The sequence below is a fragment of the Solibaculum intestinale genome, assembly GCF_040096205.1.
Lineage (GTDB): Bacteria > Bacillota > Clostridia > Oscillospirales > Acutalibacteraceae > Solibaculum_A > Solibaculum_A intestinale.
In genome coordinates, this window is record NZ_JBBMFD010000001.1 from 343618 (window position 1) to 400761 (window position 57144).

The window sequence follows — 57144 nt, forward strand, 5'->3', positions numbered from 1 at the left end:
GCAGCAAAGCTTGTCCAGCGGAGCTTTACCGGAGTGCGTTTTGCAAGGATTGGAGCCATCCCTCCAAAAGGACGAGGGATTTTTCCACCCGTTTTTCGTCGGGCGGGTCTTTAGGAGAATGGGCGCTGCAATATAAATTTCATTTGCCCGCCTCCCTGAAAATCGTATGGGTGTAAGACAGCCTGCGTTCCCACTCAACCTCCCTCTGGTACAAAAATGATTCTTCTGTGCTATAATCAAGGAAAAAACGGAGGCGGAAACCAATGGACGCGAAAAAGAATCGAATTGGCGGGTGGCTGCGCGAGGCAAGGCTCTCCGAGCGGCCCAAGGCCACGCAGGAGGAAGTGAGCGCCCGTCTGGCTACCATGGGCGTGTCCCTGTCCGCCAGCTCCATCGGCAAAATTGAGAACGGCACCCGTCCGGTGACCGACATACAGCTTTGCGCCCTGGCGAAGGCCTTAAAGGTGACGACCGCCTGGCTTCTGGGCGAGACAGCGGAGAAAAACTGACAAAGCGGGCGCAAGCCCGGCTTTGTTCCGAAACCTCCACGCCTCTTTCCAGAAAGCACCTGCCGAGATGCTCCGGATGGCGGCCTTTCTCCGGATACCGTGTAAGGCAAGCTTTCCTCCGCATGGAACGCATGTACCGGTACGTGCTACAGGTGACCGTTGTCCTGCCTGCCTCTCGTGAGAGGGACAGGGGTTGAAATGGCCGCCCGGCAACCGGAAAGGAGGTACAAACTGTTCCTCTTGCGAAGGGCGTAGCTTTCTTCTGTTATACGGGCTGGGTCTGCCAAAGGACCGGCCCGCGGCCAGACCGCCGAAGATCCACGGCGAGGGCAAAGCCGTATTCTTTTCCTTGTACCCCATTCTATGACAAAAATCGCAGACTCTGTGTATACAGAGTCTGCGATTTTTTAGAGATGACGTTTAGTTGTTCCCTGTGCGCCGCTGCTTGGTGATGAACAGGGCCACCGAAAAGAAGGCGGCGGCAAAGCCAAGCTGGATGAAAATGGCGGTCCAAATGGGGTTGGTGGTCTCGCTGGTGAGCACCGCCAGCGAACCGATGGCGTTATTGGCCTTCACATACCAATAGGCGGGCAGGAAGCTGGCGGCGGTGAGCACGCCGGGGCTCATGATTGCCTGGGGGACGAACACGCCGCTGATGAAGCACAGCCCCAGGGACACCACGTTGGAGATGGCGGAAAGTACGGTAAAGCTTTTGACAAAGCTGCTGGCCAAAAAGCCGATGCTCAGGGAAACCAGGGCGAAGGCGAAGGTGTTCGCCAGCAGCATCGGAAGCCCGGCGAAGGAAAGAAGAGCCTTACCGTAAAGAAGGAAGCTCAGGCCGATGAGCAGCACCCAACAGGCTATCGTGAAAATCGCGCAGCCTAAGGTAACTTGGGCGTTCACGCTGCGAAGCGGGAGCGGCGCGCACAGGTTTCTGCGGCGCAGGTCGGGCTGGTTAAAGACCATCAGGATGGTACAGATGGTCAGGATCATCATAGCGATGAGCACATAGGCCATGTACTGGTAATAGTAAACGAAATTGGGCGTCCCCTCTGTATTGACGTCGTATTCCTTGAGGGTGACCGGAGTTTCGATAGCCAGGTCCTCCGCTACGGCGGCGGTCAGCTGTTCCTCCGTCAAATCGGGGTTCGCTTCATGGTAAAGCCGGGCGGTGCTCAGATACTTTTCGATAAGCTGGTCGCAGTAGTAGCCGGTGGTGGAGTCGGGTACCTTCACCGCATCAAGGGTCACCGGTTCTCCGGCCAGAAACCGGTCGGTAAACCCATCCTCCACCAGGACGATGTAGGAAACCTCCCGGTAAAAGAGCGCGTCCTGCAGCCGTTCGGAATCGTCCGGCAGGTCGACGAGATGGTTATCCTTGGTCAGATAATCGGTCAGGCCCCGCAAAAGCGGGGTGTCCCCGTCCCGGTTGATGACGGCCAGGTTCACACTTTCGACAGTAAAGCCGTCCACAGCGTTGTTCATCACGTTGCCGCTGAAGATCAGAGAAATGCCGATGAAAATGGCAACGTATAGGATGATGGAGGGGAAGCTTGCGCGCAGAACTTTGAAAAAAGCTTTAAATACTTGCATACTTCTGCCTCCTTACCAATAGATAGCTTCCCAAGCAGAAAAGCGCCGAGATGCCGCAAAGAATGCCGATATTGAGAAAATACCGGGTGTGGGATTCGAAGACGTAGAGGCAATAGAACGCGTCGGCTATGAGGGCGGCGGGATTGATGTAGGAAAGGACGGGGGCGTAAAGGTTGATGTAGGTGCGGATATCCACCATCATCAGCCCCGCAAGGAAGCACAGGAATAGGGTGACGGCGATGAGCAGGGCGGTTTTGAGCCCATCCCTCTTTTGAAACAGGCAGCCCATAAAGGTGCCGAAGGAGATGCCGGTCACCGAGCCCACCAGGCAGGTCAAAAGAACATATCCGATTTGGCTGCCGAAGGAGATGCCCAGCACAAAAACCAGGTAGGCCAGCACCAGGAGCATTTCCGCCACGTGCAGCACTAAGGAAGCGGCCGCATCCCCCAACACCGCGGTCATCTTATGGGTAGGCGCCACGCTGCGCCTGGCGCCCAGGGCGGAGACGTTTGGCTGGATATCGGTGGAGTTGCGCAGGCCCCAGAAGGAGCCGTACAATGCCGTCATGGCCAGCAGGGCGAAAAAATAGTTGAGCATGGTGTCCGGCTTTGCGCCGGAAAGGGAGGCTTCGTTTACAAAGCTCTCCTTCCCCATGCCTTCCAAAAGGCCGGACAGGTCCGCCTTGGGATTCTCACGGAGAATCTTCATCATGGCGGCGGACTTCTGGGCGTATTCGTCCAGAAATGCCTTGAGGATACTTTGGTTCATTCCGCTTTCCTTCACGGTCAGGCGGACTTCCCCGTCCGCCTCCAAAATGCCGTCCACTTCTCCTATTTCCAGAAGCCGGTCGGCTTCCTCTCCGCTCACGAAGGATACGCTTAAAAGCTGCCCGTCTCCCGGCTGGGAAACGGCGTCAAGGGTCTCTTGGAAGGCCTCGTTTTGCCGGTAACCGGCGCTGTCCACCACTGCTACCTTGACAGGGCTGAATTCCTCGGTAATATTCATGATGTTGCCGAAGGCGATGTTAAAGAAGGTACCCAGCACCACGGGAAACAGCAGCGTCCAGAAAAGCATCAGCTTATCCCGGGTCAGGCACTTGAGCCTTCCTATAAATATGTGGAGAAACATAACAGCCTCCTAATCCCGCAGGTGTTTTCCGGTGATTTCCAGAAACACGTCGTTGAGGGTGGGCGGCTCGGCATAAACCCGGCCGAAGGACAGTTCCTGCTCTCTGAGGTAATCGAGCAGGCGGATCAGGTTATGCGCGCCGCCGCTGCAATGGGCGGTTAAGCGGGCGCCGTCGTACTCGGCCCCGGTCACATGGGGCAGGCGCTTGACCTCGTCGAGCTGCTCCTCCTTTAAGCCGAAGAGCTCCACTGTCAGCGTTTCCCCGCCTTTGATCATCCCTTTGAGCTGTTCCTTGGTACCGGTTGCCAGGGTCTTGCCCTTATCCATAATGACAATGCGGCTGCAGATCTGCTCCACCTCTTCCATGTAGTGAGAGGTGTAGACGATGGTGGCGCCCTGCTCGTTGAGCTTTAAAATGCCTTCGAGAATGCTGTTGCGGCTTTGCGGGTCCACCGCCACCGTCGGCTCGTCGAGGATAATAAGCCGGGGCTTGTGGGCGATGCCGCAGGCGATGTTCAGCCGGCGCAGCAGGCCGCCGGACAGCTTTTTGGGGTGAAACCTGCGAAAGTCCTGCAGGCCGACGAAGTCGATGGCTTCTTCCACAAGCTCCCGGCGCTTTTGCCGGTCTTTCACGTACAGGCCGCAGAAATAGTCGATGTTTTCCTGTACCGACAGCTCCTGGAACACCGCCACATTCTGCATAACGATGCCGATGTCCTGCTTGATGGAATAGGCGTCGGGACGCATAGGCTTACCGAAAATCTCGATGGTCCCTTTGTCGTACTTGAGCAGGGACAGGATGCAGTTGATGGCAGTGGTCTTTCCGGAGCCATTGGGGCCTAATAATCCGAACACTTCCCCCTCCTCAATCTGGAGGCTGAAATGGTCAAGCGCCAGAATACTTCCGTACCGTTTGACCAGGTTTTTCACATTTATGACCAATGGGAATCCCTCCTTGCCGGTTTGTGATACCCTAAGTTTAGCAAAAGATACTACCGCGCGGTAGTGAAAAACCTCACAACCGGGCGGTGACATTTGTCACAACCCAAAATGCGGTGCTTGTGACCCGCCTCATTCCATGCTACAATCAGCGGTAGAAAGGAAGGTGCGGCGGATGCAAGTGATTATCGATAAACTTCTTTTGTTCGCAGGCGGATGTATCCTGCTCTTTTCTCTGCCGGTCACGGTGGAGAGCGTGGCGAGCATGCTGGCGGCCTTAACCCTTTCTTCCCTGGGAAGCTTTATGGAGTATAGACGGGTTTCCCTGCTTTTTGCCCTTCTGTTTACCGCGGGCGCTCTCTTTTTCCCCTTATGCTGCCTTTATCTTCCCCTTCTTTACTACGACGTGTTCTTTTCCTCCCCGCCGGGATGGTGGGCCCTGTGCCTACTGGGACCGGCGGTCCAGCATGAGAAGCTGTCTCCTCTTTATTTGGGCTTGCTGGCCCTTTTGCTGCTCACTGCCCTTTTGCTAAAGAAGCGGACCCAATCGGAGCAGGAGTTAAAGAAGGAATCCCTTCGCACCCGGGACGCGGGCCGGGAACTGAGCCTCCTGCTCGAGCAGAAAAACCGGGATCTGATGGAAAAGCAGGACTACGAAATCCGTCTCGCCACCTTAAACGAACGAAACCGCATCGCCCGGGAAATCCACGACAGTGTGGGGCATATGCTCTCCCGGTCCATCCTGCAGACGGGGGCTTTATTGGCGGTCAATCGGGACGAAATGGTCAACGAATACCTGCTGGGGCTTAAGGATACCCTGTCCCAGGCCATGGACAGCATCCGGGAAAGCGTCCATGACCTGCACGACGACTCAGTGGACCTGTCGGTTCAGATTACAGCGCTCCTCCAAGAATTTACCTTCTGCCCAGTTTCGCTGGATTATGACATGGAAAGCGATGTGGAAAAGGACGTAAAATACTGTTTTCTTGCAGTGGTCAAGGAGGCGCTCAACAACATCATGAAGCATTCCAACGCCACCAAGGCCTCCATCACCCTGCGCGAGCACCCGGCCCTTTATCAGCTCATTATACGGGATAACGGCACAACTGCCGCCCAACCCAAGCAATCGGACGGTTTGGGCCTTCGCAACATGGCCGAGCGGGTGGAAGCGCTCCAGGGCCACTTTCACGTCACCTTTCAGGACGGCGTGACTCTTTTTCTATCCATTCCAAAGGAGGTTCGCCATGCAAATCCTAATCGTGGATGACGATAAACTCGTATGCGCATCCTTAAAAACCATCCTGGAGGCAGACGGGGCCATCCAGGTGACAGGTGCCGGCAACAGCGGCCGGGAAGCCATCCTCCTTTACCGGGAGCTTCGCCCCGACGTGCTGCTTATGGATATCCGTATGGACGGCATGACCGGCCTTGCCGCGGGCGAACAGATTTTAAAGGAATTTCCCCAGGCCCGCATCCTGTTTCTGACCACCTTTTTGGACGACGAATACATCGTCAAGGCGCTGAAAATCGGAGCCAAGGGCTATATTCTTAAACAAAAGTTCGAAAGCATTGTTCCGGCCATCAAAGCGGTGCATTTGGGGCAGAGCGTGTTCGGGGACGAAATCGTCACTAAGCTGCCGGGGCTTTTGCAGGCGGACGAAGCCTTTTGCTACGCGGATTACGACATCAGCGAAAAGGAGCTCGAGCTCATTTCCCTGGTGGCTAAGGGCCTCAGCAATCGGGAGATTGCCCATGCTCTTTATCTGAGCGAGGGCACGGTGCGCAATTACCTAAGCGGCATTTTAGAGAAGCTCTCCCTGCGGGACAGAACCCAGCTGGCCATCTTCTACTACCAGCACCGGTGAGGCACTGGGCTGCTTTCTCCATATATGTGAAAAGGCCAGGCAAAGCGGCGCCGCTTTGCCTGGCCTTTTGTATGTAAGCTTTCTTGCAAAGAACCTTCTCTGTTTTCCCGAGACACAGACGCTCCGCTTTTTTACGGGCGCATGGGCGGGGCGGTTTTCCAGCCAGTCCCTTGGCTCTTATCCCTCGATTTCCTCCATGTCGTCGTGCAGGCCGAAGTAGTCCTCGTCGTGGTCCTGGGCGTCATTGTCGAGGATTTCACCCACCCGCATACGGCGCTTGATCTTCATTTCCTCCACCTGGTGGTGGATCAATTCCTTTACCTCACGGGGTTTTTTGATGTTCTTGATTTCCAGCACCGGCATGCTCTTGTCCGACGATTGGAGCAGGATGGTACCTACGCCGAAAATCCGCTGGCCCAGAGAGATGCGCAGGCTGATGTCCCGCACCCGGTAAAGGAGGATTTCCTCCAGGTTCATGTTGAGAAGGCCCGTTTCCAGGAAAATCCGGTCCTCCGACAGGGAATATTTTGTAAAGGAAAGGGGCATGCCCAGAATCCGCTTGCGGTCCTTCCAAATGTATTCGATTGCATCCATAAAACCTCTTCCTTTCCCGTTAATCGATCAGACGATGCTGGTACCACTTCTGGCCGTGGAAGCGGATCATAAAAATGACCCCGCGTACGCCCCACTCGCCGATCATCGCCACCCAGACGCCCATGATGCCGAAGTTGAGCAGGATGCCCAGCACATAGCCCAACGCTACTCGAAACAGCCACATGGACAAGAGCGACACCACGGAGGTATATTTGGAATCGCCCGCCGCGCGCAAAGAAGAAGGGACAATAAAGCTCAAAGACCACAAAAACGGCTGACAGATCCCGGTGACGAGTACAATTTCAAAAATAGTAGGGACGATTTCCGGCGCCGGCGAAAAAAGCTGCACCAGCACTGGAAAGAGGGGAAGCAGGATGGCGGCGCTGAGCACAAAGGAAATAGACCCGAGCCCTACGAAGGATTTGATAAATTTGCGCGCGTCTTTGATATTCCGGCGGCCGATGCACTGGCCCACCACCGTGACCACCGACAGGTTTAACGCATTGCCAGCAATCTGGAACAGCTGGGTCAGCGACCAGCTGATGGCGTTGACGGTCATGGAAACCGTGCCAAGCTGGACGACAAAGGTCTGGGTCAGAATCTTACCGCCGTTGAAAAACATCTGCTCGGCGGCAAACGGAATGCCGATGAACAGAATTTTTTTCTGAATGGACAGGTTGAGCCTAAGCGCGTCCTTAATACGAAAGTGCAAAGACGTGTTGATTTTCAGCAGGTAGACGATGGAGCAGATCATTCCGAGACCTCTGGAAAGGAGCATGGAGGTGACCATGCCCGCAACGCCCCAGTGCAAAAAGGTGATGAACACCACGTTTAAAAGCACATAGCTTACGTTCGTGATCACCGAGAGCACCAGGGAGGACCTGGTCTGGGCCACGCCGCGCAGGGCGCCGCACACCGCTTCGGTGACGGCGATGAACGCGTAGGAAGCGGCGCTGCCGATCAAATAAATCTGCGCGTTTTCAAAAACCGCCGGCTCTGCTCCGCCGAAGAGCAGCTTTAAAATCGGATCATGGAACACGATGACCAGGACGCTGATGACAACGGCGACCATAGCCACCGAGGAAATGGTCTGTGCAGCGGACTTAGAGACCATCTCGTCGTTCCCGCTTCCCTTATATTGGGCGACCACCACCGTACCGCCGGTGGCGATGGCGATGAAGACGTTTAACAGGAAGATGTTCACCGAGTCCACCATGTTGACCGCGCTGACCGCTTCCATGCCGGATGAGCTGATCATGGCGGTGTTGAGCATGCTCAGGCCGATGATGAACGCCTGGTCCACCAGCAGCGGAAGGATGATCGCAATGATCTGCCGGTAATGCATGGATTCGCCGGTAAGATACTTATTAAGCAATTTCACGGCGCCCCTCTTTACTGCCTGCACGATTGCAACCACCACATTCCCCTCATAATATAGGCTCAGTATACCATTCCTTCCCCCCTCAATGCAAGGAACAAACGGGACAAAAAATCCGTAAATTAACGCAAATACCCGCAAAAAACCGCCAAAAGGAAAAAGAGCTTTCCTTTTGGCGGTCGCAGAATCGGCTGGTTTATTTTTTACAAGTGCAGATCAGCCCATTACAAAGGGAGCCATATCCAGGCGGATGAAATAACCTTGGTTGTGCCCGCAGATGGGGCAGATCTCCGGCGCATCGGTGCCTTCGTGAATGCGCCCGCACTTCAGGCACATCCATTTCAGCGGCACCTTCGCATGAAACAGTTCGTCGCGTTCCACGAGCCTGGCAAAATGACCGAACCGGTCGCCGTGAGTCTTCTCCACCTCGGCGATCATCCGAAAGCTGGCCGCGATTCGGTTGAAGCCTTCCTCGGCCGCGATATCCCCAAAGCGGGCGTATTCATGCTCCCATTCCTGGTACTCGTTGTGCTGGGCGGCCTTCAGATGGGAGAGCATATCGTCATACAGGTCGATGGGATAGCGCCCATCCACCAAAATGTTATCGCCGCAAAGCTCCTTGAGATGATTGTAATAGACCTTTGCGTGGGCTTTCTCTTGGTCCGCCGTGAAACGAAACACCGCCTCGACCACGTGCAGCTTCTGCTTTTTTGCCTGGGCGGCGGCAAATTCGTACCGGTTACGCGCCTGGCTCTCGCCGGCGAACGCGCGCATAAGGTTTTCTCTGGTTTGGCTTTCTGCAAATGCAATACCCATAATAAATACATCCTTTCCCAATGTTTGGCTTTAATAGTATGGGTATTTTTTGCAGCGTTATCCATAGGCTTTGTTATTTGTCTTGTCAGTGGCCAGGCAGCTTTCATACCGATTTTCTGCTTTCTCCCAGTTGACGGTTTCAAACCAGTTGTCCACATATGCTCCCAATTGAGCGGGATACCGGAGAAAGTAGGAATGCTCCCATACGTCGATGCCAAAGATCGGTGTGAAGGCGTGAACGGAAGGCGGCTGGTTGTCCCTGGTGATCTGAATATGTAGGCCGCCGATGTCTCCCGCAACCAGCCAAACCCATCCCGAGCCCAAAACGTTGTAGCAGGCCTGTTTAAACAGTCTCTTAAAATTGTCGAGGGAACCGTATTCCGCCCCAATCGCTTCTTTTAGCTTTCCCTGCGGCTGGCCAGTCGATTTGCTGCATACGCCTGAGAAAAACAGGTCGTGGTTGAATACGCCGCCGGCATAAAACTTGATCTGGTTTTCTGCCGGGGCCGGCAGGTGCAGGTCTGTGGTCACAAGCTCCGGCAGGCTCATGCCGTGGAGCTGGGGATAGGACGAAATCAGGTAGTTGAGCATATCCACATAAAATGCATAAATCTTGCCGTGATGGTAGTATATCGTATCAGGATCAAAGAAAGGAAGCAACGCCGTATTTTCATACGGAAGCGGCGCCTTTTGAAACGGATAATGAACAGACAAAGCAACCATCCCTCTCTGGTGAAAAGTACCAGGGCCCGTATATGACAGAGCCGATATTCTTTTCCAGAATATGTAGGCAATCCCCGGTCGGTTCCTGCTTTTTCGGTTCCTGCTCCTTTTTCTTAAAAATCTGTACTTTGCCGCTCATGATTTGCGTGCGCGCTCCCAGAGGGCAACATGTACGATGTCCCCGGGCTGTTTGCCGATTTTTCGGCGGATTTCCTTGCGGATGCCGAGAATGTGGCAAGGGTGCCCCATTTTGACGATGCTTCCTTCATAGAGTTCCCTGTCGAAGGCGGCTGTCACCGGAACCCGGCTTTTCCCGAAGACTTCCTTAACGTCAAAAGGAATTTCTATATAGGCCCCGTCCATATCCGCTGCCTTATGAATGACGGCGTCAAAGGTATAGGTGTTTCCATTCATGGCTTTTTCTCCTCTCAAATACGGAAAATGATACTTGTTTGAAAAAAAAGAGGTTGCGGGACGGGGAAGATTGGATTATACTCGTAAAAACAGTCGGCTTTCCTAGTATGACAAAAGAGGGTTTGCATTATGAATGAGAAAACGGCAAGCGAGCGATTGGAACAATTATTTGGTTTTAAAAATGAAGACGGGCTTTCCGAAGCGTTTCTTTCCGTCTTAGAAGAATGCATCCGGGACGCGGACGAGGAGGTCCGCGCACAGGCGGCCTCCCTTTTGGCGCTGGTCCCGGCGGACCGGGCGGAGGAGATGCTTTTGCGGGGGCTGGCGGATGAAAGCGAACTGGTGCGCACCGAGGCAAGCGACGCGGCCGAATGCAGCTGCTCGCCTTTGGTGCTAAAGCGGCTCAAGGAGCTCAGCCGGACGGATACGGCCATGATACGCGGATACGCGGCGCGCTCCTTTGCGAAGAGCGCCCTTTCCTGTGGAGAAGGTCTAGACGAAGCCGTCTCGTTTCTTGAGGAAAGCCTGCGGCTGGAAGAAGACCAGTGGGTGGCGCTTTTCTTTTTGCAGGCTTTGTGCCTGCTGGGCCGGTACGATTGCTATCCTCCTCTTCTTCTGGGGATCGACAGCGGCGAGTCCCGTAATCGCTGCGCCGCACTCCATGGTATTGAAGAGGTGATGCGGCCGCAGGACAGAGAAACGACGATCGTGAAAATAAAGGAAAGGCTACGGGTGGAAGACGACGAGGCCGTACGGTCTGCGATAGATATCCTGCTTTCCCATCTGGAAGAAAACGGAACCGGCACGGCGGACGTATGACATAACATGGAGAATACAACGACAGGCGGCATCCTTCTTTGTGGGGCCAACGGAAGCGGAAAAACGACGCTTGGCAGGAAATAGGCCAAAGCGCTGCATATAGACAAATCAATATCGAAAACCATTTCTTTCTGGAATCCGGGATTTCCTATGTGAAATCACGTATCCGTGGCGAAATATGCCTTTTCCGTTTTCAGGGAGATTGAAAAATACCGGTATTTCATTCTCTGCGCAGTACATGGAGATATGGGAGATGAAATCAAAGCCATGTCCTGCCGTGCCATCTATCTATCCGTGCCGCTTTCGCTTCGTCTCAACCGTATCAAACAGCGAGCCTATGACAAATTCGGAGAACGGGTGCGGATTGGCGGAGATATGTATGACCAGGAACAACGATTTCTTGCTATTGTCGCATCGCGTCCCACGGAAAAAACAGAGATGTGGTTCAAAACGCTTTCCTGTCCGGTGATTTATGCCGACGGTACAAGAGACGTACAGGATCAAGTAAAATGGCTGACGGCAAACCATGCAGCAATTCTGGAGAAACGTGGAGAAATCAATTTACATGGAGCAAAATAGAAAAAACAGTTGACATTATTTTCTTGGCTGGTATAATAAAAAATAAGCACTTGTTTCTTCAAAAGGGAGTAGTTATAAGTCTTATCGTCAACACCCCGATTCCTTGGAATCTGGCGATGAGCGCCGAACATCGGTAACAAGACTTTTGGATGGCCGTCTGGATTGCCAGACGCTATCTAAAAGTCTTTTTTATTTCCCACAACAAAGGAGGATGCAGCATGCCCGGCACATATTATAACCAAACTGCCGAAGAGGCACTAAGCCAGACCGGCTCTTCCCTTCATGGGCTCACGCAGGGACAGGTGGAAAAAGCCCGGCAAGCCCATGGACCTAATTTACTCGCGGAAGCCAAGAAAAAAAGTCTACTTTTGATCTTTCTCGAACAGTTCAAGGACCTGTTGGTTCTGATCCTGATCGTGGCGGCCGTTATTTCTCTGATATCCGGCCAGGGAGAAAGCTCCATTGTCATTTTCGCGGTCATTCTGCTCAACGCGGTGCTGGGCACGGTGCAGTATGTAAAGGCGGAAAAATCCCTGGAAAGCCTCAAGGCCCTCTCCTCCCCCAGCGCTAAAGTGATTCGGGACGGCGTCACGTGCGTCATTCCTTCCAGTGAAGTGGTGGTGGGTGACATCGTTCTCCTGGAAGCCGGGGACATGGTGGTGGCCGATGGGCGGATTCTCGAGAACTTTTCTCTGAAGGCCAACGAAAGCTCCCTGACCGGTGAGTCGGAGAGCGTGGAAAAAAACGCCGATCTCATCCCGGGCGGCCAGGTGGCGCTGGGTGACCAAAAGAACATGGTGTTTTCCGGGTCCCTGGTGACCTACGGCCGAGCAACAGCGGTGATTACCGCCACCGGCATGGAAACCGAGCTGGGCAAGATTGCCTCCCTGATGAACCAGACCAAACAGCGAAAAACCCCCTTGCAGGAAAGCCTGGACCGGTTCAGCAAGATGCTGGCCATTATCATTATGGTGATCTGCGCGGTGGTGTTCGGCCTCTCCCTTTACCGGCAGATGCCCTTGCTTGATTCGCTGATGTTTGCCGTGGCCCTGGCGGTGGCCGCGATCCCGGAAGCACTAAGCTCCATTGTCACCATTGTTCTTGCGCTGGGAACCCAGAAGATGGCCAGGCAAAACGCCATCATCAAAGACCTGAAAGCCGTGGAAAGCCTGGGGTGCGTTTCAGTAATCTGCTCGGATAAGACGGGCACTCTGACGCAAAACAAAATGCAGGTGCAGCAGGTTTACGCCGACGGGATTCTGGTGGACGGCAAATCTCTCGACCTTGCAAACAATGCCCAGCGGATGCTTCTTAAGGCGGCGATTCTGGCAAGCGACGCCACCGATGTAGACGGGGTCTGTATCGGCGACCCAACCGAAATCGCCTTGGTGCAGCTTGGGGACGTGTTTGGCGTGGAGGAGGTTTCCTACCGCAGCCAGCACCCGCGCTTGGGCGAAGTGGCCTTCGATTCCGACCGCAAGCTCATGAGCACCTTACATAACATCGAAGGGATTCCCACCCTTTTGACCAAAGGCGCCATCGACGTACTGCTGGCCCGTTCCAACCGGATTCTCACCCATGACGGGGTATGTCCCATGACCGAGGAGGACCGGCAGCGGATCTCCCAGGTCAACGCCCAGCTTTCGGAGAACGGGCTGCGGGTGCTCACCTTTGCCTATCGGGAGATGGAAAGCGAACGGGCTCCCACGGTGGAGGACGAGAAGGATTTTACCTTCATCGGCCTGATTTCCATGATGGACCCGCCAAGACCCGAGTCGGTAAAAGCGGTGGCGGACGCAAAACGGGCGGGAATCCGTACGGTAATGATCACCGGCGATCACAAGGTGACGGCCAGAGCCATTGCCCGGCAGATCGGCATTTTCGAAGAGGGAGATATGGCTCTCGACGGAGTGGAGCTGGACGGGATGACGGACCAACAGCTCGACGAGGTGTTGCCGAAGGTATGTGTGTACGCCCGGGTATCGCCCGAGCATAAAATCCGTATCGTTTCCGCCTGGCAGCGGCGGGGCTCCATCGTCTCCATGACTGGCGACGGCGTCAACGACGCGCCGGCTCTGAAAAAGGCGGACATCGGCGTCGCCATGGGCATCACCGGCACCGAGGTTAGCAAGGACGCGGCCTCCATGATTCTGGCGGACGACAATTTCGCTACCATCGTCAAAGCGGTGGTCAATGGGCGCAACGTTTATACCAACATCAAAAACGCCATCACCTTCCTGCTCTCTGGCAACGCCGCGGGTATTTTCTGCGTGCTGTTTACCTCCCTGATGGCGCTGCCGGTGCCCTTTGCTGCGGTGCATCTGCTCTTTATCAACCTCCTTACCGACAGCCTGCCCGCTATTGCTATCGGCATGGAGGAAGCCCGCAGCGACCTTTTGCGCCAAAAGCCCCGCAATCCCAAGGACCCCATCCTAAGCAAGGCGCTGACCGGAAAAATTGGAATCCTCGGTTTATTGATCGCGGCGGCAACCATGGGCGCTTTCTTTATCGGTTTAAACCAAGGCGGCGCGGCGCTGGCAAGTACCATGGCTTTTGCTACCTTGACGCTCGCCCGGCTGTTCCACGGGTTTAATTGCCGGGGCGACGGGTCCATTTTTCGCCTGGGGCTATGCTCCAACAAATATAGCCTGATGGCCTTCGGCGCTGGCGTTCTGCTGCTGGCGGCAGTCTTATTCCTGCCTTTCCTGCAAGGGCTCTTTTTGGTCACGCCTTTGACGGCGGCACAAGCCGGCCTGATTGTCCTGCTGGCCTTCGCCCCCACCGTCCTCATTCAGCTATACAAAATCATCCGGGACGGCGTGCGCAAATAAGTTGCCAGTTCCCCTCATACCATGCGTCAAGAAAAGGCCCGAAGCGGAATTGCGCTTCGGGCCTTTTCTTTCCATCTGCAAACGCCGCTTGCAGGACAAAAATCCGGTGGTTTTATCCCGCCGGACGGATGACGCCGGTTTCGTCAATGTTCACCCCGATGGAGATGCGTTCCAGGTGAGAAAACATCCGGGTTCTTTCGGCAGGATCGGTTACGATATCGGTGCGGCCGCCTCCCTGGTAGCAGGGTACCAGCACGGATGTCACCGTTCCCTCTTCATCGAGGAGAACTTTTAATAGCGCCGTGTCAGTGGGTACGTCGTTGAACCAGAAGTTGCCCAGGCTGTAAAAGATGGGCTTGTCCCGGTAAAATTCCATTCCCTGCAAAACATGGGGATGGGCGCCCACCACCAGGTCCGCCCCCGCGTCGATGTACTGCTTGCCCTGGGTGCGCTGGTCCGCTTCCAGCTTGGTGCTGTTCTCCGTCCCCCAGTGGACATAGGCTACCACAAAATCGCTGTTTTCCTTTGCCTCGGCGATCACCTGCAAAAAGAGGGCAGGGTCATAGGTACGCAGCACCCCTTCCTTATTCCTCTCGGCGGCAGGAGTCATGACGTTCTTTTCCGCCCGGGTAGCGGCCACGTAGGCAATTTTTCGCCCATTGACGATATAGTACTGCGGGGTACAAGCCTCCTGCAAATTCCGGCCGGCGCCTATCCGGTCGATTTCTGCGCCGTCGATGGTGTCAAGCGTGTCAAAAAAAGCATCCTGCCCATAATCATAAATATGATTGTTGGCAAGGCCCACCAGGTCCACCCCCATCTGGGTGAGAATCTCCACCTTCTTCGGGTTGGCGCGGAAGGTATAAAGCTTACCGGAAAGAGGAACGCCGCGGGTGGAAAAGGTAAACTCATTGTTTATCAGCATAATGTCCGCGCCGTTCATTTCGCCAAGCAGATCGTCGCCCAGGCAGCCGTAGATACCGTCGGGCTGGTGGTCGTAGTAGTTCATCTGATACCAGCCGTCGGCTAGGTTGATGTCCCCGGTAAAGCCCAGAATCGTCTGGTCCGGTCGGGCTGCGTCCTTCATTCGGATATTTTCGGCAGCCGACAGCGCGCCGGTATATTCGTCATAGAGCACCACGAGGGTGCGTCCGGTCAAGCGGAAAAAAAGCCCGTCGAAATAGCCATCGCTCCTAATGGCGCTGAGAAGCTTTGGTAAAAAGCCATCTCCTTCTTTCTGCGCGCACCAGTCTAGGAATTCTTTCGTGACCGCCCGTTTAGGATTTGTCCCTTCCATTGCGGCGAGCACCTGCTCGGAAGCGGTCGGCTGCGGCTGGGGCTCTTCCCTGTCCGATGCTTCCGGTAGTACGGAGACAGCCGGCGGGAGACTGAGGAGGGCTTGGCTCTCCGTCTTGCTCACCTGCGCACCGGCCGGTACCGAGGGGCCCCGGCATCCGGAAATCAACAACAGCACCGCCGCCAGAACAGCGAAGCACATCCGTTTTTTCATAGCCATTTCTCCCCTAGCCTCAATCGTTTCCAGAGGAACATTTAGCCGCGTCGATAGCCAGCACGATCATCAGCGAAAAAAGCACATCCTCGTTTTGACAAATGTCGATCTCGTAGGTGTCCGTCCAGTTAAACAGCTTCTTGGAGGCGAACATCACCGGCCGGTTCCCGTCGTATACCGCATAGTTCCACTGCCAGAAGTCGCCGGTCACCTGCCAGCCGTTGCAGTCAAGAACAAAGCTGGGCTTAAAAAAGGCAATCTCCTTCTTGATCTGCCCCACATACTGGTCTCCTACGAACATGCGAAACCGGGGCAGAAAGGTAAACGCCTCTTCTTTCACCGTTCCTACCTGCTGGCCCGCCGCGTCATAAATATGCAGGCAGTGTCCCCATGACAGGGCGCCCTTTACCACAAACATGGTCTGTCCGTTCTCATCGTAAATATCATAGCTGTCAAGCCAGGAAAACATCCGCTGCTTAAACCATAGCTTCATAAAAGCGGCCTTCTTTCTTTTGGTTATGTGAGTTCGATCCGCCGGATATAAAAGAACCGCACCTTCCTATGCAAACCAAAGAAAAGGAAGGTTACAGTTGATTTGCTCCATTATACCACAGGAGACGCGTGTGCGCATCCTTTTGTTTGCTGCCTTTGATAGACAAAAAGGAAACGCACCCGCTTCATTAAAAGTCTATGTGTTTATTTTTTAAACTTTGTTGACTTTTTAAACAACGCATGATAGTATATGGGTAAAACAGAACCTTGAAAATTTAAGATAGCGGAAAGTCCTCCGATTCTATATTTTTTCGGAGGTATCATCATGAAACGTACATCCAAAATGAAGAAGGCATGGAAAAAAGAAATGGTTAAGAGATGGGAAAAACTCGTTCTCCTATACCAAAGTACGAGGGTCTCTCGTTCCGCCAAGCGCTGGGGAAAGCTGGTGCTTGAAGTAAGTAAGTTTCTTTTTTCCGTTCTTTTAAAAAAGGTGATTGTGCATTTTTTAAAAGACTTCTGACCGATGGCGGTTCACAGGCACTGTATCGGAAAATGCAGTGCCTGTGAACGAAAGCCTTGATTGGTGGAGCGTATCATGATTTGGTCCACAAAGAAAATATAGCTGGAGTTCATTATACTAACAAAATTATTAGCAGTACTAATTTCATAAAATGTAAGTATTGAGGTGATACGAAATGAATAAACGAATAATAATTTTTTTTAATCTGCAATATTTCCCCAAGTGACAGGAAATGGTCGGAGGATTTTCCACTGTTTTAAAATTCATGAAGGGAGTGAAGGTTTGAAATCGAAAAACACAGATACACAAGACAACAAATTGAATATTTTTCGCTTGTTGCGTATTGCACGGGATATCAAGGTGAAAGATCTGGCACAGGAACTTTCGGTCACTCCTGCATATATCAATGCCATTGAGAATGGCGAAAGATTTCCCTCTGACCGATTATTAAAGGATTATGCACAAGCATTGGGCGTAGAAAAAGATACCATCCTAAACTTTAAATTAGAGGATCAAAAAAACAAAAAGTTTGAAAATGTGCTTCTTTCCCTTTTACAAATGATTTGCAATACAGGCAACTAAAATCAATTTTTTTAAGAGCGCTGCTATACAGCGCTCTTTTTTCTTGATGAACCGCTATCAAATCCATTGCTGCAAACAAAAAAGAGGCATCCGGATGTACCGGTGGCCTCTTTTCTAATGGTTTTTTACTGGGGCATATTAAAGCTTGGCGGCTGGGTGGACTTGCTTGGGTCAAAGGACTGGCCGCCCGGCTTCGACAGGTCGAAATAGATGCGCGAATCGGCAGTTGCGCCGAAATTCTGCTGGGAACCGCTGTCCTGAATGCGGTTGAAGGCTTCCCGGAACATGGCGTTGTGGGCCTCTTCCCGGTTCAGCAGGAAATCAATGGTTTCCCGCACGCCTTTGTCGTTGATCTGGCGGTAAAGGTACTGATATACCACCTTCGCCCGCTGCTCGGAAGCAATGTCCGAAAGCAGGTCGGCGGCCAGGTCGCCGGTTTCATTGACATAGGCAGAGGTCCAGAGATACCCGGAGGCGTTCGCGAGCATGGGGGTAAGCCCGGTAAGCACATGGGCCTCCACGTTTCCCACCGTCGCGTTTTCCGCGTCCAGGTGATGGCCGTTTAAGAGATTGACGGTGTTGGCCACCATCTCCATATGGCTCAGCTCCTCCGCGGCGATGTCCAGAAACAAGTCTTTAATCTCCGGGTCCTTGATGCGCATGCTTTGGGAAAGATACTGCATGGCGGCCTTCAGTTCTCCCTGCGGACCGCCCAGCTGCTCTTGCAGCAGCGCCCCGTAATTGGGATTGGGGCCGTCCACCTTGATTTCATGCAGCATCTGCTTCTCGTGTTTGAACATAACCAATCAGCTCCTTTTCAGCGTTCATGGTTAGTATGTGAAAAAACAAAAATGATATGCGGCCCACAACCCCGTTTAATAAAACAGATAATGAGTCTGCCCCTCGCTTTGTATACGCTGAGAACGGACATGGAAAACCTCATGGATTTTTCCGCTTTCGTACACGTCCCCGGCCGGGCCCTGAGCAGCAATCTCCCCTTCCTGCATCAGCACAATCCGGTCGGAAAAGCGCAGGGCCTGAGAAAGGTCGTGCATGACCATAACTACCGTCTTGCCGGTTTCGTTAAGCTTTCGCACCAAGCCGAGCAGCTCCAGCTGATGGTTGATGTCCAGATAGGTGGTGGGCTCGTCGAGCAGCAGAACTTCAGCGTCCTGGGCCAGCAGCATAGCCAGGTACACCTTCTGCCGCTCTCCGCCGGAGAGTTCCGAAAGGCTGCGGTGGCGGTATACCGCTATACCGATCCGCTCGAGAGCCTCGTCCACCTTTTCCCAATCGGCTTTGACCGGGGTTCTGGGAAATCCCAGATAAGGAAACCGGCCGTGCATCACAAAGTTTGCCACGCTAATCGAGGGTATTGCTCTGGACTGGGGTAACACGGCCACCCGGCGGGCAAATTCCTTGGGTGCAAACGCCGAAACCAGCCTTCCTTCCAGCAGGACTTCACCGGACAAAGGCTTTAAAAGCCGGGCGGCGGTTTTTAGAAGGGTGGTTTTCCCGCAGCCGTTCGGGCCGATGATTCCCGTCACCTTCCCTTTGGAAAACGCAACGCTCACCCCATGCAAAATCTCCTTGCCGGGATAGCCGGCACCGACCTCTCTCAACTCAATCATGCAGCCGCCCCCGTTTCTGTTTAAACAGCAAATACAAAAAGAAAGGCGCGCCCAAAAAGGAGAGCACGATTCCCACCGGCAGTTCAAAGGGCGCGAACAACACCCGTGCGAGCAGATCGCACAGCAGGGTAAACGCCCCGCCCAGCAATGCGCACAGCGGCAGCAGATACCGGTGATCCTGCCCGACAAAAAACCGGGCCGCATGGGGAACGATCAGGCCCACGAATCCCAAAAGCCCCGCAAAGCTGATGGCGCTCCCCGCCAGAAGAGCCGCCAGAATTAAAAACACCATCCGCGTCAGCCCCGCCCGCATTCCTAAGGTGCTGGCGGTCTCCTCGCCAAGGGTGAGGACGTTTAAGTCGTAGCTGAATAAAAGGGCCGCTCCAATCCCGATCAGGATGCACAGGGAGGCAAGCTTCAAGCTGTCCATGGATACGCCGGAAAAGCCGCCGATCAAAAACGCAAACCGCCCGGCCTGGGTATCCGGCACCAAGGTGATGACTCCATCGGTGATGGCTCCAAGAAAGCTGGAAACGGCGATGCCGGAGAGCAGAATGGTCATGCGGGAGGCACCGGTTTTCTGAGCCAGCAGATAGACGAGCAGAGCCGCCGCCAGCGCGCCCAAAAAAGCGGCAAGGGGAGTAAACCAAATGAGCTGGGGGAAAAAAGCAGCCAGCAGAATGGTGAAAAGCCCCGCACCGGCATTGACGCCGATGATATTCGGGCTTGCCAGCGCATTTCCCAGCACCGCCTGCAAAATCGCTCCCGCTACCGCCAGAGCTCCTCCGGCCAAAACGGCAGCCAGCGTGCGGGGCAGGCGAACGAACTGGACAATCTGATAGAATTTCTCCGTTTGGTCCCGGGAAAAAAGGGCGCGGATTACTTCGTCCAACGGAATGGAGGCCGAACCGCTGCAAAGGCTGACCGCTGCCAGGACCAAAAGCAGCGCCGCCGTCCCTGCAACGATCAGCAGGCGAAACCGCCCGCTCTCCTTAGGAAACGACATCCGGATAGAGAATGCGCGCCAGATACGCATAGCTTTCGCCCCATTTCGCGTTGGGCTTATAGTGGAACAGGTCTTTCGGAAGCACCAGATACCGGCCATTTTTCACAGCGGAAAGGCTGTTCCAGGCGGGATTGGCCTCAATTCCGCTTTTAAGAGCGTCGATGGCCTTCTGGGAATCCCCCATAGTAATGACAAAAATGAAATCCGGGTCCTCTTCGATAATCTCTTCCATGCTCAGTTCTTCCAGCAAGGAGGCGTGCCGGGTGGCGATGTTGTCCGCACCCAGGTCCTCGAGCATTTTGCAAACCATATTGTCGCTCGGAAGTGCCTTGGCGGCAGTGCTCAACGCCCGGATGGGCAGCACGGTGGGAGCATTCCCCTCTGCCAGACGCACCTGTTTGCGGACTTCGTCGATCTGCTGCTTTATCTGGACCCCATTTTGCTCGTACAGGTCGTCCCGGCCGGTGATATCGGTGCAAACTTTCAGCATATTGAGGTAGTCCTCAAAATACTCCACCTGAAAATAGGCATGGGGAATTCCGGCATTTTTCAGAGTATCGGCCAGTTTTACATGCGACTCGATGTCGGTGGAAAGAAGGATAAAATCGGGCGACAGATTGAGGATCTCTTCCGCGTTGGGATTTTTGACGGTCCCGATGATCTTGGTCCCTTCCGGTACTTCCATTCCCCGTTCACTGATTACGTCCTCGGTTACGCCGGCAAGAGTTCCTCCTGCCAGCATCCAGGTTTCCGCATAAGACCCCATCAGAGACACCACCCGCTTCGGCGCTTCTTTGAGAACGACCGTATTGCCCAGGTCGTCGGTAAAGGTATAATGCGCCTTCTGCTCTTCGCTTAAAGAGGAAGAAACCGATGCGGCATCCTTGGCAGGCCCGCAGCCGGAAAGGGACAGGCAAAGCAGCGAAAGGGCGATCAGCAGGGTTACGATTCGTTTCATCAGCGGCAAACTCCTTCGATGGACAATCCCAGAATTTCATTTTTATGCTTGAGCAGGTGATCGGACAGGAGCGCTTTCTCCACCTTCTCAAGGCCAATGCGCTCCACCATGGAACCAAACCGCTCGCCTGGTTTTCCTTTGTCCTTAAAGAGCAGGATGGCTTTCTCCACCACGTCGAGCGCTTCTTCCTTAGTGAAGAGCTCTTTGAGCATATCGCCATGGCGGGTCTTTTTCCCCCATCGGCCGCCGATGTAAACCTTGTAGCCTATCGTCCCGTCCGGCATGACGCCGAAGGGACAGGTGGTAATGCAACGGCCGCAGTTGTTGCACACCGACTTGTCCCGATGGATGACTCCGTCCCTGACCTTCATTGCGTCCATGGGACATGCGGCCTCTGGACGGCATTTCTTGCATCCACGGCACAGGCTCTTATTGATGGCCGGCACCCGCTGCCCTACGATTCCCACGTCGTTTAGATCGGGCTTGACGCAGTTATTGGGACATCCGCCCACGGCAATTTTAAATTTATGAGGCAGCGCCACCGATCCATAGCCTTTGTAAAAACGGTCGTGGATTTCTTTGGCAAGACCCTGGGTGTCGATCAGGCCAAACACACAAGTGGTCCCCTTGCAGGCCACCACCGGGCGCACCTTCGCCCCGGTGCCGCCGGTTTCCAGCTGCTCCTTGGCCACATATGCCTTGACCTTCTCGATATCCTCATAGGCAATACCGGGAATTTCCACCGTCAATCGGGTGGTGAAGGTCACCTTGCCGTTTCCAAACTGCTCGGCTACCTCGCTGATGTTTTTAAGCTGGGCAGCGTTTAACACGCCGTTTTCCGTGATGATGCGGGCGGAAAACTCGTCGGTTCCCCGGTTGTGGAGAAACCCCTGTCCTTTTACCTGTTTCTTTTGTTCGGCTGTAACACCCATTTTTTTCGCGCTCCTCTGCGTTTTTTTTCAGTATACCACTTGCAATTGCGTTCGTAAAATAGTATGCTCGAATATATTATATAGGTATTTCCCTATGAAAAGGAATGATATTATTGACCATACGGCACTTAAAAGTATTTCTGACGGTGGCGGACACGGGAAAAATGAGTCTAGCTGCCCAGAAGCTATACATTGCCCAACCTACCGTCAGCCAGACCATCGGGGAACTGGAACGGGCCTATGGAGTGTTGCTGTTCGAACGGTTGTCACGCCGGCTGTATCTGACTGAGGCGGGCGAGCGGCTGCTTACCTATGCGCGGCACATCGTCCCGCTTTTCGAGGAAATGGAGCGTCAGATGCAGTATTCCTCCCAGCATCTCTCTTTACACATTGGCGCGACCATTACGGTTGGCATCTGCTTGCTGACCGGCATCATCAACCGGTTTGAAGCGTCCCATCCAGAGCTGCGGGTACACGCTTTCGTGGACAATACCAGCGTCATTGAGGAAAAAATCCTCAAAAGCGAGCTGGACCTGGGGCTGGTGGAAGGGCAAATCAAGCATCCCGACTTGGTAGCGGTGCCCATGATGGAGGACGAGGTGGCGCTGGTATGCGGCATGCAGCATCCTTTTGCCGACAAAGAACAGGTGGAAGCGGCCGATCTTGCCGGACAGGCCTTCATCCTGCGGGAACGGGGCAGCGGCACGCGGGAGCTTTTTGAGCAGTTTTTAGCCGAACAGGGCGTGCAGATCGAGGAAAAGTGGGTATGCCACAGTTCAGCGGCCATCAAAAACGCCGTGATCGGTGGACAGGGGCTGTCGGTCATCTCCAAGCGGTTGGTGGAAGAGGAAGCGGCGCAAAAGAGGCTGCACATCGTCGAGTTGCGAAACGTGTCGCTTACCCGGATGTTCAGCCTCATTTATCACAAAAACAAATTTTTGTCCGCGCCTTTTCTGGCCTTTATCGAACAGTGCCGAGCGGCTGGATAGGCCGTTCGTAGCAGGGATAGTCCTCCACTGCACGGTCCTTGGTCACCGATTCGTACAGCCGGTAGCCGCCGGAAAGGTTATAGCAGTCGTACCCGTTCCCAGAAAGAATCCGGCAGGCCAGGTAACTGCGCAGGCCGCTATGGCAGTGGACGAACACCGGCTTGCCGGCAGGCACCTCGCTCAGGCGGTCCCGCAGCTCGTCGAGAGGAATGTGAACAAAGCCCTCAATATGGCCCTTCGCACGCTCGGCTTGGGTGCGCACGTCCAGGAGAGTCACGCTGCCGTCCCGGGGAAGGCTTGCCACGTCGTGCCAATGGAAGTTCTTAACCAGGCCCGCAAGGGTGTTTTCAATGACGAAGCCCACCATGTTCACCGGGTCCTTGGCCGAAGAGAACGGCGGGGCGTAACAAAGCTCCAGCTCGGTTAAGTCAAAGGCGGTGAGCTTGGAGCGAATGGCGGTGGCCAGAACGTCACAGCGTTTGTCGACCCCGTCGAAGCCCACGATCTGCGCGCCTAGTATCCGCCCCGTACGGGGAGCGTACAAGGTCTTGATGGACATGTTCTTCCCGCCCGGATAATAGCCCGCGTGAGAGGGCGAATAGGTAAATACTTTTTCATACGGAATGCCGAGAGTACGGGCCGTGTGCTCGTTGAGTCCCGTACAGGCCACTGTCATGTCGAATACCTTAAGGATGGAAGATCCCTGGGTACCGTGATAGGCGCTTTCCCGATTGCAGATATGGTCGGCGGCGATACGGCCCTGGCGGTTGGCCGGGCCGGCCAAGGGAACGTATCCCTTTTTTTCGGTGACGAAATCGGTGATCTGCACCGCATCGCCTACCGCGTAAATGTCCTTAAAGGAGGTCTGCATCTGTTCATTGACCACAATGCATCCTCTTTGATTGACGGCGATCCCCGCTTTTTTGGCAAGATCGGTGTCCGGCGTTACTCCCACCGATAGAATAGCCATGTCCGCTTCGATCTCGCCGCCGGTTAGGGTCAAAATGAGGGTCTCTCCCTCTTTCCGCACCGCTTTGAGCTCTTCTTTGAGCAAAACACGGATGCCCTGCTCGCGCAGATAGCGGTGAACGTCGCAGGCCATATCATAGTCCAGAGGGCCGATGAGATGGTCGATCCGCTCCACGATGGTGACCGAAACGCCTTCTTTGGTCAGGTTTTCCGCCATTTCCACCCCGATGTAACCGCCGCCGATGACCACCGCGGTCTTAGGACGACGCTTTTGGATATAAGCTTTAATCTCCAGGGTATCGGGAATGGTGCGCAGGGTAAAAATCCGGCCGTTCGGAAGCCCTTCGATGGGAGGAACCACCGGCCTGGCGCCCGGCGATAAAATCAGCTTGTCATAGGTTTCCTGGTAGGTTTCGCCGGTAGCAGCATTTCGCACCTGAACGGTTTTCGCTGCCGGGTCGATGGCCACTGCCTCGCTGTTTACCCGCACGTCGATATGAAAGCGGGCGTGAAAGCTTTCCGGGGTCTGCAAAGTCAGGGCGGACGGGTCCCGGATTTCCCCGCCGATGTAATAAGGCAGGCCGCAGTTTGCAAAGGAAATGTATTCTCCCCGTTCGAGCAGGACAATCTGGGCCTGCTCGTCAAGCCTGCGAAGCCGGGCCGCCGCAGACGCGCCGCCTGCTACGCCGCCGATGATGACTACCTTCATGAAAAAACCTCCCATCTAATTGAGCCGATTTCGGCTTGGTATTCCACACTAGTATACCATATTGCTTTCCATCTGTATAATAGGAGAAGGAAACGGGATTGATAGGGAAAGGCCTATGGATCCGGTTTTGTCCGATTAAAAAGAGCCGCCACTTGGCGGCTCTTTTTGCTTGCCTGTATTATAGGTCGAACAAGCTCATTTGCTTGCCTTGGGCGGGCGGCTTTGGAAGAAAGGTACAGCCGGTCACCAGTTGAGAAGCTGGTATATCTGCAAGAAAGGGAGACGGCTCTTTGGCGGAAAGAAGAATCAGCTCGTCCTGAGCGCGGGTCATTCCCACGTAAAAAAGCCGACGTTCCTCTTCTTCGTCAGCAGTCCTCCCGGGCGCATCTAAGGGCAGGACCCCTTTGCTCACGTCATAAAGAAAAGTCACCGGGAATTCCAGGCCTTTCGCGCCGTGAAAGGTCATCAACCGCACCGCATCGGAAGCATAGGCACGCCCGAAACCGCGGGACAAATCCCCTTCCTGGCCGAACACCAAGGCGTTTAAGAAAGAAGGCATGTCATCAAAAAAGGCGGCCGCCGCGCAGAGGTGTCCGAACTCCTCTGTTTCCGCAATGGCGCACGCCAGCAAGAATTCCCGTACCAGCACCTGAGGTTTCGCCTTGGAAAAGCGGGGGGCGAAATCTTCCCGCAGGGCCAGGACCTTTTCGACCGCCTTGTCCGCTTTTTTCTCCGGCCCCAGTTCCTCCAGCGTCCGTCCGGTTTGCGAAAGCTCCTGCAAAAGAGAAGCGGCAAGGTCGGGCGGGCAGTCGAACAGTTCGCGCAGACAAGCGCGCAGGGAAATGAGGTCCCTGGGGTTTTGCAGAAACCGGAAAAAGCCGAGCACGCCCCTTCCCTGGTCGGAAAGCAAGCCGGGGTCCCGCCCGGTTACGATATAAGGGATGCCCTCCTTTCGCAGGCAGGTTTCCAGCAACGCCGCCTGCCGATGGGTGCGGTAGAGCACCGCAATGTCCGAAAAGCCCAGGGTCTGGCCCCGCTCTTTTATTCCCGCATCGGTTTCGAGCATGTCCATCCCGCCCACCATCCGTCCAATTTCCTTGGCTACATAGATGGCTTGGGACTTTTCGTCCGGGGCGGTAACATAACGCACCCGCTCTCCTTCGGCCCGCCTGGCCTCTAGTGTCCTGGGCGGCTCTCCCTCCTCCAAAGCCGGGAGCACCGGCAAAGCGCAGGCGAGAATCTGGGGCGTGGAACGGTAATTGCTCGTTAAGCGGATGACGCGGGTATCCGGATATTCCTTAAGAAATCGGGAAAAGCAATGGGCGTCCGACCCGCGAAAGCCATAGATGGCCTGATCCGGGTCCCCGATGAGAAAGACGCTTTCGCTGTCCTTGGCAAATTCTTCGATCAACTGGTACTGAATTTCGTTGATGTCCTGAAACTCGTCCACCAACAGATGGGTAAACGGACGGCGGGCCTGCTTGTCCAAAGCCGAAAACACGTCCCTGGTGCAAAGGAGCAGGTCATCAAAGTCCAACACCCCGTAGGCGCGCAGCCTTTCGTTGTACAAAGTGATCGCCTGCGCCAGCTGCTCAGGCGGGTCTTCCCGGGGAGCCATCCCGTTTTTGACCTTGGATACCTCCCGCAGCAGACGCCTGGGCGAGAGCCGGCCGGGCAGAGAATCGGTCACTTCCTTCGCAAGGGACAGGGCCTCCCCTTCCTCAATCACCGTCACATCCCCCTTCTGTTCGCAAAGCAGGGACAGGCAGATGGAATGGAAGGTGCCGATGGTCATACCCTTGAGCCGCCGTTTGCTGCCCAGCTCCTTTGCCAGACGCTCGCGCATTTCCGCGGCAGCCTTGTTGGTAAAGGTAACGGCGGTAATCTGGGAAGGCTTTACCCCTTTCTCTTGGATGAGATAAAGGATGCGGGAAACCAGGGTCTTGGTTTTCCCGGTCCCCGGCCCCGCAATCACAGCAACCGCTTTTGCCTCTTCGGTCACCGCAGCCCGCTGCTGGTCGTTGAGGCCAGCGAGGGGATCTTTTGTTTGCGGCTCTGTTTTCAAAGGCTCTGGAGGTTCTACGGCCGAGGCCTGCTTTACCGGCGACGCTGTTTGGATTTCAGTGGGCTTCTTTGAGGGCGCGGCCTCTTCTTTGAAAAAGCACATCTGGCCCGACAACCTGCCGATTTCCTCCGGGGTAAGGAGATGGATTTTCCCATATTCCCCGTCGTAGCCCGGGGTAAGCTCCACCTGCCCGGCCCGCACCCGGCGGATCCCCTCCGCCACGCAGGGCCCCGCCACCCGTTCAATATCGGCCAGAGGCGCTTCCCGCAGCAGGTAGAATTCGGGACCAAGCTCCCGCAGAAGGGCTTCATACCGGGCAGCCGTCTTTTTACTGATGAGAGAAAAGCCCAGGGATGCGGCGATGGTTTCGGGAAGGGGAACCAGGCTTTCAAACTTTGCCGGCCGCTTCGGTATGAACCCTTCCGGCCGGTCGGCCAGCTCCTCTACCCGGTGAAGCACCCCGATGGTGAGCTTTCGCCCGCAGACCGGGCATTTTCCATCCGTGTGCATGGTTTGTGAAGGAGACAGGCACAGTTTGCAGGCCCGGTGCCCGTCCAAATGGTACTTTCCTTCCTCCGGGAAGAACTCGATGGTCCCTCCGAAGCCGCCCGACTCCGGCTCCTCCAGCGCCCGTTTCACAGCGGAATAGGAGAGCTCGGTGGTAAAAAGGTTCGCCTCCCGTCCCAGCTTCGCGGGCGAATGGGCATCCGAATTGGAAACGAGTGTAAACCGGTCCAGGGCGGAGAGACGCCAGTTCATAGGCGGGTCGGAGGACAGGCCGGTTTCCAGGGCATGGATGTGGGGCGTCAAATCCTCAAAGCATTCCTCGATGGTATCGAAGCCGGAAAAGGCGCCGAACAGGGAAAAATGCGGCGTCCAGATATGGGCGGGGATAAAGATGGCCCGGGGGCTAACCTCCAGAGTGATCTCCAGCAGGTCCCGGCTGTCCAGACCCAGGATGGGACGGCCGTCCGAGTGGATGTTGCCGATGGCTTCCAGACGCTTGGAGAGGGCTTGCGCTTCCTCAAGCCCGGGCAGCAAAATCAGGTTGTGCACCTTGCGCACCCGCCCGTTCTTCTTGTAAATGGAGCTAATTTCCCCGGAAACCACGAAACGGGGGCGCCGGCTGCCACCCATCCCCTCGTCCGGCAAGCGGTATTCGTCCTTGAGAGTATAGAATCCCTCCTCGGCGGGCATCAACTTTTCCTTTAAGTCCTCCCGCCAGGCCGGATGGGTAAAGTCCCCGGTGCCCAGCAGGTCGATCCCCTTGCGGCGGGACCATAGGTCCAGATATTCCGCCACGCACTCTTTGCTGGTGGCGCGGGAATATTTGGAATGGATATGCAAATCCGCGATAAACATACAACTGCTCCTCTTCCGATGATTGATAGCCCAGGTGTAGATGCTTCCCTCTGTTTTTCTTGTATCCGCTTTCTGTAAAACTCTTTGGCGGGTTTTCCTTTTGGATAGGCGACGGTGCCGTAGCTTACGGGTATGCCGAAAGGACATCCTATTCTTCAAACTCCCGTAAAAACCACACGTCTTTCACTTCAAACGTCTTTTTGTCCAAATATTGCAGCGGCCCCGCGTCTTTATCAAATGCAAAGGTCAGCTTATACGAGTAAAGCGCCTGCTTATGATAGCCGGTCCCCTTGTTGAGCGCATTGGTGCCATACTTGCCGTCCCCCAAAAGGGGGTGGCCGATGGAGGCCATGTGGGCGCGGATTTGATGGGTACGCCCGGTCAGCAGCTCGATTTCCAGAAGGCTGAGCCCGTTTTTTTCCCGCAGCACCCGGTACCGGGTGCGTATGGTACGGCCTCCTTCTACCGGATGCCGATAGACGAACACCTTATTTTTATCCGCATCCTTGTGCAGATAACCTTCCAGAGTCGCTTCCTTCTTCTTGAGAATTCCGTGTACAATGCAAAGGTAATATTTCTTAAGCTCTCGCTCCTTCATCTTCTCGTTGAGCACCCGCAGCGCCGCCGCGTTTTTCGCCGCGATGACGATTCCGCCGGTGTTGCGGTCGATGCGGTTGACCAAGGCGGGTGCAAAAGAGTTTTCCTTTTCCGGGTCGTATTCCCCTTTGTCATAGAGATAATGCTGAATACGGTCGATAAGGGTATCGCCGTACTCTTTGTCGTCCGAATGAACCAAAAGGCCCGGTTTTTTGTCCGCTAACAGAATATTTTCGTCCTCATAGACCACCGACACCTTTGCCGGCGCGGCGGAAAAGGGCAGCTTTTTCGGGGCGGGAGCGAAGAATTCATCCTTAAGATAAAGCTCCACCAGATCCCCTTTCTGAAGCCGGGTGGAAATTTCGCAGCGTTTGCCGTTTACCTTGATGCGTTTGAGGCGGATGGATTTATAAAGAAGCGATTTCGGCAGAAGCGGCACGGCCTTGGTCACAAACTTGTCGAGCCGCTGTCCCGCGTCGTTGTCTTTTACAGTGAACTGTTTCATGGGGTGAGGGCGTCCTCCTCGTTTTCCAGGTTATGCACAGTATACCATGAAATCCGCTCTTTGTAACGAGAAGCTTTGCAAAATTTGTATATTGGTATATAATTATCGAGAAAGAATAGACGCCAAGTGGCGACGAGGAGATGGATCGGATTTCTATGGCAATGCATGATGGACACCGGGAACGGCTTCGCAACCGCTTTATCGAGGAGGGGTTGGACAGCTTTGAAATCCATAACGTTTTGGAGCTGGCGCTGTTTTACGCAATCCCGCGAAAGGACACCAATGAAATCGCCCACCGGCTTCTGGCCCGGTTCGGAAGCCTATCCGCCGTACTGGAAGCACCGGTGCAGGAGCTGATGCAGGTGGAGGGCATATCGAAAAATTCGGCGGTGTTTCTTTCCTTAATCCCGGCACTTTGCCGGCGGTATTATGAGGACCGCTGCTCTGGAAAATGCATCACCAGCGTGGAAGAAGCAGGCGAGTACTTTAAGCCCAAATTCATCGGCCGCACCGACGAGGTAATTTTCTTCCTGGCTTTAGACGGCAAAGGCCGGGTGCTCAACTGTGAAATCGTATCGGAGGGAGTGGTCAATGAGGTCAACGTCAATGTACGCAAGCTGGTGGAGATCAGTATGCGCTATAAGGCCACTTCTGCAATTCTGGCTCATCACCATCCAAACGGCAACGCGCTTCCCTCCGAGGCGGACATCGAAACCACCTGGATGGTGCGCCATGCCCTGGAATTCGTGGGCGTAAAGCTGACTGACCACATCATTGTGGCCGACGATGACTTTATTTCTCTGCGGGAAAGCCGGCAGTATAAATATCTCTTCGAATCGGCGCCCGAACAGAAGGACTGATTTCTCCGTAGGGGGCAGAAAAAAGAGGATGCATTGGGCAAGAGACATGGCTTTGGCATCTCTTTGCTGCAAAACGAACATAAAATGGCCGTGGTACCAATTTGTACCACGGCCATTTTTCTACCTACAATTTAGTTGCGGGTGATTTGGATGGAAACGGTTTTGCCGTCGTCCAGCCATTCGCCGTCGCCGCCGGCCGGTTTGACCGTCAGCGTCCGGCTGCCGGGCGTGCCCACCGAGGTGGCCAGCGTCCAGATGCGCACCCCATTCTGGTCCACATAGCTCTTCGAAGAGGTCAGGCCCATGCCATTCTCATTGAAGAGACCAACCTTGGAAACGCCCAGGTTGGTGGTTACAGTGATGGTGAAATTCTCGTTGACCTTGGCGTTCTTGGCGCAGACCGCTTCAAGGACCTTCGCTTCTTCCTCGCTTGCCGGAACCTTCAGGTCCACGGCAATCTGCAGAGCAAAGTCCGCCGTGACTTCCGAGGCATCGCCAAGGACACCCACAATGGAGAGCGTACGCTGGCCTTTGGTACCGATGGAGGTGGTCACCTTCCAGGTACGGGTGCCATCGGTGTTGTCTACATAACTCTTCTGGGAGCTGAGCCCCATGCCGTACTCGTTGTAAAGCTTGATGTTCTCCACATCCTGAGAGGTCAGGATAGTGGTGGTGAACTGCTCGTTGGGCTTTACGGAAAAATCTTCCTTTTCCATGGAGATAAAGGGAGTGAGCTTGCCGTAATCCCCGTCGGAAAGGCCCGCGACGGAGGAATAAACGGCGTTTGCAAGCAGGCGATAAGCCACCTGAACATGGCCCTTATTCATCACGTTGTTGGCAAACAGGGTGACCGGCGTGCCGTTGTAGTCCGCCTGCACGGCAAAAGCCTTGCCGTCCACGTCGCTTCTGAGGTTGGCCTTCGCAAAACCCTTGATGTAAGAATTTTCGTCCGCCGCCACAATCAGCTGCTCTACGTTCTCCGGCACATTGGAGAAATAGGCGTTCTTCAGGTAAACGGTATCCTGGTCCTCATAACCGGCGGTCACGAAGCTGCCCTGCGCGTAGGAAGCGGCAAAAAGCGCCTCGCCAGCCGGGATAGTCTTGGTGGTCAGGTCGGCAATACCAAGGGTATTGCGGGCAAAGGTGACGGCGTTGGCACCCGTACCCACATAGGGGATACCGGCGTCGATAAGGCTCTTGACGTTGGCGTTGGAGGTGCTGACAATTACGTTGGGCTGCGCGTCGGCGGTGCTCTCCACAAAGTCAAAGCCCAGGTAGTTGAGGGCCCATCTCATTTCGTAGCTGCCGCCCGCCAGATAAACGGTGGGCTTGGGAAGCTCTTTGACGAGAGAGTAGCCGTTATAGGCGTGCATGGTCAGCTGATAATCGGAAAGGGTGGCCGCATCGGCGGCGGAAACCAGGAAATCACCGGGCGCGTAGACGCCGGGATTCTCGCCCTGGATGAGGAACACCTTTTTGCCGGCGTTGAGCAGGGTGTTGACCGCCTTTACCGCGTCATTGGAATCGTTGGCGATGACCACCTGCTCGGAATCCGGCACTACGTTTGCCGGGCGGGCAAAGGCGGTATACGGGGTGGTCTTTCCGTCAAAAGCACCGGGCGCGCGGATCTCGTCACAATCAAAGCCGCGCATTTCCGGGAAGTTGATGACCACTTCGGCGTACATACTGTCGTAGTCGGACATGTCGTATCCCTCAAAGAGACAGACGTTGATGTAGCCGCGGCGAGCCTGCTTCATGTCGATGACAAAGGTCCCCGCCGGGTAGGTGACGCCGTTGACCTGGGTATCCTCGGTGAGCTGGGTCATCTCCCAGTTGTTGTGAAGGCCGTATTCCACCATGTTGTAGGCTTCGGTGACGTTCTTCTGCATGGAGGGATCCACCGGGATCACATAGTAGTCCGGGAAGAAGGACGCGCCCTCTTCTCTCGGGCGGCCGATGGACTCGCCGTCGGCATTTACAAACCACGGATCCACCTTTTCGGCTTCATCGGTGTTCTCCACGCCGCGGCGCCAGTATTCGAGCTGATTGAGGTAGACGGCGTCCTTATTCTTAAGCATGTAGTCGATGCAGGCAAGCATGACGCCGTGGTTGGCCAGAACAGAATTCTCGTTCATTTCCGGGATTTCCACGGTGTGTCCAAGAGAGCCGTAGTGCATGGCCACAATGGCGGTATACATAGGGGAACCGTCGTCCCAGCCGCCGTTGAGGCCCGCGTCATAATCCTCATAGGGAATGACGAACTTCGTGTATTTCTCCGACGTAGAGGTACCGGCCAGGCCCATGGCGTGGGCCAGAGGCTGCATGTTCTGCACCAAGAGATCCCATTCGTAGTTGGGGTCGTGAGGACCGGAACAGGGCTCGATGAGGAAGTTCTTGACATAGCCGTGCAGGTCCAGGAAGGTGGCGGGCATCCACTGGGAAACACGGCCCATCAGGGCGGAGATTTCCGGAGAGGTCTGGTAGGTGATGTCGCGGTTGGGGTCAAACCCGGTGGAAAGGGCACGGGTCATGGCCTCGCGACCGTCGGGATTGTCCACAAAGGTGAAGACCAAGATGAAGTTGTCAAGGATTTCATCCACGTTGAGGGTGACGGTAGTTTCCTCCCCCTGCACGTTATTGGTGGTGTCCCGGCCGGAACCGGTTGACGCCTTTTCCGACGCGGCGTAGGTGGTGTAAGAAACCGTGTCCTGGGTGGCGAACTGGTCGAACAGCTCAATCATGGCATCCACGCCCGGCTGCTCGTCCGCATGAATATTGTTGCACCACAGGGGGATTTTGTAATCGGTCTTGCCTTCCTTGACCATTTCCATGGCAGCGGCCGGATCCTCCAGCGCCTTGGGAAGGAATTCATTGAGATAGAAATCAATGTCGCTCTGTTTCTCGGCGACGATGCCCATGGGCATTTCTTTGCCTTGAGTGGAGTATCCGACGATGTCATAGCCCAAATAACGGTCGGTCTTCGCCTTGGACTTCTCGATGGAAGCCTTGACGGTGGGAACAATCTCGCTCCAGGCGTGATAGCTTTCGTAGATGCTCAGGCGCAGGTCGGCCGACGCCGAGCAAATTTCCTCGTCCGCGTTTACCCCCACCATCTTGAAGGAATAAATGCCGAACAGGTTGTTGGCCTTGGTGCGGTTGGAACGGGGACTGCTCAGGTCCACCGTGCCGAAGGGCAGGTCGAAAAAAAGCTCGGCGGTAATCTTGCCGGTTTGCGCGTCAAAGGACGGGGCGGAAACTACCGTGATGAAGGAATCGGATTTGCCGTCCTTCTTCCAGTCGCTGATGGGCTTACCGCCGTAGAAGAAGTTCCAGCTGAGCTTGGCAAAATCGGCAGCGGTACCGGAATAGTCGGCAGTAACGATGATGGTTCGAGCTTCGGTCATCACCGCCATGTCTTCACTGAAGGTCAGGTTGGTCAGCTGGCCTATCGAAACGGCGTTGGGACCGGCCGGCACTTCGCCCACCCGCAGCGCTCCGTAAGGGTTGGGATCAAACGCATCCGTCTGATTGGTCTCGGCTTTTTGAGACAAACTGGTCTCAGACGCCTGAGCACCATTGTCCGCCGCGACTGCCGACGGCAACATTACCGTAAGCAGCATCAGCAGGGACAAAAGCAGCGAAAGCGCTTTTTTGGATTGCTTTTTCATGTGTGTTACCTCCTCAAAGCTTCATCCGGTACGACAAGTGGAGAATATGTACCAGATTTTTCATACCCAGTATAGACCATATGCATAGGTCTGTCAATGAATTTCTATCCATAAATCTGCATATTTTTTGAAATATCGTCGATAATATGCAAATTTTTTGAATATTATCTTTATAATTTCCTTTCTTTTGTATTGTTTTCATTTTCAATCAACTGGAATTCAACGAATACATATGCTTAATTTAATATTAAAAATAAATTATTCAGATAACATCTTTTTCAACCAGCAAAAAACCGGCTGTGGTTGGTATCAACCACAGCCGGTTTTGATAGATTCTTTTTATTCCCGGTCGAAGAGATTGCCTCCATGGCAGTCCACCGCGACCACCAACGGGAACCTCTCCACCGTCAGCCGCTTGATGGATTCACAGCCCAGATCCTCAAACGCCACTACCTCGCAGCTTTTGATGCACTTGGCTGCCAGGGCGCCAGCGCCGCCGATGGCGCACAAATAGGCAGCTTTGTACCGCCCTATGGCGTCCACCACTTCCTTGGACCGCTGCCCCTTGCCGATCATTCCTTTGAGCCCCAAAGACAGAAGCCGCGGGGTATGCACGTCCATGCGCCCGGACGTGGTAGGGCCGCACGAGCCAATCGGCAGCCCCTCAGGCGCCGGCGTCGGCCCTGCATAGTAGAGAACCGCGCCTTTTATGCAAATGGGAAGCTCTTCCCCTTTGTCGAGCATGGCGATCATTCGTTTGTGAGCCGCGTCCCGGGCAGTATAAACCGTGCCGGAAAGCAAAATTCCCTGCCCTGCGTACAGCTCACCCGTCCTCTCTGCCAGCTCATCCGTATGGATCGTTACCCTTTGCGTAGAAACCACCTCTTTATGTTCTTGGAAACCGCCTGCACCGTCCGGTGCAGCAAACCCAAAATCTCGTCCAAGCCGTCCGCCCGCTTCTCGGCCGAAGGACGATCGAAATCCGGCCCGGCCTCTTCCCTTTCCCGCCCCCATGAGTCCGGCTTATCCGGGATGAGCCGGACATCATCAGCGAAAGAAGCCTGCTGCCCTGACTCAGACGGAGGGACGAAAAAACAGCGGATCGTTGTTTTCTTCCTCTTCGTCGAAAGCCGCCGCTTCCTTGGACGCGGTCAGCTCGGAAAGCTGAACGGCGGCCTTGTCGATCTCCCGGCACATGTCGTCAAGCTTTTGGTCGATGTCTTTGGTGATCTGGTGGATGGTGTCGCGCATGGCGTCAATCTCGCCGCGTAAGCCCGTGATGTTTCCATACACCGCCTGGGCGGACGCATTGGCCGCGTCCGCCGTTTCCTTGGCGGTTTTCTGAGTATCCTCCAGAATTTTCGCGGCACTCATCCGCGCGTCCAGCAGCACCTCGCCCGCCTGGGCGCTCACCCGTTCATAAAGTCCCGCCCGTTCGGACAGGGTATCCATCTGCTCGCGAAGCTGGCGGTTCTTCTCCTGCTCAAGAGTCAACTCCCGCAGGCGCTGGCCTTCCGAAAGCTTTGCGTTTCGCAGTTCGTTTTCCACCCGGGCCATTTCTTCCGTCAAGCGGATGTTCTTCCCCTTTTCCTCCTCGAGCTGGTTCTCCAGCCCCAGAATGATCTCGTCAAAATCGGAGACTTTTCGGGCAAACTCATCCCGCGAACGAGAGGTTTCGCTGAGCTGCTGCTCGAGCTGCTGGCGGATGGCCAAGGATTCCTGGTTCATCGTATCGATATAGTGGAGCACCTCGCCCCGGTCAAACCCGCCGAAGGCTGCTTTTTTGAAAATCACCTGGTTTTCCATGCAAAAATCCTCCTCGTCCGCATTTCTTGTTTCATTATATCAGCGCTGCATCTCAATTACAAGGGCGAGGAAATGAATTTCACAAAGATACCAGCATTGATTTCTCCGGATTCCACCTATTCTTTCACTTCCAAAACAACCCATCCTTAAAATCAAACGGGCGCCGGTTTTCTTCTTCCCGGCGCCCGTTTTGTTTTTTAAAGAATGATGCAGATTAAGCCGCTGCATCCTTCGTTGATGATGCGTTCGATGGTTTCCTTGAGCTTGATGCGCGCGTCCATTGGCATGCGGTAGAGCTTATTGTGAAGCCCTTCGTTGACCAGCTCGTGGAGGGATTTACCGAAGATGTTGGAGCTCCAGATCTGGGTGGGATTTTCCTCGAACTCCTTGAGCAGGTAGCTGACCAGCTCTTCCGACTGCTGCTCGCTTCCCACGATGGGAGTCACCTCGGTGGTGATGTCGGCCCGCATCATGTGGATGGACGGGGCGGAGGCCTTCAGGCGCACGCCGTACCGGCCACCCTGGCGCATGATCTCCGGGTCTTCCAGAGTCAGTTCGTCCAGGGTGGGCATGACGATGCCGTAGCCGGTGGCTTCCACCTCCATGAGGGCGGACTTGATCTTGTCGTATTCCTTCTTCATGGCGGCAAGCTCGGTCATGCTGGAAAGCAGCTCGCTGTCGCTCTCAATGGAAAGGCCGCTGGACTCGCTGAGGATCTTATAGAAAAGCTCCTGCCGGGTGGATACCCGGATGCTGGCGCTGCCGGTTCCCAGATCCATGGAAATGGTCTTGGCCGACTCGATGTATTCGCAGGCCACCACGCCGGTGACAATGCGGTCCACCTCCCGGATACGAGTGATGTCGGCGGCGCATTCGCGGATGGCCCCGTAAACGGAGGTGCGCAGCCAATGCTCCTTGGGCAGGGCGGAAAGCCACTTGGGAAGCTCCACCGAGATTTCCTTGACCGGGAACTCAAAGAGCACCTGGGAAAGGATCTGGCGGATTTCCTCCTCCTCGAGCTCCAGGCAGTTGACCGGCAGAACCGGCACCGAATACTTGGAGCTTAATTCCTGGGAAAGCTGCCTAGCTCCCTGGGAGTTGGGATACATGCAGTTCAACAGCACGATGAAGGGCTTATTGATCTCCCGCAGCTCGTCGATGACCCGTTCTTCCGCTTCCTGGTATTCTTCCCGGGGAATGTCGCTGATGCTGCCGTCGGTGGTCACCACCAGGCCGATGGTGGAATGCTCGGTAATGACCCGCCGGGTCCCGATTTCGGCGGCCATGTTAAAGGGGATTTCCTCCTCATACCAAGGGGTCTTGACCATGCGGGGCTGGTCGCCCTCCACATATCCAAGGGAGCTTGGCACGATGTACCCCACGCAGTCGATCATCCGCATACGGAAGCTTGCGTTTCCGTCTAAGGTAACCTCCACCGCTTCCTCGGGGATAAACTTGGGTTCGGTGGTCATAATGGTCCGGCCGGCGGCGGACTGGGGCAGTTCGTCAATGGCGCGGTCCCGTTTGAAGTCGCTGTTGATGTTGGGGACCACCAGGGTATCCATAAACCGTTTGATAAAGGTGGACTTGCCGGTGCGTACGGGGCCGACGATGCCGATGTAAATGTCACCCTGGGTACGCTGGGCAATGTCCTGATAAATGGTTCTCTCTTCCATGTTCACTCCACCTCCAGTCTGCGTTATATACTTGGAATCATCATCATGCCCCGGGCAGGAACCACGTCTTCACTCAATTCATTTTCCTCCTTTATGGCGTTGACCGACGTACAATATTTACGCGCGATGTCCCAGAGCCGCTCGCCTCTATCCGCGTAGTAAATCACCAGGGCCGCCCCGCTTACGCGGACAATGGGCTGATCCTCGCACAGGCGAAGATCGCAGATGGCGTTTTCCTGGAAGGGAACAAATACGCAGCCCTCCAGGCGGTATTCGATTTTGATCTCCATACTCTGGCTCTGGGCGAAACTGAAGCTGCATCCGGTGATACAGAGGGTAGGTTCGCACAAGGCGAGGGTGACGCCCTCGGGCAGCTCCTCCTCATATTCGATTTCCGCCACCCGTTCAAAGTAGGTGGGGCATCCGTCCCCATCCAGCGCCAGGACGCTTACGTTGACCGGTGCCTTGACGAGCAGCTTTCCTTCGGCGGCCACACAACTGACCATCCCGGCGTCGCACCAAAGGTCGCAGATGGCGGTGATGTCCCCGGAGGGAAGCTCGAAGGTATTTTTGTAGACACCGTCGTAGCGCATCCGTTTGAGCATCTGCTCGGCGCGGATTTCGTTGCAGTCGGCCTCAATCTCCACTTCCGTGGAGAAAGCGTCGCTGATGAGGGAAATCTCCGAAGACTGATAGGCGGTCACCTGGATGCAAAGGCGCAGGTCGGCCGAAAGGAGGCGGTTTTCCCCGGCGCCGTCGGTACGGATCTGAATGTCGGAGGATACCGTGTCGCAGCGGATGTCACAGAAGCTTTCATCGGTGACGCCGTCCAAGTCGATGATTTGGGAAAACGGAAGGGAATGTTCCATTTTCTCCATGTCGTCGCTGTCCTCGCATTGATAGAGAGTGGCGATCTGGATGTCTCCCTTGACGATCACTTTGTTGGCGATGGCTTTATAGTCGCTGATGAGAATGGTGGTGGAGCTGCGCACCAAGATAGCAGCCGTGGGCTTGCTCTGGCCAAGCTCCAGCATTTCGTTCATGGAGAACTGCCGCTCGGCCATCCCAATGACGCTGCTGACCGGCGCGGCATGACGCAACAGCTGTATCCCCGCTCCCTCCGCCTGGGTGACGACCTGGCAGTCGGTGCGCCCGCGTACTTTGACCCCCACCGTAAAGGACCCATGCACCCCGAGTCTGCGGGGCGAGCTGGCGCGGCAGTTGACGTAATCGATCACGGTGTTGCTGAAGACGGCCGCGTCCTCAGGCGCCCCTTGCAGGGCAAAGCTCTGGGAAAAGGGAAGAGACTGCTCCATGCATTGGACCCGCCGGTTGGTATCGTCCACGTAGAGAATGCTGACCTGAGTCTTTCCCTCTACTTGGAGACGGTCGCCCGTGATCTGGCGTACCGATACCGCCGGCATGAGACGGCACTTGAGAATCCGGGAAATGTCGGGGCAATAGTCCGGCAGATTGATGTCCAGGTCTACCGGCTGCTCGGCGCTGCCCTCGAAAATCACCTCGTTTATGGAAACCGTGTCATGCGAAACCTTTAATTCCATATGAGATTACCTCGCCTTTCTACAGTGTTTCTAAGCAATCTATATTCATGTCCTGTCCCCACTATTCCAGCGGCTGACAGGATTTTTCCGATTCGGCCGCCGCCCGACCGGTACCCTCATGCATATGGCGAAAAGGCAAGGATCATTCCGCGAAAGGACGAAATAGCACTGGGCGCCGCTTTTAAAGAAAGCAGCGCCCAGTGCTATTATGTTCGGTTTCTCTTTAAACCGTCTCTCGTTTGATACCGAAGATCATTCTTAAAATTCCTCTGAGAAATTTTGGGCTTCTCACAACGACAATTTTCATAGAGCTCCCTCCGCATTCTAACAGGCACGCAGCAGCGCGATTCCGATAAGAACCATAATCGCCGCTCCGACTACAACCAGCACCTGCACCGGAAGAACGCAGAAAAGCAGAAGCAAAAGTCCTAGGACCAGTAAAATGGTCCCGATGATCCGGCTAAGCTGTCTCAAATCGCCACCGCCCGTCAACGTAGATTTCCGACTCGGTACCGCTTGCGTTGTACCTATGCCATCATACGCCAGGGGCGGACAGAAGGTGTCACATTTTTGAGGATACCAGCAGCAGGACGCCGCTATCAATGGAAACCTGGGCCTTTTCCCAAACCCATTCGTTGCTCACGCCCAAGGGAATCCCCGGAACCAGCGTCGCGTCATGCAAGGGGTATTTGAGGCCGATGTAGTTGACCCCCGTCACCTCTCCGCCGTAGGCAAAGGCCGACAATTTACAGCCCTCCCGCCTGGGAAGGATGACCGAACCGCCACCCAGAAGCACCCGCACTTCGTTGTTGCCGTCGGCCAGAAGCGCCGGCACCCCCGCCTTGGCGGCGAACACCAAGGCGTCCAGGTTTGCAATGGTGTGGTCAAGCCGGCCACCGGTTCCGCACAGGACAGTGATCCGTCCAAAGCCTTTCCCAACGGCGTATTTCACCGCAAGCATGGTATCGGTGTCGTCCTTTTCTTCCGGGAAGGTCTTGACCGGTACGCCGGGCAGGTCCGGTAAGGGGGCGGAATCAAAATCCCCTATGAGCAGATCGGGGCTTACTCCCATCTGCTGGGCGTTTCGATACCCGCCGTCTGCGCAGATGACAAAGCTTCCGGCTTCTATATAGGCACGCTGCTCAAGCGGATTGCCGCAGGGAGCCGCGCCGATGATCACGCACGCTTTCTTCATTTCAGTTCCCACTCTTTGATGTTTTTGACCGCGTTATAAAGCTCCACATAGCTTCGGTAGCGGGAGGGATGGATTTTTCCCTCGTCCACCGCCGCCTTCACCGCGCACCCCTTTTCCCCAGTATGAGAGCAGGAGGTAAACTTGCAATCGGTTACGAAAGGGGCGAATTCCCGGAAGCACCCGGCTAACTCCCCCGCCAGCACCGTTTCACAGCGCTCCAAGTCCAGCGAGGAAAAGCCCGGCGTATCCGCCAGATACCCGCCGTTCTCCTGTTCGTAGAGCTCCACCTGACGGGTGGTGTGCCGCCCGCGGCCCAGCTTTTTGCTGATGTCCCCGGTGGCGAGGCCCAGCCGGGGATCCAGCCGGTTTAACAGGCTCGATTTTCCTACCCCGGAGTTGCCGGTAAAAGCACAGATCCGGTTGGTCAGCAGGTCTCTCACCTGCTCAATCCCCTCGCCCGTCCCGGCGGACACCCTGCATACTGGAATCCCGGCCCTGCGGTAGATATCGAGAAGCTCCGTCGGATCGGCCAGGTCCGTTTTGTTAACGATCACCACCGGCTCGATTTCCTTATGCTCGGCGATGGAAATGAGCTTATCCACCACCAGGGTGTTCGGCCCCGGATCACATACGCTCACCACGATGAAAAGCCGGTCTAAATTCGCAATGGGCGGGCGGATGAGACTGTTCCTTCTAGGCAGAATCTCATCCACCATGGGCATCCCCGTCTCGGGCAGGGAAACCTTCACCTGGTCGCCCGCCAGCGGCGTTTGCTTGTTTTTTCGGAAAATACCGCGGGCGCGGCATTCCAATACCGAATCGGCGGCTTTCACATAATAAAAGCCGCCGATTCCTTTTACAATCAGTCCAGTTGTTTCCTTCAAAGCCCTGCCTCCGTCACTTTGTCAATCGTCATGCGGTTTGCTGCTGGATTCCGGTTTGGAGGAATTGGCATTGGGATCTTTGAATTCATTCTGCTGAGTCAGTTTTACCGTATGAGAGTCGTAATTGACAGTATAAATCGCGTAATCGGCAAAGCCGCTGTCTGGATTGGTGCTGATACGCACGGTAATGGTGGAGGTCCCGGTTCCTTCCAGCGTAAAATCGTACTGGGGCCGCTGGCTGGGAATGATCTCGTTGGTACGGAGGTCCCGGTTTTCCACCCCGTCCACGTAAACCTTCAGATACACCGGCGTGCTGGTTTTTGGCAGGTTCACGGTAACCGTGGCCTGCTTGGTGGGAGCCTTGCCGTTTGAGATGGTAAGGGTGACCTTCGTGCCCTTGGTCACGGTAGAGTCCACCTTCGGGTCACAGGAAAGCACCTCGTTGATGGGCCGGTCCGAATCCACCTGAACCGATTCGCCCACCGTAAAGCCCTTTTCCTCCAGCAGGCGCTTTGCGTTGGCTTCCGAAATGCCGATGACGTTGGGAACCGTCACCGGAATCTGGGACGGGCCCAAGCTGACGTACACCAGAATGGTCTGGCCTTCCTTGACGGTTTCGCCCACGGCCGGAGAGGTCTGGATGACATAGCCTTCCGCTGTTTCCTCGTCCTCCCGTTCCTGCACCTCATACTGGATCTTAGCCCCGTCCAGCGTGGCCTTGGCCGTCTTCCAGTCCTTCCCCACGATGTCGGGAACCACGTTCTCCTTCGGGCCGAGGCTGACCACTACCTTCACCGCGGCGCCCTTCTCCACCTTACTGCCCTCGGAGGGATCCTGCTCGATGATCTGATCCTTGGGCGCGGTATTATAGAGTGTATTCTTGATTTCAAAGGCAAAGTCCGGGTACTGAAGCTTTGCTTCCTCCATGGTCATGCCGATAACCTTAGGCACCTCGATGAGATCCCCGTCCTGGCCGGTGAACACACCCATCCACCACATGACCGCAATGACAAAGGCCACCGTAAAGAGGACCACGCCGAAGGCGATGCCCGCCAAAAGCGGAATGGCCGAATGCTTCTTTTTCTTCTTGTCGTCCTCTTCCCCGTCCTCCTCCGGTTCGTCCAAAGCCGTATAGGAGTCGGTTGCGCGCACCCGGTCGATGGACTTAACGATGCGGGTGGGATTATCGTCCACAAAATACTTATATTCAAAGCGGATGCTGGGATTGCGCTTGAATTCTTCAATGTCTCGGAGCATTTCCGCCGCGGACTGGTAACGCTTCTGCGGGTCCTTCTGCATGGCGTGCATGGTGATCTCTTCGAGACCTTCGGGGATGGTTTCGTTGATCTCCCGGGGCATGCGGGGCGTGGACTGCAACTGCATAATGGCCACCGACACCGCCGTATCCGCCTCAAAGGGCAGCTTGCCGGTGAGCATCTCGTAGAGCATGACGCCGACCGAATAGATGTCCGAACGCTCGTCGGTCACGTCGCCGCTGGCTTGTTCGGGGCTGATATAGTGAACCGAGCCGATGGCACGGTCGGTGTTGACGGTATGAGAGGTGTTGCGGGAGAACCGGGCAATACCGAAATCCATCACCTTGATGGTCCCGTCCTGCAACAGCATAATATTCTGAGGCTTAATGTCTCGATGGACAATCCCCTTGTCATGGGCGTGCTGGAGAGCTTTGAGAATCTGGGTGGTAAAATGGACCGCTTCCTTCCATTTGACCACGCCCTGCTGTTCAATGTATTCCTTGAGCGTAATGCCGTCCACGTATTCCATCACAATATACTCAATGTTTCCGCCGAAATTCACGTCGTAAACCTTGATGATATTCGGATGGGACAAAACGGCGATCGCCTTACATTCATTCTTAAACCGGCGGCGGAATTCCTCATTGCCCAAGAATTCGCTTTTGAGCACCTTTACCGCCACAATCCGGTCGTCGAGCACGTCCCTGGCCTTATAGACCACCGCCATTCCGCCGACCCCGATGACCTCGATAATTTCGTAACGGCCGTCCAGCCGTTTTCCAATATATTTATCCATGGAAACCTCCACTTCTAGTCTGAAACCAACGCCAGCTTTCGATGAATTCAGCGATCGGAAAGCAGGACCACCGTAATGTTGTCCGGGCCGCCCCGCGCGTTTGCTTGCGTTACTAAACGCGCACAGGCGTCCTCTACGCCGGCTTTCACAATGTTCTTTATTTCATCGGCCTCCATCTGGTTGGACAGGCCGTCGGTACAGAGAATCAATGCGTCGCCCCGCTGCAGCGTGACTTCGCTGTAATCGATGGCGATTTCCGGTACGATTCCAAGCGCCCGCGTAATTACGTTTTTATTGGGATGGGCGCGTGCTTCTTCCTGTGTGATCTGCCCCGCCTCCACCATTTCCTGCACCACGGAATGATCCCGGGTGATCTGGCAAATGGCGTCTTCATGGATGAGATAAGCCCGGCTGTCGCCCACATGGGCGATGCAGGCGAGCTTGTCGGCCACCACTGCGGCCACCACCGTGGTTCCCATGCCGGCCAAGGCTTCGTTTTTCCTTGCCTCTTCGTAAATCTCGGCATTCGCCGTGTACACTGCCGACTGAAGCAGGGTCTTAATGGAGTTCGGTTTGCAGCCTTCCCGGTAGTCCGACTCGATGTGCCTGGAAATCTCCCGCACCGCCATCGCGCTCGCTACATTGCCGCCGTTGGCTCCTCCCATTCCGTCGCACACCGCCGCCCAGACCGCGCTGCTTCCCAGCCGGCCGAAGGCGTAGTCGTCCTGATTGGAGCTTCTGCGGCGCCCAATGTCGCTTTTGCCGAAAAGTCTCACAAACCTCACCTCCCTGATCTCTTGTTTATCTTTAAGACGTCACCGCCCCATACTTTCCCCGCAGCTGCCCGCAGGCGGCTTCAATATCCGCTCCCAGGCTGCGCCGCACAGTAGTGGTAATTCCCTTCTTCGTCAGGATTTCCGAAAACCGCAAAAGCCGTTCCCGGCTGCTTTTTTGATAGGGCTTGCCGTTGACGTCGTTTGCAGGGATCAAATTGACGTGGCACAGCATTCCGCGAAGGCGCTGCGCCAGTTCCCGGGCGCATGCGTCCGAATCGTTTACCCCGTCAATCATCGCATACTCAAAAGATATTCTGCGCTTTGTTGCCGCCGTGTAATCACGGCAGGCGGTCAGCAGAGCGTCAATTCCCCATTTTTTATTGATTGGCATAATTTTGCCGCGGATTTCGTCGTTGGGCGCGTGAAGGGAAACCGACAAGGTAAGCTGAAAGCGGTGCTCCATCAAGTCATATATTTTATCCACCACACCACAGGTGGAAAGGGAAATATGCCGCATGCCGATATTAAGCCCCTCTGGGTCGGACACGAGGCGGAGAAAGGAGAGGACGTTTTCATAATTATCCAAAGGCTCCCCCATCCCCATAAGCACCACATTGGACACCCGGCGGTTTTCGTCCTTTTGGGCCGCGAGAATCTGCCCTGCCATCTCATAGGCGGTCAGGTTTCTACGGTACCCGCCCATACCGGTGGCGCAGAAGGCGCATCCCATCTTGCACCCGGCCTGGGTAGAGATACACATGCTGGTCCCGTGCTGGTACTGCATCAAGACCGCTTCAATCAACTCCCCGTCGGACAGGCGGAATAAGTATTTCACCGTCCCGTCCAACTGGGAAACCAGCTTTTTCTCAATACACACCGATGGAATAAAATACTGCTGCGAAAGCGCCGACCGCATAGCGGCGGGCAGGTTCGTCATTTCGTCAAAGGAGGAAACGCCCCGGCGCAGCCATCCGGTAATCTGGGATGCGCGGAAGGCGGGCACGCCCATGGCTTTGACAGCTTGGGCAAGCTCCTCCTGGGAGAGGGTGGTAATGTCCTGTTTTCCCATTCGTCCTCCTAGGAGAGTATCACTCGGCTGGTTTTATACGGGTCATGGCCGCTAAGAAAAAACCGTCCGACTGGCTGATATGCGGAAGCAGGGTAGCACGGTGGCTTCCCCGGTCACAAGGGCGCAAAAGCGCATCGGGTAAATCGAGCGTCTTGGGCACAAAATCCGGATGCTCTGAGAGAAATCGCTCCGCCACTTCCTCGTTCTCCTGAGGCGTGAGCGAGCAGGTGGAATACACTAGCAGGCCTCCGGGCTTTACCAATTTAGACGCAATACACAAGATATTATATTGCATAGGGGGAAATTTTGCAAGCAAATCCGGCATTTTATACCGGATTTCCGGTTTTCTCCCAATGTCCCCCAAACCGAAACAGGGCACGTCACAGAGTACCCGATCGGCCAAACACGGCGCTTCCTGCGGTTTCGAAGCGTCTTGGACCCGGGCTTTTACACAGGTAAGGCCCAGCCGCTTTGCGCCGCTTTCGATGAGCCTGACCCTGGATTCATAGAGGTCGCATGCAGTAAGCGTTCCCCGATCCTGCATATGTTCGGCCGTAGTAAAGGCTTTCCCGCCGGGGGCGGCGCACACGTCGAAAACCGTGTCGCCCGGCTTTGCGTCCAATGCTTGGCAGCACAGCTGGGACGCTAAGTCCTGCACATGAAAGAGGCCCTTCTGAAACGCTCCGATCTTTTCTACCGCCCCGGCGTTTTCGAGCCATAAGGCGGTTTTCAGATGTTCATCCGGCCGCGCTTTTACGCCTTCTCCGGCTAGAATGCGTAAAAGTTCCTCCCCGGTGACCCGGGTGGTATTCACCCGGACGCACACCCGCGACGGACGCAAAAACGCCTTGAGCATACCTTCCGTGTCTACTTCTCCATAGTGCTTTAGCCACAGCGCTACCAGCCACTGGGGGCAGGAATAGAGAAAGGACAGACGCTGTGCCAGCCCTGCCCCTTTCGCAGGAGACAGGGCGGCCGTATCCCGCTGCACCGCACGCAGCACGGCGTTGACAAAGCCGCAGGCGGACGCCTGGCGGCAGGCTCTAGTAAGCTTTACCGATTCGTCCACCGCTGCAGAAGGCGGGATCTTATCGGAAAACAAAAGCTGATAAACCCCAAGACGCAAAATATTTCGCACCTGGGGAGACATTTTTTTGATTTTGATTTTCGAGTGAGCGGCGATGACCGCGTCTAAAGTAAGGCGGCGCTCCAGCACCCCATAGAAGAGCGCCGAGGCCAGGGCTTCGTCTCGCTTCTCAAGCTTCGCCGCTTTGAGCGCCCCGTCCAGAACCAGGTTCGAGTACCCGTCCTCCAGCTCCATCTTTAACAGCGCTTGCAGCGAAACCATGCGGGCATTTCCCGCCGGGTTACCCACGGTTGTTGCGCCGGGCGATGGCCAGCAGGCGCAAGAGGCTCAAAAGGCTTGCGACCACGGCGGCCACATAGGTCATAGCAGCGGCGCGCAGCACCTTTTTGCTGCCGGTCAGTTCCTCTTCCGTGAGAAGGCCCGCCTCGTCAATGGCGCGCACGGCGTTGGAGCTTGCGTTAAACTCCACCGGCAGGGTAATGATCTGAAAAAGGACCGCGCAGCTAAACAGGATGATGCCAATGTTGACCAGAAAGCCGTAGGAAAACAAAATCCCGATGAGCACGATATAAAAGGAAAGGGTGGAACCGATGTTGGCAATGGGATAGAGGGCGTTGCGGATTTTGATAGGCACGTAGCCTTTGGCATACTGGGCCGCATGGCCCGCCTCATGGGCGGCGATGCCCACGGCGGCAATGGTGGCGCTGTCGTACACGCCTTCAGAAAGGCGGATGACATGGCGCCTAGGATCGAAATGGTCAGTCAGGTTGCCGCCGACCCGTTCCACCGACACTCCTGAGACCCCGTAAAACTGCAGCACCCGCTGGGCGGCCTCAGCGCCGGTCATACCCCGCCGATTTCGCACAGACGAATACTTGCGGTAGGCCGAGTGCACCCCCGCCTGGGCGATGATCGAAATGACCAGCGCCGGGATCACGAAAATCAGATAGGTCGGATCAAAAGCCCACATATAAAGTCCTGGCATTTGCTGTCCTCCTGTGTTACAAAGAAATGGTTACCCGCCGAGGACGGTCCCCGGCTCAATCCGGTGGCCCCGCAGAAACGCGTCGGCCGCAAGGCGTTTTCCCGCGTTATATTGTATTTCCAAAAGCTCGACGGTATTCCCGTCACCGCAGCAAATTGCAAAAGGTTCGATGGAAATCACTTCCCCCGGCTTCCCGTCGGCCGGTTTTCCAAGCCGGGAACGGTGGAGCTTGAGGGTTTTGCCGTTTAACTGGGTGACCGCCACCGGCCAGGGGGACAGACCGCGGATTTGATTGTGAACCTTATGGGCCGGCTGGGAAAAGTCCACCTGACACAGGGACTTGTCCAGCATGGAAGCATAGCAAGACTTGGAGTCGTCCTGTTTTACCGGGACAATAGTACCCGCTTCGAGCCCTTCCACCGTCTCTATCAGCAGCTTTGCGCCGAGCTGGGAGAGCCGGTCGTGCAGCTCGCCGGCGGTTTCGTTCTCCCCGATGGGGGTCGCCGCCTGCAAGAGAATATCACCGGTATCTAAGCCAGCTGCCATCTGCATAGTGGTGACGCCCGTCTCCTTCTCACCGTCGAGCACGCTCCACTGGATGGGCGCCGCTCCCCGGTACTTGGGCAGTAAAGACGCATGGACGTTTACACACCCGAATTTGGGCAAAGATAAAATCGCCTGAGGCAGAATCTTTCCGTAAGCCACTACCACGATCAGTTCCGCATCTAAGCTTTGCAGAGTCTCGAGCGCCTGCCCGTCTTTTAAAGTGGCAGGCTGGTAAACAGGGATTCCCTTTTCCACCGCCAGCGCTTTGACCGGCGGAGGTGTGAGCACATAGCCGCGCCCTTTGGGCTTATCCGGCTGGGTAAAAACACCGCTCACCTCATGACCCGCCTGTAAAAGCGCTGCCAGAGACGGCACGGCGAACTCCGGCGTTCCCATAAATACGATGCGCACAGGGCTCCACCTCCTTATTCTTCCTCGTCCGGATCTACCATACGGATGATGTTGTCATAAAAAAGCTCCCCGTCCAGATGACCGCATTCATGGCAGAAAGCGCAGGCTAAAATGTCCTCCCCGGAAACGGTGATGTCCTTGCCGTTGCGGTCCTTGGCCTTTACCGTCACCTTTTTCGGACGCAGGCGCACCGCCCGTTTTCCGGGGCACGACAGGCAGCCTTCCACCACCTCCTGCTCCCCTTCCCGTTCGACGATTTCAGGGTTTACAAGCTCAAGAAGCCCCTCTCCCACGTCGATGACCACCACCCGGCGCAGCACGCCCACCTGCACCGCAGCCAGGCCCACGCCGTCCTCTTTGTACATGGTTTCGGCCATGTCGTCGAGCAACACATGCAGCCGGTCGTCAAATTTGTCCACCGGGCGGGATTTCTTACGAAGAAAATGATCGGTATCGGTAATAATGCTGCGAATTGCCATTGCGTGTCCTCCTAACATCGGGAAACCTGGTTTGCCGATGGGGCAAACCGTTCTTTTGTCCGTTCTATCCTTGTGCGCCGAAACGGCGCTGCGTTCCTTACCTTATAGGATGCCCTCCGGATTCATGTCCGCATACGCGGTTACCTCGGAAAATCCCCGTTTTTTTCCGAAGGACACCAAAAGCCCCATCAGAAACCGGCGGAATTCCGCCGTGTCCCGGCATTTGAGCAGCAGCCGGTACCGGTATTTCCCCGCCACCTTGCACACCACTGCCGGCGCTGGGCCGAGCACCCGAAGCGGCAGCTTCGGGTAGTCGCGCTGGGCCACCTCTTTGAGCTCGTGCAAAAACTCCCGCGCCCCCGCCTGCACCTTTTCTTCCTCCCGGCCTACAAAGCCCACCAGGCAAAGGTCGCAGAAAGGCGGGTAAAGCATGGTTTTGCGGGAGGCGATCTCGCTTTTGTAAAAGGCGTCGTAGTCCTGCCGGGCGGCTAGGGCGATCACCGGATGGTCCGGCGTATAGGTCTGGATGACCGCGCGGCCCGCGTGTTTTCCCCGGCCCGAACGGCCCACCACCTGGGTAAAGAGAGCAAAAGCCCGCTCGTAGCTGCGGTAGTCGTCGGAAAAGAGAGATTGGTCGGCGGAGACAATCCCCACCAGGGTCACATTCTCAAAATCAAGGCCCTTGGCCACCATCTGGGTGCCGATCATAATGTCGTACTCGCCCTTGGCAAAGGAACCAAGCTTTCGTTCGTGGGAGTCCCGGGTCATGGTGGTGTCAGTGTCCAGCCGCAGGATACGCGCACCGGGCAGCCGGTCAATGAGCTCCTGCTCCACCCGCTGGGTGCCGAATCCGGAATAACGCACCTGGTCCTCCCCGCAGTGGCTGCACTTAGTGGTAAAGGGCTGCATATGGCCGCAATAGTGGCACATCATCTGTCCGTTCGCCGTGTGATAGGTCATGGAAATGCTGCAATTGGGGCAGGTGACCACCTCACCGCAGCTGCGGCAGGAGGCAAAGGTGTTATACCCCCGGCGGTTTAACAGCAGGATGGACTGCCGCCCCGCCTGTAGGTTTTCCTGAAGCTCCTCCACCAGCGGACCGCTCAACGCATTGCCGGTGCCTGGCGGCTCCAGGCGCATATCAATCACCGAGACGGCGGGGAGGTTTGCATCCCCGTACCGGGTTTCCAGCCGGTTGAGGGTATAGCGGCCGCGGCTCGCCTGATAAAAGCTTTCCAGAGATGGAGTGGCGGAAGACAGCAGCAGCAGCGCCTTGTGCCATTTCACGCGAAACTTCGCCACGTCCCTTGCGTGAAACCGCGGGGAGGACTCGGATTTGTAGGTGTGCTCCTGCTCCTCGTCCAGAATGATAAGCCCTAAGTCCTCACATGGGGCGAACACCGCCGAACGGGTCCCCACGATGACCTTGGCCTGGCCGTTTTTGATGCGCTTCCATTCGTCGAGCCGTTCACCTAAGGACAAACCGCTGTGAATCACCGCCACCTGCCCGCCGTACCGGCGGTAAAAGAGGCTCAAGGTCTGGGGTGTCAAAGAGATTTCCGGAACCATAACAAGCACCGCACGGCCCAGTTTGAGCACCTCGTCGGCCAAGCGCATAAACACCTGGGTTTTCCCCGATCCGGTTACCCCGTAAAGAAGGGAGACGCCGCCTCCCGCCTGGTACTGGGTCAGCAGCTGTTCAAAGGCCTTCTGCTGCTCGTCGGTCAGGCGGATAGACCCGGCGTCCTGGGCGGGGCGTTCCTTGACCGGGGCGCGGTAGGTTTCGTTTGCATAAAACTCCAGCACGCCCTTGCGCACTAGAGTATTCACCACCGAAACCCCGCAGGCGGCAAAGTAACAGACCTCCTTGACCGAGGCGCCGCCCGCCTGCGAAAGAAGGGTGACTACCTCCCGCTGTTTGGGCGTGAGCTTTCCTTCCAAAAGCGCCTGGGTTTCCTCGTCGGAAAGCGCCAGGCGCACCATTTTGACCGTCGCGTCCCCGATCCGGCGCACCGAATCGTCGCTGCGGGTCAAAAACCCTTTCTTTACTAACTGCTCGGGCAGGTCGCTTTCCGGGGAAAGGCCCATGATTTCCAAAAGCCGCTCCCGTTCCACATGGGCGCCGCTGTCCGCCAGGTGCTGGACGATACGGCGTTCCTCCGGGGCAAGCGTCTCCATCCGTTCCGGCGCCACGTCCGGCGCGATGGCGTAGCTCGCCACCAAACGCAGGCTCATTCCCGCCGGCAGCATGGCCTTGAGCGCGTCGAACTGAGGACAATAGGTCTTTTCCCTAAGCCACTTTCCCAGAGAAAGAAGCTCATTTGAAAGAAGCGGCGCCTTGTCAAGCACCGCTGCAATCGGTTTGATGGATTCCAATGCCGTTTCCTGCCGAACCGACAGCACGATTCCCTGCCGTTTGCGGTTGCCGCGCCCAAAGGGAACCAGCACCCGACAGCCCGGCAGGGCCGTTTCTTGCATGGACGGGGGAACCAGATAGTCATACCCCTTGTCAAAATAAATGGCCGTCTGCTCCACCGCGACCTGGGCTATCATCACCGCAGGCATATTCATACCTCCGCCTTATTGGAGCGTTTCGTCTTGAGAGTCTTTCTTCTCTTTGATGACGTATTCCCCGTGGGAGAATTCATCCACCGCAATGCTGACCGGCTTTTCGGTAAGAACGGTGCCGGCCGCCTCCGCCTCGTCGACGATTTCGCGGGCCCGTTTGGCTACCGCGATGACAAAGGAGTAACGGCTGCGGTTGTCGGAAAAAATATCATTGGGAGATGGTTTGAGCATCGTTAAGCACCTCTTCTATTATAGTACGCATGGCTTCCGTCTTAGCGTGTTCCGCCTTGAGAATGGCTTCAATCTGGTCGACCGCGTCTTCCAGCGCGTCGTTTACCACAATATACTGGTATTCCCCGGCGCAGCGGATTTCCTCTTTCCCGGTTTTCAGCCGCTGCCGGATCTTTTCCTCGCTTTCCGTTCCCCGTTCGTGCAAACGGCGGGAAAGCTCTCCAAAGGACGGAGGCATAATGAAGATGCCAACCGCGTCGGGCGCCTTTTCCTTCACCTGGCGGTAACCCTGGATATCAATCTCCAAAATCACGTCCATCCCCTCTTCCCGCCACTCCTTCACCGGTGCGGCAGGCGTGCCGTAACAGTCCCCGTTTCCGCAGCGGGCGTATTCCATGGCGCCCCCCTGCTCCACCGTCCGGTCGAACTGTTCCTTCGTAACAAAGTGGTAGGAAACTCCGTCCACCTCCCCTTCCCGGGGTACTCGGGTGGTCATGGACACCGATAGCCGAAGCTTCGGATCCCGTTCCAAAAGCCGCTTGACTACCGTTCCCTTCCCGCATCCGGATGGGCCGGACAGCACCAAGAGACATCCTTCATTCATTGTCCTCGATCTCCTCATCGTCGTCCTCGTCATGGTCGTTCACGCGGTTTGCCACCGTTTCCGGCTGCACGGCGGAAAGAATCACATGATCGCTGTCGGTGACGATTACCGCACGGGTACGCCGGCCATAGGTGGCGTCAATGAGAGTGCCCCGGTCCCGCGCGTCCTGAATGATGCGCTTAATGGGAGCAGATTCTGGACTGACAATCGCCACCAGACGGTTGGCCGATACCATATTGCCAAAGCCAATGTTAATCAATTTCATCGCTTACCGCTTTCCTTTTGCACAGCCGCGGATGTTCTTTCCCGTTCGCATGGGAACCTGCGGCTGGAGCCTATTCAATGTTCTGAATCTGTTCGCGGATTTTCTCGATCTCCGCCTTGATGTCCACCACCACCCGGGCGATTTCCACGTCCTGGGCCTTTGAACCGATGGTATTGGCTTCCCGGTTGATTTCCTGCACCAGAAAGTCGATCTTGCGGCCCACCGCTTCGCCGCTTTCGAGCATGCTGTGAAGCTGCTCGATGTGGCTGCGCAGACGGACGGTTTCTTCCGCTACCGCCGTTTTGTCCGCAAAAATAGCCGCCTCGGTCAACAGCCGCTGTTCATCCACCGTGCGGTCCTCCAGAAGCTCGCGGATGCGCTTTTCCAGCTTCTGCTCATAGGCGCGCACCGTTTGAGGAGAATGCTCCTCCACAAACGCCACCTTCTCTAAGATGGTTTGCGCCCGGGACTCCACGTCCTCCTTCATCCGCCGTCCTTCCCGTTCCCGCATGGCGATAAACTCGTCTCCCGCCTGCTGGGCCACCGACCGGACCGCCGCCCAAATCTGCTCCTCGTCCTCAGGAGCCTTATGCACGGTGAGCACGTCGGGATACCGGGAAATAAGAGACGCGGACACGTCGTTTCGCAGCTCGTACCGGTCGGCAAGCTCATTCAACGCCGCCAGGTAACCAGCCGCCAACGAATGGTTGACCACCACCTGGCAGGCGGTGGAATCCAGCGTTTCAATAGAAACATAGACATCCACTTTACCCCTGGCGATGCGGGTCTGGAAGTAAGCCTTGAGCTTTTCCTCCAGAAACCCATAAATGCGCGGAACCCGCGCGGAAAACTCATAATACCGGTGGTTGACCGACTTGATCTCCACCGTGATATCATGACCGTCGATGACCGCCTGCGCGCGGCCGTACCCTGTCATACTTCGGATCATGCATTTCACCACTTTAGTTCAATTCGCCTGTTTCTACAGAAAAGTTCCCTGCTTCTTTGGACGCAAAGCAGGGTTTCCTATCGTTTATTTTACCGTTTTTCGCCTACCCTGTCAACCGAATCTGCGAATTTTGCCGTTCTCCAGGCGGGTGAGCTTATCTTCGGAATTTATACAGGCTGCCTTTTGCGAAAAGCCGAAAGGCCCCCGGATACCTCCGGGGGCCTCGTTTTTCACTGCGATCAAACGGGATGGACCTTATTCTCCATATCCACATTCTTGTCGATGTGGTACTTTTCATTGCGCCGCTGCTCAAAGAACTTGACTGCCACCTGGCCGAACTGGGCATAGGACAGGACATCCTCCTCCTGCTCCACCCATTCGCTGCACTCGGCGCGCAGCTTGTCGAGCTCCGGCTCGAGCAGGTCGGCCGGACGGCAGGTGATCGGCTCTTCGTCGCCGATAATCTTCTTGCGGAACTGGGGATCAATCGGCACCGGGGTCGCGCCGTACTCGCCGCGCACGATGCCTTTGAATTCCTTCGTGACCATTTTATACCGCTCGCCGGTGATGACGTTGTAAACCGCCTGGGTGCCCACGATCTGGGAAGACGGAGTGACCAGCGGCGGATAGCCCGCGTCCGCGCGTACACGCGGCACTTCCTTGAGCACTTCCTCCAGCTTGTCCTCCTTGCCCGCCTGTTTGAGCTGGGAAACCAGGTTGGATAGCATGCCGCCGGGCACCTGATAAAGGAGAGCGTTTGCGTCCACGCCCAGCACCTTAGTATTCATAAGACCGCTCTTAAGGTACTTCTGGCGGAGGGTATCGAAATAAGCACGAATGCCGTCGAGCTTAACAAGATCAAGGCCGGTATCGTAAGGCGTGCCCTTGAGGGCCGCCACCATGGACTCGGTGGCCGGATGGGAGGTACCCATGGCCAGCGGGGACATGGCGGTGTCGATTACGTCCACGCCCGCCTCGATGCCCTTTAAGAGAACCATGGAGGCAAGGCCGGCGGTATAGTGGGAATGAAGCTGGATCGGGATCTTCACCGATTCCTTGAGCGCCTTGACCAGATCATAGGTGGCATAGGGCGTCAGAAGGCCGGCCATGTCCTTGATGCAGATGGAGTCCGCACCCCGCTCCTCCAGCTCCTTGGCGTATTTGACATAGTATTCGGTACTGAAAACCGGGCCGGTGGTGTAGGAAATGGCGGCTTGCAAATGAGCGCCTTCCTTCTTGGTGGCCTTGATGGCGGTTTCCAGGTTGCGCACATCGTTGAGCGCGTCGAAGATGCGAAGGATGTCGATGCCGTTTGCCACCGACTTCTGCACGAAATATTCCACCACGTCGTCCGCATAGTGGCGGTAACCGAGCATGTTCTGCCCGCGGAAGAGCATCTGCAGTTTGGTGTTGGGCGCCTTCTTGCGGATGATGCGAAGGCGTTCCCAAGGATCTTCGTTGAGAAAACGCAGGCATGCGTCAAAGGTGGCGCCGCCCCAGCATTCCAGCGAATGAAAGCCCACTGCGTCAAGCTGTTCGAGAACCGGAAGCATTTCTTCCGTCGTCATGCGGGTCGCGATCAGGGACTGATGCGCGTCGCGCAGGACGGTTTCTGTAATTCCAACCTTAGCCAAGTTGTTGCACCTCTTTCCCGAATGTTACTGGAGCGCGATCATGGGCTTGCCGGAGTCGACGCTTTCGCCCTTATTGACCATGACCGACGCCACGACGCCGTCGCGGGGAGCCATAATCTCATTTTCCATCTTCATCGCTTCCAGTACCAGCAGCACATCGCCGCTCTTGACCGAGTCGCCCGCCTTGACGTTGACGCTCAGAATGGTGCCGGGCATGGGGGCGGCGATGGTCTCGCTGCCGGAAGGCGCCGCTGCGGGAGCAGCCGGAGCTGCCGCCGGAGCCGCAGGAGCGGCGGGAGCAGGAGCAGCCGGGGCAGGAGCCGCATTGGCACCCAGTTCTTCCACCTGTACGTCGTACGCTTTTCCGTTGACCGTGACTCTCAAATTCTTCATGATAAACCACCTTTCCTCCAGCGGCTTTCCTTTTTGTTCTCATTTTAGCCCCACCCGCATTTGCCGCTGGGAAATGACGGTGGCTTTTTCACCCGGGAACCCGGATGTTTGTTACAGCTGAATGTTCGAGTGCTTCTTGGGCAGGCGGGAAACGCGCTTGCCTGCCAGCAGGTCCAGCGCCGCAATGAGGCGGGCTCTGGTCTCGCCCGGCTCGATGACCTCTTCAAGAAGGCCGGCCTTGGTCGCGTCAAAGGGAGCGGCCTTGGTATCGGCGTACTCCTGCACCAGCGCCGAGCGCTCGGTAAGCGGGTCCTTCATCGCGGCGAGCTTCTTGTTCCACATAATGGCCACCGCCGTCTCCGGCGCTAAGCCGGAAATCACCGCCTGGGGCCAGGCGTAAACCACATCGGCACCCGACGCCGTGCCCGCCATGGCGACATAAGCCGAACCGATGGCCGAGCCGGTGATGACCGAGACCTTTGCCGTGGTCGCTTCCGCGTAAGCGTGTGCCACCATGGACGCCTCCTTGATGGAAGCAAAGCCTTCGCAGTCCACAAAGGTGACCACCGGAATCGCAAAGGCGTCCGCAAACCGCACCATCCGCGCGATCTTTGCGCTGGAGGCCGCATCCAAGGCGCCTCCCTTGGTCATGGCAACCGCCACCGTCTGGCCCGCGATGCGGGCAAGGCCGGTTACCGCCTTCTCGCCTACCTTTGCCTGGAATTCCACGAAGCTGCCGCCGTCCACCGTCTGGCAGATGGGGCATGCGTCAGAATCCGGCTCGGCGGAGTCGGCCACCGGGGTGGTGGAAATGTTATTGAGAGGCAGAAGAGAGACGACCTCCTTGACCTTGGCCACCGCCTCGTCAAGGGTTTCGGTCTCCACCGAAATGACGCTCTTGGCCTTGTCCTCTTCGTTTGCAACCAGGAACAGATCGCCCTCGGCCGCCTTCACCACCACATCCGCGTCCGCCGCGATCAGGGAGAAAGCGCCCCCGCAGGGACCTGCAATGAGGGAAATCTGAGGTACGACGCCGGAAAGGTTGTTGCTCCACATGAGCAGCTCGCCGATGGCGGCAAGTGCTTCCACTCCCTCTTTGAGATAAGCGCCGTTGGAATTGAACACCCCGACAACCGGACAGCCGGTTTTCGCCGCCAGGTCATAGACCTTACGGATTTTCGCCGCCTGCTCTTTGCCGACCGCACCGCCGTTGACATCCCGGTCCTGTACGAAAACATACACCGGAGCGCCGTCCATGGCGCCGCAGCCGGTGATAACCTCAGGCGCCGTCATGCAGCCCAGTTCCGTAAAAGAGCCGGCGTCGAACAGCTTCTCGGTAAGCTTGCGGGCCGGCGTCTGCTCTTTGGACGCGCGCGCCTGCTTCAACGTGTTGAGTCCGCTTTCTAAGCTCATTCTGGTTCCTCCATTATCAGGAACATCCGCCGAAATCCCGGCATTTTGCCCCCGTTTTTCTATTCGCCTTCCTGCGAAAACTATTTTTACACCTAACTATTATAATAAATTGTATATAATTTAACAAGGTTTTCAACGGGGATTTCGGCCCGCGCAGCATCTTTGAAAGAACTGTGGTAAATTTATCACCATTTTATCCCCTATTTTGTGGAATCCAACTGACGAAAGCACTTCAAACAACGCGGCAGTTTCGCATTCCACTGTTTTTGCTCCCGCATCCATGGCAATGGAAGCCGCTGCGCGCACAAGTCCGTCCAACAGGGTTTGATCCTCGCCGAAAAAGATCGACCACAAAACCGCCCGCTCCCCTTCCCGGCTGAACACCAAGCTGCCGGTGCAGATCCCGTTTTCCACCGCTTCGAGCACGGCGAACCTTTGCTCCATAGGCATACCGTGGGTGCTTAGGAAAGTCTCCCGTCTCTCCTCATCTCTTACGGGCTGTATTTTTAGCATAGCTCTTCCTCTTTCCTTGCGTTTGTCCGGCATTTTTTCCTGCCGCCGGTTTTCCGCTCAGAAGCCGGCGCACCTCTTCGGTGGTCAGCTCCCGCCATTTGCCCGGCTGGAGCATTCCCAACCGCACCGGTCCGATGGCGATGCGCTTGAGCCGCGCCACCTCCAGCCCCAACACCTCGCACATTTTGCGGATCTGGCGGTTTCGCCCTTCGTGCAGGACGATTTCCACCACCGTGCGCCCTTCTTCCTTTTGTACCACATGAGCCTCGGCCGGAGCGGTTTTGCGCCCGTCGATGACGATGCCCTCCTGCATGCGAAGAAGCTGTTCGTCAGTGATTCCCGGGCGCACCGTCACCCGGTAGGTTTTGGGCACATGCTTGGACGGATGGGTTAAGACGTTGGCGAAATTGCCGTCGTTTGTGAGAAAAAGCATGCCTTCCGATTCCCGGTCCAGCCGTCCCACCGGGTAGACTCGTTCGGGGATGTCCTTCACCAAATC

At 55.8% G+C, this 57144-nt stretch carries 54 protein-coding genes (1 of these 54 only partly in view); 10 read left to right on the forward strand and 44 right to left on the reverse strand.

The window, feature by feature from the left end:
* Window positions 1-263 precede the first annotated feature (263 nt).
* The gene (locus WMO26_RS01615) at window positions 264-509 is read left to right on the forward strand and encodes a helix-turn-helix domain-containing protein (RefSeq protein WP_349217778.1); all 246 of its coding nucleotides are present in this window, start codon (window positions 264-266) and stop codon (window positions 507-509) included.
* 420 nt (window positions 510-929) lie between these two features.
* Here the strand turns inward: WMO26_RS01615 and WMO26_RS01620 are convergent, their stop codons facing one another.
* The 3 genes from WMO26_RS01620 to WMO26_RS01630 are packed head-to-tail and all read right to left on the reverse strand — an operon-like array spanning window position 930 to window position 4173.
* Window positions 930-2102 (reverse strand): ABC transporter permease, encoded by a 1173-nt coding sequence (locus WMO26_RS01620; protein WP_349217779.1) that lies wholly within the window; start codon window positions 2100-2102, stop codon window positions 930-932.
* The gene (locus WMO26_RS01625; RefSeq protein ID WP_349217780.1) at window positions 2089-3231 is read right to left on the reverse strand and encodes an ABC transporter permease; all 1143 of its coding nucleotides are present in this window, start codon (window positions 3229-3231) and stop codon (window positions 2089-2091) included. The genes WMO26_RS01620 and WMO26_RS01625 overlap by 14 nt, the downstream gene beginning before the upstream one ends.
* A 9-nt stretch (window positions 3232-3240) precedes the next feature.
* A complete protein-coding gene (locus WMO26_RS01630) occupies window positions 3241-4173 on the reverse strand; it encodes an ABC transporter ATP-binding protein (RefSeq protein ID WP_349217781.1) in 933 nt (310 codons plus the stop codon).
* Between the two features lie 172 nt (window positions 4174-4345).
* Here WMO26_RS01630 and WMO26_RS01635 point away from each other — a divergent pair, with 172 nt between their 5' ends.
* Together WMO26_RS01635 and WMO26_RS01640 are read left to right on the forward strand one after the other, a co-directional pair.
* Window positions 4346-5437, forward strand: coding sequence for a sensor histidine kinase (locus WMO26_RS01635; RefSeq protein ID WP_349217782.1), 1092 nt, complete (start codon window positions 4346-4348; stop codon window positions 5435-5437).
* A complete protein-coding gene (locus tag WMO26_RS01640) occupies window positions 5415-6035 on the forward strand; it encodes a response regulator (RefSeq protein ID WP_349217783.1) in 621 nt (206 codons plus the stop codon). Before WMO26_RS01635 ends, WMO26_RS01640 begins: the two co-directional genes overlap by 23 nt.
* A gap of 177 nt (window positions 6036-6212) precedes the next feature.
* Here the strand turns inward: WMO26_RS01640 and WMO26_RS01645 are convergent, their stop codons facing one another.
* The 5 genes from WMO26_RS01645 to WMO26_RS01665 form a co-directional block, all read right to left on the reverse strand.
* Window positions 6213-6629: a PH domain-containing protein gene (locus tag WMO26_RS01645; RefSeq protein ID WP_349217784.1), complete on the reverse strand. Its 417-nt coding sequence runs from the start codon at window positions 6627-6629 to the stop codon at window positions 6213-6215.
* 19 nt (window positions 6630-6648) lie between these two features.
* Window positions 6649-8010 carry an MATE family efflux transporter gene (locus WMO26_RS01650; RefSeq protein WP_349217785.1) on the reverse strand — a complete coding sequence of 454 codons (1362 nt, stop codon included), beginning with the start codon at window positions 8008-8010 and terminating at the stop codon, window positions 6649-6651.
* Between the two features lie 213 nt (window positions 8011-8223).
* The gene (gene rbr, locus WMO26_RS01655; protein ID WP_349217786.1) at window positions 8224-8823 is read right to left on the reverse strand and encodes a rubrerythrin; all 600 of its coding nucleotides are present in this window, start codon (window positions 8821-8823) and stop codon (window positions 8224-8226) included.
* 57 nt (window positions 8824-8880) lie between these two features.
* Entirely contained in the window at window positions 8881-9537 is a 657-nt protein-coding gene (locus WMO26_RS01660; protein ID WP_349217787.1) for a superoxide dismutase, read from the reverse strand.
* Window positions 9538-9681: 144 nt separating this feature from the next.
* On the reverse strand, window positions 9682-9960 hold the full coding sequence (locus WMO26_RS01665; RefSeq protein ID WP_349217788.1) for a DUF1905 domain-containing protein: 279 nt from the start codon (window positions 9958-9960) through the stop codon (window positions 9682-9684).
* Window positions 9961-10089: 129 nt separating this feature from the next.
* On the opposite strand from WMO26_RS01665, the gene WMO26_RS01670 reads away from it, so the two are divergent.
* From WMO26_RS01670 to WMO26_RS01680, 3 genes are all read left to right on the forward strand, one after another.
* A complete protein-coding gene (locus WMO26_RS01670; protein ID WP_349217789.1) occupies window positions 10090-10779 on the forward strand; it encodes a HEAT repeat domain-containing protein in 690 nt (229 codons plus the stop codon).
* Window positions 10780-11025: 246 nt separating this feature from the next.
* A complete protein-coding gene (locus WMO26_RS01675; RefSeq protein WP_349217790.1) occupies window positions 11026-11358 on the forward strand; it encodes a P-loop NTPase family protein in 333 nt (110 codons plus the stop codon).
* Between the two features lie 218 nt (window positions 11359-11576).
* A complete protein-coding gene (locus WMO26_RS01680) occupies window positions 11577-14189 on the forward strand; it encodes a cation-translocating P-type ATPase (RefSeq protein ID WP_349217791.1) in 2613 nt (870 codons plus the stop codon).
* 112 nt (window positions 14190-14301) lie between these two features.
* On the opposite strand, the gene WMO26_RS01685 is transcribed toward WMO26_RS01680, so the two are convergent.
* Both WMO26_RS01685 and WMO26_RS01690 read right to left on the reverse strand, forming a co-directional pair.
* Window positions 14302-15699, reverse strand: a complete 1398-nt coding sequence (locus WMO26_RS01685) for a CapA family protein (protein ID WP_349217792.1) — start codon at window positions 15697-15699, stop codon at window positions 14302-14304.
* 19 nt (window positions 15700-15718) lie between these two features.
* Window positions 15719-16192 carry an LURP-one-related/scramblase family protein gene (locus tag WMO26_RS01690; RefSeq protein WP_349217793.1) on the reverse strand — a complete coding sequence of 158 codons (474 nt, stop codon included), beginning with the start codon at window positions 16190-16192 and terminating at the stop codon, window positions 15719-15721.
* Window positions 16193-16516: 324 nt separating this feature from the next.
* Here WMO26_RS01690 and WMO26_RS01695 point away from each other — a divergent pair, with 324 nt between their 5' ends.
* On the forward strand, window positions 16517-16714 hold the full coding sequence (locus WMO26_RS01695) for a hypothetical protein (protein ID WP_349217794.1): 198 nt from the start codon (window positions 16517-16519) through the stop codon (window positions 16712-16714).
* A gap of 282 nt (window positions 16715-16996) precedes the next feature.
* Complete coding sequence (locus WMO26_RS01700) at window positions 16997-17296, forward strand: helix-turn-helix domain-containing protein (RefSeq protein ID WP_349217795.1); 300 nt, start codon at window positions 16997-16999, stop codon at window positions 17294-17296.
* Window positions 17297-17421: 125 nt separating this feature from the next.
* Here the strand turns inward: WMO26_RS01700 and WMO26_RS01705 are convergent, their stop codons facing one another.
* The 5 genes from WMO26_RS01705 to WMO26_RS01725 form a co-directional block, all read right to left on the reverse strand.
* Entirely contained in the window at window positions 17422-18096 is a 675-nt protein-coding gene (locus WMO26_RS01705; RefSeq protein WP_349217796.1) for a manganese catalase family protein, read from the reverse strand.
* 75 nt (window positions 18097-18171) lie between these two features.
* The gene (locus WMO26_RS01710; protein ID WP_349217797.1) at window positions 18172-18927 is read right to left on the reverse strand and encodes an ABC transporter ATP-binding protein; all 756 of its coding nucleotides are present in this window, start codon (window positions 18925-18927) and stop codon (window positions 18172-18174) included.
* Entirely contained in the window at window positions 18920-19963 is a 1044-nt protein-coding gene (locus tag WMO26_RS01715) for a FecCD family ABC transporter permease (RefSeq protein ID WP_349217798.1), read from the reverse strand. The genes WMO26_RS01710 and WMO26_RS01715 overlap by 8 nt, the downstream gene beginning before the upstream one ends.
* Window positions 19920-20891, reverse strand: coding sequence for an ABC transporter substrate-binding protein (locus WMO26_RS01720; protein WP_349217799.1), 972 nt, complete (start codon window positions 20889-20891; stop codon window positions 19920-19922). Before WMO26_RS01720 ends, WMO26_RS01715 begins: the two co-directional genes overlap by 44 nt.
* Complete coding sequence (locus tag WMO26_RS01725) at window positions 20891-21823, reverse strand: ferredoxin-like domain-containing protein (protein ID WP_349217800.1); 933 nt, start codon at window positions 21821-21823, stop codon at window positions 20891-20893. The genes WMO26_RS01720 and WMO26_RS01725 overlap by 1 nt, the downstream gene beginning before the upstream one ends.
* 113 nt (window positions 21824-21936) lie before the next feature.
* On the opposite strand from WMO26_RS01725, the gene WMO26_RS01730 reads away from it, so the two are divergent.
* Window positions 21937-22812 carry a LysR family transcriptional regulator gene (locus WMO26_RS01730; RefSeq protein WP_349217801.1) on the forward strand — a complete coding sequence of 292 codons (876 nt, stop codon included), beginning with the start codon at window positions 21937-21939 and terminating at the stop codon, window positions 22810-22812.
* Here WMO26_RS01730 and WMO26_RS01735 read toward each other — a convergent pair.
* The 3 genes from WMO26_RS01735 to WMO26_RS01745 all read right to left on the reverse strand — a co-directional run bounded on the left by WMO26_RS01735 (window position 22784) and on the right by WMO26_RS01745 (window position 29019).
* Window positions 22784-24490, reverse strand: a complete 1707-nt coding sequence (locus WMO26_RS01735; protein ID WP_349217802.1) for an FAD-dependent oxidoreductase — start codon at window positions 24488-24490, stop codon at window positions 22784-22786. The genes WMO26_RS01730 and WMO26_RS01735 overlap by 29 nt on opposite strands.
* Window positions 24491-24668: 178 nt before the next feature.
* On the reverse strand, window positions 24669-27917 hold the full coding sequence (locus WMO26_RS01740; RefSeq protein WP_349217803.1) for a UvrD-helicase domain-containing protein: 3249 nt from the start codon (window positions 27915-27917) through the stop codon (window positions 24669-24671).
* A 148-nt stretch (window positions 27918-28065) separates the two neighbouring features.
* A complete protein-coding gene (locus tag WMO26_RS01745; RefSeq protein ID WP_349217804.1) occupies window positions 28066-29019 on the reverse strand; it encodes an RluA family pseudouridine synthase in 954 nt (317 codons plus the stop codon).
* A gap of 155 nt (window positions 29020-29174) precedes the next feature.
* Here WMO26_RS01745 and WMO26_RS01750 point away from each other — a divergent pair, with 155 nt between their 5' ends.
* The gene (locus WMO26_RS01750) at window positions 29175-29879 is read left to right on the forward strand and encodes a JAB domain-containing protein (RefSeq protein WP_349217805.1); all 705 of its coding nucleotides are present in this window, start codon (window positions 29175-29177) and stop codon (window positions 29877-29879) included.
* A 131-nt stretch (window positions 29880-30010) separates the two neighbouring features.
* Here WMO26_RS01750 and WMO26_RS01755 read toward each other — a convergent pair whose 3' ends face one another.
* The 26 genes from WMO26_RS01755 to WMO26_RS01875 form a co-directional block, all read right to left on the reverse strand.
* Window positions 30011-33547, reverse strand: a complete 3537-nt coding sequence (locus WMO26_RS01755) for a M14 family metallopeptidase (RefSeq protein WP_349217806.1) — start codon at window positions 33545-33547, stop codon at window positions 30011-30013.
* Window positions 33548-33886: 339 nt separating this feature from the next.
* A complete protein-coding gene (locus tag WMO26_RS01760) occupies window positions 33887-34561 on the reverse strand; it encodes a FumA C-terminus/TtdB family hydratase beta subunit (protein WP_349217807.1) in 675 nt (224 codons plus the stop codon).
* A 60-nt stretch (window positions 34562-34621) separates the two neighbouring features.
* Entirely contained in the window at window positions 34622-35353 is a 732-nt protein-coding gene (locus WMO26_RS01765; RefSeq protein ID WP_349217808.1) for a hypothetical protein, read from the reverse strand.
* A 197-nt stretch (window positions 35354-35550) separates the two neighbouring features.
* The gene (spoIVA, locus tag WMO26_RS01770; protein ID WP_349217809.1) at window positions 35551-37029 is read right to left on the reverse strand and encodes a stage IV sporulation protein A; all 1479 of its coding nucleotides are present in this window, start codon (window positions 37027-37029) and stop codon (window positions 35551-35553) included.
* Window positions 37030-37052: 23 nt separating this feature from the next.
* Window positions 37053-38591, reverse strand: a complete 1539-nt coding sequence (locus WMO26_RS01775; RefSeq protein ID WP_349217810.1) for a DUF3794 and LysM peptidoglycan-binding domain-containing protein — start codon at window positions 38589-38591, stop codon at window positions 37053-37055.
* A 223-nt stretch (window positions 38592-38814) separates the two neighbouring features.
* Window positions 38815-38898 carry a stage V sporulation protein SpoVM gene (spoVM, locus tag WMO26_RS13585; protein WP_353963364.1) on the reverse strand — a complete coding sequence of 28 codons (84 nt, stop codon included), beginning with the start codon at window positions 38896-38898 and terminating at the stop codon, window positions 38815-38817.
* A 17-nt stretch (window positions 38899-38915) separates the two neighbouring features.
* Window positions 38916-39065, reverse strand: coding sequence for a hypothetical protein (locus tag WMO26_RS01780; RefSeq protein WP_349217811.1), 150 nt, complete (start codon window positions 39063-39065; stop codon window positions 38916-38918).
* A gap of 88 nt (window positions 39066-39153) precedes the next feature.
* Window positions 39154-39786: a thiamine diphosphokinase gene (locus WMO26_RS01785; protein WP_349217812.1), complete on the reverse strand. Its 633-nt coding sequence runs from the start codon at window positions 39784-39786 to the stop codon at window positions 39154-39156.
* Window positions 39783-40670: a ribosome small subunit-dependent GTPase A gene (gene rsgA, locus WMO26_RS01790; RefSeq protein ID WP_349217813.1), complete on the reverse strand. Its 888-nt coding sequence runs from the start codon at window positions 40668-40670 to the stop codon at window positions 39783-39785. Before rsgA ends, WMO26_RS01785 begins: the two co-directional genes overlap by 4 nt.
* A 21-nt stretch (window positions 40671-40691) precedes the next feature.
* On the reverse strand, window positions 40692-42722 hold the full coding sequence (pknB, locus tag WMO26_RS01795) for a Stk1 family PASTA domain-containing Ser/Thr kinase (protein ID WP_349217814.1): 2031 nt from the start codon (window positions 42720-42722) through the stop codon (window positions 40692-40694).
* Between the two features lie 47 nt (window positions 42723-42769).
* On the reverse strand, window positions 42770-43498 hold the full coding sequence (locus tag WMO26_RS01800; RefSeq protein WP_349217815.1) for a Stp1/IreP family PP2C-type Ser/Thr phosphatase: 729 nt from the start codon (window positions 43496-43498) through the stop codon (window positions 42770-42772).
* A 31-nt stretch (window positions 43499-43529) separates the two neighbouring features.
* Window positions 43530-44567, reverse strand: coding sequence for a dual-specificity RNA methyltransferase RlmN (gene rlmN, locus WMO26_RS01805; protein WP_349217816.1), 1038 nt, complete (start codon window positions 44565-44567; stop codon window positions 43530-43532).
* A 19-nt stretch (window positions 44568-44586) separates the two neighbouring features.
* Window positions 44587-45915, reverse strand: a complete 1329-nt coding sequence (rsmB, locus tag WMO26_RS01810) for a 16S rRNA (cytosine(967)-C(5))-methyltransferase RsmB (protein ID WP_349217817.1) — start codon at window positions 45913-45915, stop codon at window positions 44587-44589.
* A gap of 19 nt (window positions 45916-45934) precedes the next feature.
* Window positions 45935-46639: a zinc metallopeptidase gene (locus WMO26_RS01815; protein WP_349217818.1), complete on the reverse strand. Its 705-nt coding sequence runs from the start codon at window positions 46637-46639 to the stop codon at window positions 45935-45937.
* 30 nt (window positions 46640-46669) lie between these two features.
* Entirely contained in the window at window positions 46670-47596 is a 927-nt protein-coding gene (gene fmt, locus WMO26_RS01820; protein ID WP_349217819.1) for a methionyl-tRNA formyltransferase, read from the reverse strand.
* Window positions 47597-47610: 14 nt separating this feature from the next.
* Window positions 47611-48075, reverse strand: a complete 465-nt coding sequence (def, locus tag WMO26_RS01825) for a peptide deformylase (protein WP_349217820.1) — start codon at window positions 48073-48075, stop codon at window positions 47611-47613.
* A 102-nt stretch (window positions 48076-48177) separates the two neighbouring features.
* Window positions 48178-50640, reverse strand: a complete 2463-nt coding sequence (gene priA, locus WMO26_RS01830; RefSeq protein ID WP_349217821.1) for a replication restart helicase PriA — start codon at window positions 50638-50640, stop codon at window positions 48178-48180.
* Window positions 50641-50655: 15 nt separating this feature from the next.
* Window positions 50656-50874 carry a DNA-directed RNA polymerase subunit omega gene (locus WMO26_RS01835; protein WP_349217822.1) on the reverse strand — a complete coding sequence of 73 codons (219 nt, stop codon included), beginning with the start codon at window positions 50872-50874 and terminating at the stop codon, window positions 50656-50658.
* A complete protein-coding gene (gmk, locus tag WMO26_RS01840) occupies window positions 50852-51478 on the reverse strand; it encodes a guanylate kinase (RefSeq protein WP_349217823.1) in 627 nt (208 codons plus the stop codon). Before gmk ends, WMO26_RS01835 begins: the two co-directional genes overlap by 23 nt.
* Complete coding sequence (gene remA, locus WMO26_RS01845; protein WP_349217824.1) at window positions 51471-51743, reverse strand: extracellular matrix/biofilm regulator RemA; 273 nt, start codon at window positions 51741-51743, stop codon at window positions 51471-51473. The genes gmk and remA overlap by 8 nt, the downstream gene beginning before the upstream one ends.
* Window positions 51744-51813: 70 nt before the next feature.
* Window positions 51814-52692, reverse strand: coding sequence for a YicC/YloC family endoribonuclease (locus tag WMO26_RS01850; protein WP_349217825.1), 879 nt, complete (start codon window positions 52690-52692; stop codon window positions 51814-51816).
* 239 nt (window positions 52693-52931) lie between these two features.
* Window positions 52932-54326, reverse strand: a complete 1395-nt coding sequence (locus WMO26_RS01855; RefSeq protein WP_349217826.1) for an oxaloacetate decarboxylase subunit alpha — start codon at window positions 54324-54326, stop codon at window positions 52932-52934.
* A gap of 24 nt (window positions 54327-54350) precedes the next feature.
* Window positions 54351-54719: a biotin/lipoyl-containing protein gene (locus WMO26_RS01860; protein ID WP_349217827.1), complete on the reverse strand. Its 369-nt coding sequence runs from the start codon at window positions 54717-54719 to the stop codon at window positions 54351-54353.
* A gap of 111 nt (window positions 54720-54830) precedes the next feature.
* Window positions 54831-56132, reverse strand: coding sequence for a carboxyl transferase domain-containing protein (locus WMO26_RS01865; protein WP_349217828.1), 1302 nt, complete (start codon window positions 56130-56132; stop codon window positions 54831-54833).
* 132 nt (window positions 56133-56264) lie between these two features.
* The gene (locus WMO26_RS01870; RefSeq protein WP_349217829.1) at window positions 56265-56645 is read right to left on the reverse strand and encodes a hypothetical protein; all 381 of its coding nucleotides are present in this window, start codon (window positions 56643-56645) and stop codon (window positions 56265-56267) included.
* On the reverse strand, window positions 56617-57144 hold the 3' portion of the coding sequence (locus tag WMO26_RS01875) for a pseudouridine synthase (RefSeq protein WP_349217830.1). It continues 270 nt past the right edge of the window; only the last 528 of its 798 coding nucleotides appear in the window; its start codon lies beyond the right edge, outside the window; the stop codon is at window positions 56617-56619. The genes WMO26_RS01870 and WMO26_RS01875 overlap by 29 nt, the downstream gene beginning before the upstream one ends.

Coding starts and splice junctions, on each gene's coding strand:
- WMO26_RS01615 (WP_349217778.1), top strand. CDS start 264: ATGGACGCGAAAAAGAATCGAATTGGCGGGTGGCTGCGCGAGGCAAGG.
- WMO26_RS01620 (WP_349217779.1), bottom strand. CDS start 2,102: ATGCAAGTATTTAAAGCTTTTTTCAAAGTTCTGCGCGCAAGCTTCCCC.
- WMO26_RS01625 (WP_349217780.1), bottom strand. CDS start 3,231: ATGTTTCTCCACATATTTATAGGAAGGCTCAAGTGCCTGACCCGGGAT.
- WMO26_RS01635 (WP_349217782.1), top strand. CDS start 4,346: ATGCAAGTGATTATCGATAAACTTCTTTTGTTCGCAGGCGGATGTATC.
- WMO26_RS01640 (WP_349217783.1), top strand. CDS start 5,415: ATGCAAATCCTAATCGTGGATGACGATAAACTCGTATGCGCATCCTTA.
- WMO26_RS01645 (WP_349217784.1), bottom strand. CDS start 6,629: ATGGATGCAATCGAATACATTTGGAAGGACCGCAAGCGGATTCTGGGC.
- rbr (WP_349217786.1), bottom strand. CDS start 8,823: ATGGGTATTGCATTTGCAGAAAGCCAAACCAGAGAAAACCTTATGCGC.
- WMO26_RS01665 (WP_349217788.1), bottom strand. CDS start 9,960: ATGAATGGAAACACCTATACCTTTGACGCCGTCATTCATAAGGCAGCG.
- WMO26_RS01670 (WP_349217789.1), top strand. CDS start 10,090: ATGAATGAGAAAACGGCAAGCGAGCGATTGGAACAATTATTTGGTTTT.
- WMO26_RS01675 (WP_349217790.1), top strand. CDS start 11,026: ATGGGAGATGAAATCAAAGCCATGTCCTGCCGTGCCATCTATCTATCC.
- WMO26_RS01680 (WP_349217791.1), top strand. CDS start 11,577: ATGCCCGGCACATATTATAACCAAACTGCCGAAGAGGCACTAAGCCAG.
- WMO26_RS01685 (WP_349217792.1), bottom strand. CDS start 15,699: ATGAAAAAACGGATGTGCTTCGCTGTTCTGGCGGCGGTGCTGTTGTTG.
- WMO26_RS01690 (WP_349217793.1), bottom strand. CDS start 16,192: ATGAAGCTATGGTTTAAGCAGCGGATGTTTTCCTGGCTTGACAGCTAT.
- WMO26_RS01695 (WP_349217794.1), top strand. CDS start 16,517: ATGAAACGTACATCCAAAATGAAGAAGGCATGGAAAAAAGAAATGGTT.
- WMO26_RS01705 (WP_349217796.1), bottom strand. CDS start 18,096: ATGTTCAAACACGAGAAGCAGATGCTGCATGAAATCAAGGTGGACGGC.
- WMO26_RS01710 (WP_349217797.1), bottom strand. CDS start 18,927: ATGATTGAGTTGAGAGAGGTCGGTGCCGGCTATCCCGGCAAGGAGATT.
- WMO26_RS01715 (WP_349217798.1), bottom strand. CDS start 19,963: ATGCGTATCTGGCGCGCATTCTCTATCCGGATGTCGTTTCCTAAGGAG.
- WMO26_RS01720 (WP_349217799.1), bottom strand. CDS start 20,891: ATGAAACGAATCGTAACCCTGCTGATCGCCCTTTCGCTGCTTTGCCTG.
- WMO26_RS01725 (WP_349217800.1), bottom strand. CDS start 21,823: ATGGGTGTTACAGCCGAACAAAAGAAACAGGTAAAAGGACAGGGGTTT.
- WMO26_RS01735 (WP_349217802.1), bottom strand. CDS start 24,490: ATGAAGGTAGTCATCATCGGCGGCGTAGCAGGCGGCGCGTCTGCGGCG.
- WMO26_RS01740 (WP_349217803.1), bottom strand. CDS start 27,917: ATGTTTATCGCGGATTTGCATATCCATTCCAAATATTCCCGCGCCACC.
- WMO26_RS01745 (WP_349217804.1), bottom strand. CDS start 29,019: ATGAAACAGTTCACTGTAAAAGACAACGACGCGGGACAGCGGCTCGAC.
- WMO26_RS01750 (WP_349217805.1), top strand. CDS start 29,175: ATGGCAATGCATGATGGACACCGGGAACGGCTTCGCAACCGCTTTATC.
- WMO26_RS01755 (WP_349217806.1), bottom strand. CDS start 33,547: ATGAAAAAGCAATCCAAAAAAGCGCTTTCGCTGCTTTTGTCCCTGCTG.
- WMO26_RS01760 (WP_349217807.1), bottom strand. CDS start 34,561: ATGGGGGCGGGAAAGGGAAGAGGCCGGGCCGGATTTCGATCGTCCTTC.
- WMO26_RS01765 (WP_349217808.1), bottom strand. CDS start 35,353: ATGGAAAACCAGGTGATTTTCAAAAAAGCAGCCTTCGGCGGGTTTGAC.
- spoIVA (WP_349217809.1), bottom strand. CDS start 37,029: ATGGAAGAGAGAACCATTTATCAGGACATTGCCCAGCGTACCCAGGGT.
- WMO26_RS01775 (WP_349217810.1), bottom strand. CDS start 38,591: ATGGAATTAAAGGTTTCGCATGACACGGTTTCCATAAACGAGGTGATT.
- spoVM (WP_353963364.1), bottom strand. CDS start 38,898: ATGAAAATTGTCGTTGTGAGAAGCCCAAAATTTCTCAGAGGAATTTTA.
- WMO26_RS01785 (WP_349217812.1), bottom strand. CDS start 39,786: ATGAAGAAAGCGTGCGTGATCATCGGCGCGGCTCCCTGCGGCAATCCG.
- pknB (WP_349217814.1), bottom strand. CDS start 42,722: ATGGATAAATATATTGGAAAACGGCTGGACGGCCGTTACGAAATTATC.
- rlmN (WP_349217816.1), bottom strand. CDS start 44,567: ATGGGAAAACAGGACATTACCACCCTCTCCCAGGAGGAGCTTGCCCAA.
- rsmB (WP_349217817.1), bottom strand. CDS start 45,915: ATGGTTTCGCTGCAAGCGCTGTTAAAGATGGAGCTGGAGGACGGGTAC.
- WMO26_RS01815 (WP_349217818.1), bottom strand. CDS start 46,639: ATGCCAGGACTTTATATGTGGGCTTTTGATCCGACCTATCTGATTTTC.
- def (WP_349217820.1), bottom strand. CDS start 48,075: ATGGCAATTCGCAGCATTATTACCGATACCGATCATTTTCTTCGTAAG.
- priA (WP_349217821.1), bottom strand. CDS start 50,640: ATGCCTGCGGTGATGATAGCCCAGGTCGCGGTGGAGCAGACGGCCATT.
- WMO26_RS01835 (WP_349217822.1), bottom strand. CDS start 50,874: ATGCTCAAACCATCTCCCAATGATATTTTTTCCGACAACCGCAGCCGT.
- gmk (WP_349217823.1), bottom strand. CDS start 51,478: ATGAATGAAGGATGTCTCTTGGTGCTGTCCGGCCCATCCGGATGCGGG.
- remA (WP_349217824.1), bottom strand. CDS start 51,743: ATGAAATTGATTAACATTGGCTTTGGCAATATGGTATCGGCCAACCGT.
- WMO26_RS01850 (WP_349217825.1), bottom strand. CDS start 52,692: ATGATCCGAAGTATGACAGGGTACGGCCGCGCGCAGGCGGTCATCGAC.
- WMO26_RS01860 (WP_349217827.1), bottom strand. CDS start 54,719: ATGAAGAATTTGAGAGTCACGGTCAACGGAAAAGCGTACGACGTACAG.
- WMO26_RS01865 (WP_349217828.1), bottom strand. CDS start 56,132: ATGAGCTTAGAAAGCGGACTCAACACGTTGAAGCAGGCGCGCGCGTCC.
- WMO26_RS01870 (WP_349217829.1), bottom strand. CDS start 56,645: ATGCTAAAAATACAGCCCGTAAGAGATGAGGAGAGACGGGAGACTTTC.